Origin of the sequence: Pseudomonas sp. JBR1, from assembly GCF_028198185.1 — a bacterium.
GTDB lineage: Bacteria > Pseudomonadota > Gammaproteobacteria > Pseudomonadales > Pseudomonadaceae > Chryseomonas > Chryseomonas oryzihabitans_E.
Genome location: NZ_CP116340.1, coordinates 1,067,340 through 1,123,214 on the forward strand (window position 1 = coordinate 1,067,340; position 55,875 = coordinate 1,123,214).

Annotated in this window: 52 protein-coding genes and 1 tRNA gene (2 of these 53 running past the window's edge); 42 read left to right on the plus strand and 11 right to left on the minus strand. The window is 67.0% G+C overall.

From position 1 onward, the window contains the following. The 3 genes from PJ259_RS05165 to PJ259_RS05175 form a co-directional block, all read right to left on the minus strand. On the minus strand, nt 1–240 hold the start of the coding sequence (locus tag PJ259_RS05165; protein ID WP_271654980.1) for a hypothetical protein. Its footprint begins 336 nt before the window's first position; only the first 240 of its 576 coding nucleotides appear in the window; the start codon lies at nt 238–240; the stop codon falls past the left edge of the window. Between the two features lie 156 nt (nt 241–396). Beyond that, a tRNA-Asp gene (locus tag PJ259_RS05170) sits at nt 397–473 on the minus strand. 164 nt (nt 474–637) lie between these two features. Then, the gene (locus tag PJ259_RS05175) at nt 638–1,585 is read right to left on the minus strand and encodes a LysR family transcriptional regulator (protein WP_271654981.1); all 948 of its coding nucleotides are present in this window, start codon (nt 1,583–1,585) and stop codon (nt 638–640) included. Nucleotides 1,586–1,765: 180 nt separating this feature from the next. Between PJ259_RS05175 and PJ259_RS05180 the strand changes: the two genes are divergently transcribed. The 7 genes from PJ259_RS05180 to PJ259_RS05210 all read left to right on the plus strand — a co-directional run bounded on the left by PJ259_RS05180 (nt 1,766) and on the right by PJ259_RS05210 (nt 8,911). Then, on the plus strand, nt 1,766–3,064 hold the full coding sequence (locus PJ259_RS05180) for an MFS transporter (RefSeq protein WP_271654982.1): 1,299 nt from the start codon (nt 1,766–1,768) through the stop codon (nt 3,062–3,064). A 13-nt stretch (nt 3,065–3,077) separates the two neighbouring features. Next, complete coding sequence (gene rhmD / locus PJ259_RS05185) at nt 3,078–4,262, plus strand: L-rhamnonate dehydratase (RefSeq protein WP_059315028.1); 1,185 nt, start codon at nt 3,078–3,080, stop codon at nt 4,260–4,262. Nucleotides 4,263–4,283: 21 nt separating this feature from the next. Next, a complete protein-coding gene (locus PJ259_RS05190; protein ID WP_271654983.1) occupies nt 4,284–5,618 on the plus strand; it encodes an MFS transporter in 1,335 nt (444 codons plus the stop codon). An 18-nt stretch (nt 5,619–5,636) separates the two neighbouring features. Beyond that, a complete protein-coding gene (locus PJ259_RS05195) occupies nt 5,637–6,437 on the plus strand; it encodes an aldolase/citrate lyase family protein (RefSeq protein WP_064308600.1) in 801 nt (266 codons plus the stop codon). A 13-nt stretch (nt 6,438–6,450) separates the two neighbouring features. Next, the gene (aldA, locus tag PJ259_RS05200; RefSeq protein WP_271654984.1) at nt 6,451–7,884 is read left to right on the plus strand and encodes an aldehyde dehydrogenase; all 1,434 of its coding nucleotides are present in this window, start codon (nt 6,451–6,453) and stop codon (nt 7,882–7,884) included. Nucleotides 7,885–7,993: 109 nt separating this feature from the next. Then, on the plus strand, nt 7,994–8,218 hold the full coding sequence (locus tag PJ259_RS05205; RefSeq protein WP_059315031.1) for a DUF2188 domain-containing protein: 225 nt from the start codon (nt 7,994–7,996) through the stop codon (nt 8,216–8,218). A 126-nt stretch (nt 8,219–8,344) separates the two neighbouring features. Then, nucleotides 8,345–8,911 carry an NUDIX hydrolase gene (locus tag PJ259_RS05210; RefSeq protein ID WP_271654985.1) on the plus strand — a complete coding sequence of 189 codons (567 nt, stop codon included), beginning with the start codon at nt 8,345–8,347 and terminating at the stop codon, nt 8,909–8,911. A 303-nt stretch (nt 8,912–9,214) separates the two neighbouring features. On the opposite strand, the gene gabD is transcribed toward PJ259_RS05210, so the two are convergent. Both gabD and PJ259_RS05220 read right to left on the minus strand, forming a co-directional pair. After that, a complete protein-coding gene (gene gabD / locus PJ259_RS05215) occupies nt 9,215–10,660 on the minus strand; it encodes an NADP-dependent succinate-semialdehyde dehydrogenase (protein WP_144958833.1) in 1,446 nt (481 codons plus the stop codon). A 52-nt stretch (nt 10,661–10,712) separates the two neighbouring features. Continuing rightward, nucleotides 10,713–12,119, minus strand: coding sequence for a purine-cytosine permease family protein (locus tag PJ259_RS05220; RefSeq protein WP_271654986.1), 1,407 nt, complete (start codon nt 12,117–12,119; stop codon nt 10,713–10,715). A gap of 271 nt (nt 12,120–12,390) precedes the next feature. Here PJ259_RS05220 and PJ259_RS05225 point away from each other — a divergent pair, with 271 nt between their 5' ends. The 6 genes from PJ259_RS05225 to PJ259_RS05250 all read left to right on the plus strand — a co-directional run bounded on the left by PJ259_RS05225 (nt 12,391) and on the right by PJ259_RS05250 (nt 17,818). Further along, on the plus strand, nt 12,391–13,428 hold the full coding sequence (locus PJ259_RS05225) for an LLM class flavin-dependent oxidoreductase (protein ID WP_059315034.1): 1,038 nt from the start codon (nt 12,391–12,393) through the stop codon (nt 13,426–13,428). Nucleotides 13,429–13,511: 83 nt separating this feature from the next. After that, nucleotides 13,512–14,102, plus strand: a complete 591-nt coding sequence (locus PJ259_RS05230; RefSeq protein WP_271654987.1) for an amino acid synthesis family protein — start codon at nt 13,512–13,514, stop codon at nt 14,100–14,102. A 13-nt stretch (nt 14,103–14,115) separates the two neighbouring features. Then, a complete protein-coding gene (locus PJ259_RS05235; RefSeq protein ID WP_271654988.1) occupies nt 14,116–14,955 on the plus strand; it encodes an alpha/beta fold hydrolase in 840 nt (279 codons plus the stop codon). Further along, a complete protein-coding gene (locus PJ259_RS05240) occupies nt 14,952–16,433 on the plus strand; it encodes an aldehyde dehydrogenase (RefSeq protein ID WP_271654989.1) in 1,482 nt (493 codons plus the stop codon). Before PJ259_RS05235 ends, PJ259_RS05240 begins: the two co-directional genes overlap by 4 nt. Nucleotides 16,434–16,448: 15 nt before the next feature. Next, nucleotides 16,449–16,934 (plus strand): flavin reductase family protein, encoded by a 486-nt coding sequence (locus tag PJ259_RS05245; protein ID WP_059315038.1) that lies wholly within the window; start codon nt 16,449–16,451, stop codon nt 16,932–16,934. 128 nt (nt 16,935–17,062) lie between these two features. After that, nucleotides 17,063–17,818 carry a GntR family transcriptional regulator gene (locus PJ259_RS05250; protein WP_059315039.1) on the plus strand — a complete coding sequence of 252 codons (756 nt, stop codon included), beginning with the start codon at nt 17,063–17,065 and terminating at the stop codon, nt 17,816–17,818. A 44-nt stretch (nt 17,819–17,862) separates the two neighbouring features. Here PJ259_RS05250 and PJ259_RS05255 read toward each other — a convergent pair whose 3' ends face one another. Continuing rightward, nucleotides 17,863–18,150 carry a DUF1330 domain-containing protein gene (locus PJ259_RS05255; RefSeq protein ID WP_059315040.1) on the minus strand — a complete coding sequence of 96 codons (288 nt, stop codon included), beginning with the start codon at nt 18,148–18,150 and terminating at the stop codon, nt 17,863–17,865. A gap of 78 nt (nt 18,151–18,228) precedes the next feature. Between PJ259_RS05255 and ribBA the strand changes: the two genes are divergently transcribed. From ribBA to PJ259_RS05280, 5 genes are all read left to right on the plus strand, one after another. After that, a complete protein-coding gene (ribBA, locus tag PJ259_RS05260) occupies nt 18,229–19,338 on the plus strand; it encodes a bifunctional 3,4-dihydroxy-2-butanone-4-phosphate synthase/GTP cyclohydrolase II (protein ID WP_257705970.1) in 1,110 nt (369 codons plus the stop codon). A 190-nt stretch (nt 19,339–19,528) separates the two neighbouring features. Beyond that, a complete protein-coding gene (locus PJ259_RS05265; RefSeq protein WP_257705969.1) occupies nt 19,529–20,551 on the plus strand; it encodes an ABC transporter substrate-binding protein in 1,023 nt (340 codons plus the stop codon). Nucleotide 20,552: 1 nt separating this feature from the next. Then, complete coding sequence (locus tag PJ259_RS05270) at nt 20,553–21,476, plus strand: ABC transporter permease (RefSeq protein WP_271654990.1); 924 nt, start codon at nt 20,553–20,555, stop codon at nt 21,474–21,476. A 4-nt stretch (nt 21,477–21,480) separates the two neighbouring features. Further along, nucleotides 21,481–22,290 (plus strand): ABC transporter permease, encoded by an 810-nt coding sequence (locus tag PJ259_RS05275; RefSeq protein WP_257705968.1) that lies wholly within the window; start codon nt 21,481–21,483, stop codon nt 22,288–22,290. A 16-nt stretch (nt 22,291–22,306) separates the two neighbouring features. Continuing rightward, nucleotides 22,307–23,449, plus strand: a complete 1,143-nt coding sequence (locus PJ259_RS05280) for an ABC transporter ATP-binding protein (RefSeq protein ID WP_271654991.1) — start codon at nt 22,307–22,309, stop codon at nt 23,447–23,449. Between the two features lie 30 nt (nt 23,450–23,479). On the opposite strand, the gene PJ259_RS05285 is transcribed toward PJ259_RS05280, so the two are convergent. Beyond that, on the minus strand, nt 23,480–24,388 hold the full coding sequence (locus PJ259_RS05285; protein WP_160922563.1) for a LysR family transcriptional regulator: 909 nt from the start codon (nt 24,386–24,388) through the stop codon (nt 23,480–23,482). Nucleotides 24,389–24,756: 368 nt separating this feature from the next. On the opposite strand from PJ259_RS05285, the gene PJ259_RS05290 reads away from it, so the two are divergent. The 18 genes from PJ259_RS05290 (at nt 24,757) to madM (ending at nt 43,875) form a co-directional block, all read left to right on the plus strand. Beyond that, nucleotides 24,757–25,920: an isovaleryl-CoA dehydrogenase gene (locus PJ259_RS05290; RefSeq protein ID WP_271654992.1), complete on the plus strand. Its 1,164-nt coding sequence runs from the start codon at nt 24,757–24,759 to the stop codon at nt 25,918–25,920. 10 nt (nt 25,921–25,930) lie between these two features. Continuing rightward, nucleotides 25,931–27,538: a carboxyl transferase domain-containing protein gene (locus PJ259_RS05295; RefSeq protein WP_271654993.1), complete on the plus strand. Its 1,608-nt coding sequence runs from the start codon at nt 25,931–25,933 to the stop codon at nt 27,536–27,538. A gap of 3 nt (nt 27,539–27,541) precedes the next feature. Then, a complete protein-coding gene (locus tag PJ259_RS05300; protein ID WP_271654994.1) occupies nt 27,542–28,342 on the plus strand; it encodes an enoyl-CoA hydratase-related protein in 801 nt (266 codons plus the stop codon). Beyond that, nucleotides 28,339–30,273, plus strand: a complete 1,935-nt coding sequence (locus tag PJ259_RS05305) for an acetyl-CoA carboxylase biotin carboxylase subunit (RefSeq protein WP_271654995.1) — start codon at nt 28,339–28,341, stop codon at nt 30,271–30,273. The genes PJ259_RS05300 and PJ259_RS05305 overlap by 4 nt, the downstream gene beginning before the upstream one ends. Continuing rightward, nucleotides 30,270–31,184 (plus strand): hydroxymethylglutaryl-CoA lyase, encoded by a 915-nt coding sequence (locus tag PJ259_RS05310; RefSeq protein WP_271654996.1) that lies wholly within the window; start codon nt 30,270–30,272, stop codon nt 31,182–31,184. The genes PJ259_RS05305 and PJ259_RS05310 overlap by 4 nt, the downstream gene beginning before the upstream one ends. 90 nt (nt 31,185–31,274) lie before the next feature. Further along, nucleotides 31,275–32,306, plus strand: coding sequence for a LacI family DNA-binding transcriptional regulator (locus PJ259_RS05315; RefSeq protein WP_271654997.1), 1,032 nt, complete (start codon nt 31,275–31,277; stop codon nt 32,304–32,306). 308 nt (nt 32,307–32,614) lie between these two features. Beyond that, nucleotides 32,615–33,970, plus strand: coding sequence for an MFS transporter (locus PJ259_RS05320; protein ID WP_271654998.1), 1,356 nt, complete (start codon nt 32,615–32,617; stop codon nt 33,968–33,970). A gap of 18 nt (nt 33,971–33,988) precedes the next feature. Next, the gene (gudD, locus tag PJ259_RS05325; RefSeq protein ID WP_059315053.1) at nt 33,989–35,347 is read left to right on the plus strand and encodes a glucarate dehydratase; all 1,359 of its coding nucleotides are present in this window, start codon (nt 33,989–33,991) and stop codon (nt 35,345–35,347) included. A 206-nt stretch (nt 35,348–35,553) separates the two neighbouring features. Next, nucleotides 35,554–36,264: a YfdX family protein gene (locus PJ259_RS05330; protein WP_271654999.1), complete on the plus strand. Its 711-nt coding sequence runs from the start codon at nt 35,554–35,556 to the stop codon at nt 36,262–36,264. Nucleotides 36,265–36,427: 163 nt separating this feature from the next. Continuing rightward, nucleotides 36,428–38,104 carry a malonate decarboxylase subunit alpha gene (gene mdcA / locus PJ259_RS05335; protein WP_271655000.1) on the plus strand — a complete coding sequence of 559 codons (1,677 nt, stop codon included), beginning with the start codon at nt 36,428–36,430 and terminating at the stop codon, nt 38,102–38,104. Further along, entirely contained in the window at nt 38,104–38,961 is an 858-nt protein-coding gene (locus PJ259_RS05340) for a triphosphoribosyl-dephospho-CoA synthase (protein ID WP_271655001.1), read from the plus strand. The genes mdcA and PJ259_RS05340 overlap by 1 nt, the downstream gene beginning before the upstream one ends. After that, a complete protein-coding gene (locus PJ259_RS05345) occupies nt 38,961–39,275 on the plus strand; it encodes a malonate decarboxylase subunit delta (protein WP_059315057.1) in 315 nt (104 codons plus the stop codon). The genes PJ259_RS05340 and PJ259_RS05345 overlap by 1 nt, the downstream gene beginning before the upstream one ends. Then, nucleotides 39,268–40,134, plus strand: a complete 867-nt coding sequence (locus tag PJ259_RS05350; RefSeq protein ID WP_271655002.1) for a biotin-independent malonate decarboxylase subunit beta — start codon at nt 39,268–39,270, stop codon at nt 40,132–40,134. The genes PJ259_RS05345 and PJ259_RS05350 overlap by 8 nt, the downstream gene beginning before the upstream one ends. Continuing rightward, a complete protein-coding gene (mdcE, locus tag PJ259_RS05355) occupies nt 40,131–40,946 on the plus strand; it encodes a biotin-independent malonate decarboxylase subunit gamma (protein WP_271655003.1) in 816 nt (271 codons plus the stop codon). The genes PJ259_RS05350 and mdcE overlap by 4 nt, the downstream gene beginning before the upstream one ends. Before the next feature lie 11 nt (nt 40,947–40,957). Continuing rightward, complete coding sequence (locus PJ259_RS05360) at nt 40,958–41,647, plus strand: malonate decarboxylase holo-ACP synthase (protein WP_271655833.1); 690 nt, start codon at nt 40,958–40,960, stop codon at nt 41,645–41,647. Further along, entirely contained in the window at nt 41,644–42,579 is a 936-nt protein-coding gene (gene mdcH, locus PJ259_RS05365) for a malonate decarboxylase subunit epsilon (RefSeq protein WP_271655004.1), read from the plus strand. The genes PJ259_RS05360 and mdcH overlap by 4 nt, the downstream gene beginning before the upstream one ends. Before the next feature lie 115 nt (nt 42,580–42,694). Then, nucleotides 42,695–43,099 (plus strand): malonate transporter subunit MadL, encoded by a 405-nt coding sequence (gene madL, locus PJ259_RS05370; protein ID WP_271655005.1) that lies wholly within the window; start codon nt 42,695–42,697, stop codon nt 43,097–43,099. A 5-nt stretch (nt 43,100–43,104) separates the two neighbouring features. After that, nucleotides 43,105–43,875: a malonate transporter subunit MadM gene (gene madM / locus PJ259_RS05375; protein ID WP_434774293.1), complete on the plus strand. Its 771-nt coding sequence runs from the start codon at nt 43,105–43,107 to the stop codon at nt 43,873–43,875. A gap of 9 nt (nt 43,876–43,884) precedes the next feature. On the opposite strand, the gene PJ259_RS05380 is transcribed toward madM, so the two are convergent. Next, on the minus strand, nt 43,885–44,793 hold the full coding sequence (locus PJ259_RS05380; RefSeq protein WP_271655006.1) for a LysR family transcriptional regulator: 909 nt from the start codon (nt 44,791–44,793) through the stop codon (nt 43,885–43,887). Between the two features lie 132 nt (nt 44,794–44,925). On the opposite strand from PJ259_RS05380, the gene PJ259_RS05385 reads away from it, so the two are divergent. From PJ259_RS05385 to PJ259_RS05395, 3 genes are all read left to right on the plus strand, one after another. Next, nucleotides 44,926–45,825, plus strand: coding sequence for a LysR family transcriptional regulator (locus PJ259_RS05385; protein ID WP_271655007.1), 900 nt, complete (start codon nt 44,926–44,928; stop codon nt 45,823–45,825). Between the two features lie 188 nt (nt 45,826–46,013). After that, entirely contained in the window at nt 46,014–47,330 is a 1,317-nt protein-coding gene (locus tag PJ259_RS05390; protein WP_271655008.1) for an MFS transporter, read from the plus strand. A 47-nt stretch (nt 47,331–47,377) separates the two neighbouring features. Next, a complete protein-coding gene (locus PJ259_RS05395) occupies nt 47,378–48,376 on the plus strand; it encodes a succinylglutamate desuccinylase/aspartoacylase domain-containing protein (protein WP_271655009.1) in 999 nt (332 codons plus the stop codon). Between the two features lie 72 nt (nt 48,377–48,448). On the opposite strand, the gene PJ259_RS05400 is transcribed toward PJ259_RS05395, so the two are convergent. Beyond that, a complete protein-coding gene (locus tag PJ259_RS05400; RefSeq protein ID WP_271655010.1) occupies nt 48,449–49,330 on the minus strand; it encodes a LysR family transcriptional regulator in 882 nt (293 codons plus the stop codon). 89 nt (nt 49,331–49,419) lie between these two features. On the opposite strand from PJ259_RS05400, the gene PJ259_RS05405 reads away from it, so the two are divergent. From PJ259_RS05405 to PJ259_RS05415, 3 genes are read left to right on the plus strand one after another with little or no spacing between them, the layout of a single operon-like run. Further along, on the plus strand, nt 49,420–50,769 hold the full coding sequence (locus PJ259_RS05405) for a CitMHS family transporter (RefSeq protein WP_333909679.1): 1,350 nt from the start codon (nt 49,420–49,422) through the stop codon (nt 50,767–50,769). Next, nucleotides 50,770–52,122 (plus strand): acyclic terpene utilization AtuA family protein, encoded by a 1,353-nt coding sequence (locus PJ259_RS05410; RefSeq protein ID WP_271655011.1) that lies wholly within the window; start codon nt 50,770–50,772, stop codon nt 52,120–52,122. Further along, nucleotides 52,119–52,433, plus strand: a complete 315-nt coding sequence (locus PJ259_RS05415) for an AtuA-related protein (protein WP_271655012.1) — start codon at nt 52,119–52,121, stop codon at nt 52,431–52,433. The genes PJ259_RS05410 and PJ259_RS05415 overlap by 4 nt, the downstream gene beginning before the upstream one ends. 717 nt (nt 52,434–53,150) lie before the next feature. Here PJ259_RS05415 and PJ259_RS05420 read toward each other — a convergent pair. Both PJ259_RS05420 and PJ259_RS05425 read right to left on the minus strand, forming a co-directional pair. Then, entirely contained in the window at nt 53,151–54,122 is a 972-nt protein-coding gene (locus PJ259_RS05420; RefSeq protein WP_271655013.1) for an SDR family NAD(P)-dependent oxidoreductase, read from the minus strand. A 169-nt stretch (nt 54,123–54,291) separates the two neighbouring features. Beyond that, nucleotides 54,292–55,875: the 3' portion of a sigma-54-dependent Fis family transcriptional regulator gene (locus tag PJ259_RS05425; RefSeq protein WP_271655014.1), read on the minus strand. It continues 300 nt past the right edge of the window; the window shows 1,584 of its 1,884 coding nt (coding positions 301–1,884); the start codon falls outside the window, past its right edge; the stop codon is at nt 54,292–54,294.

Sequence of the window (55,875 nt, forward strand, 5' to 3'; positions counted from 1 at the left end):
CACGCCCTCGCGCTCGCGCAGGGCGTCGCGGGCTTTTTCCAGGCTATCGACAGCCAGGCAGGCCCAGAGCACCTGAACGTCCGCGGCATCCTCACAGAGCACCGTGGCCAGCTCTCCGCTGTCGCCCTCCCGAGCGAACTCGATGGGCAACCGGGGTCCATCGACGAACCAATCCGAGGCCACCGGTAATTCCGCGGCCTTCCAGATCAACGACCCCCAGCCCAGACAGGCGATCTTCATGGCCACTCCCCGCGTATCGACGATGGGCATTGGAGGCCACCGAAGCGTTTGGGTTTCGCACCAGCAAGACGTGGCGACAAAAATTCAGGACGAAAAAAAGCGGCCACGAGGGCCGCTTCTTTCGATACCCGCGAGCCAGAGCTCGTGGGTGGTATGTGGCGCAGCGGACGGGACTCGAACCCGCGACCCCCGGCGTGACAGGCCGGTATTCTAACCGACTGAACTACCGCTGCGCATGGAAGCCTTGCGGCATCCTGCTGGCCTTTGCCGAGAACCTGTTCAGCGGGGGTTCTCTGCACCAGCGGCCGCTAAGATACTGATTTATCAGGGAAGAAACAACAGGCACAGGAAAATATTTCTGATCGCGCCGCGAAGCCAGCCAGAAGCCCCGTTCTGTTCAGGCTCCGCCACCGCTCGCCTGCCGCCTGAGCAGGGTGAGAAACCCCTCCAGCGCCGCGCTGGGCACCTGTCCCGCGCGCAGCAGAATGCCGAAGGGTGTCAGGGGTTCGGTGATCTCCAGATCAAGGGACACCATCAGCCCGGTGCGCAGATGATCCCGTACCACCGCCTCGGTCAGCACCAGGATGGCGTCGGTGATCTGTACCAGCTGCAACATGGCGAACACCGAGCCGCATTCGATGACGTCCGCGGGTGGCGGCAGCTGCCGTCGGGCGAAGGCCGCCTCCAGGGCCACCCGTGCCGGACTGGCCTCGGGCTGCAGGATCCAGGGCCACTCCGCCACCAGCTCCGCCAGATCGGGCGCGGAGCGATCGGTCAACGGGTGGCCGGTGCGAACCACTACCGCGAGGTGCTCGTTGCCCAGCGGCTCGAAGACGAAGCGTCCCAGATCGGCCGGCTGCGTGAAGCGGGCGATGGCCACGTCGATCCGCTCCTGTTCGAGCAACTCGGTGAGCTGGTCGCTGGTGTCGCCGAGGATGCGCAACTGCAGGCCGGGTTGGCGCGCCTTGCTCGCGGCGATGGCCCTGACCACCAGATCGGGCAAGGCGCCCATGATGGCGCCGACCGCCAGATGCCCATAGCCCCCTGATCGCCGGGCATCGAGATCCTCTGCGCAGCGATCCAGGCCATTCAGGGCGCGCCGCGCGAATTCCACGATCTCCATTCCCAGCGCCGTGACCTTCAAGCCCCGCGCCTGGCGCTCGAACAGCACGCAGCCAAAGGCCTCCTCGACCTCCTGCAACATGCGGGTGGTGGCGGGCTGGGACATGTGCAGGGCTTCCGCGGCGCGGTGCAGGTTGAGGGTCCCGGCCAGGGTCGCCAGCATCAGCAGATGCTTGTAGCGCAATCGATTGAACAGCGCGCGGGCATGAGGGGAGGCGTTCATCTGCAGCATCCTTGTGGAGAGATCAGTGATGCGTCCTGAGCGAGTTGGCGGGTCTGGCCAGGGCCACGTCGCCTGCCGATACCTTAAGGGTATCGATACTTAACCAAAAGCGATTATCCAGGCATTGCAACTGCGACTACCTTGGGCCGTGGCCGAATCACAACAACAAGAGAGATCGCCATGCACACCTCCCTGTCACCGGGGCTGGTCGCCAAGGTCACCCGGCGCCTGCTGCCCTTCCTGCTGCTGATGTACGTCATGGCCTTTCTCGACCGGGCCAACGTAGGCTTCGCCAAGGTCGCCTTCCAGGCCGATACCGGCATCTCCGACGCGGCCTTCGCCCTTGGCGCCGGGATCTTCTTCGTCGGCTACGCCTTTCTCGAGATTCCCAGCAACCTGATCATGCACCGCGTCGGCGCTCGCCTGTGGATGTGCCGCATCATGGTGACCTGGGGGTTGATCTCCGCCGCCATGATGTTCGCCCATACGGCGACGGCCTTCTATGTGTTGCGCTTCCTGCTCGGGGTAGCCGAAGCCGGCTTCTTTCCCGGGGTCATCCTCTACCTCACCTACTGGTTTCCGTCGCGCTACCGCGCCCGGGCGCTGGGTTTCTTCTATTTCGGCGCGCCCCTGGCCTTCATCTTCGGCAGCCCGCTGTCGGGGCTGCTGCTGGAATTCGACGGCTTCGGCGGCCTGCACGGCTGGCAATGGATGTTCCTGGTGGAAGGGGTGCTGGCCAGCCTGGTGGGGGTCTGGGCCTGGTTCTACCTGGACAACCGGCCGCGCGATGCGCGTTGGCTGAGCGATGCGGAAAAGCAGGCGCTGCAACAGGCGCTGGATGCCGAGGACGCCGCCAAGCCCCATCACGGCGGGCTGCTGCGTCTACTCGGTCAGCCGCGCATCCTCCTGCTGTGCAGTATCTACCTGCTGATCCAGGCCAGCGTCTATGGCGTGGTCTTCTACCTGCCGACCCAGGTGGCCGGCCTGCTGGGGCAGAAGGTCGGTTTGCTGGTCGGCCTGGTCTCGGCGATTCCCTGGGTCTGCGCCCTGCTCGCCGCCTGGCTGATCCCCAGCTGGTCGGATCGTACCGGCGAACGCCGCCGCACTGCGGCCGCCACCCTGGCCATTTCCGGGCTGGGCATCGCCGCCTCGGTGACCTTCTCGCCGCTCTATGCGCTGATCGCCCTGTGCTTCGCCGCTGCCGGCTTCATCGCCGTGCAGCCGCTGTTCTGGACCTTTCCGTCCGACCAGTTGCGCGGCAGCGCCGCGGCCGGCGGCATCGCCCTGATCAACACCTGCGGTGCCATCGGCGGCTTCATCGCGCCCCTGGCCAAGCGCTGGGCCGAAGTGACCTTCGCCCACCCCGGCGCCGGCCTCTACCTGCTCGCCGGGACCACCCTGGTGGCGGCCGCCCTGATTCTCGGCCTGCGCCAGCGTCGCCAGGTCGATCCCCAAGCCCAGCTCACGCCCAGTCACTAAGGGAGCCCTTTCCATGACCCTACCCACCATCAAGCAGGTTCGTGCCTACACCCTTCGTGGCGGCGGCGCCGATTATCACGACCAGGGCGACGGCCACTGGATCGACGACCACATCGCCACGCCCATGGCCAAGTACCCGGAATACCGCCAGAGCCGCCGCAGCTTCGGCATCAACGTGCTGGGCACCCTGGTGGTGGAAGTCGAGGCCAGTGACGGTACCGTGGGCTTCGCCGTCACCACCGGCGGTGAGCTGGGCGCCTTCATCGTCGAGCGACACCTGGCGCGCTTCCTGGAGGGCGCCAAGGTCACCGACCTGGAAAAGATCTGGGACCAGATGTACCTCTCGACTCTCTACTACGGCCGCAAGGGCATAGTGCTCAACACCATCTCCGGGGTGGATCTTGCGCTCTGGGACCTGCTCGGCAAGCTGCGCCAGGAACCGGTACACCAGTTGCTCGGCGGCGCCGTCCGTGACGAATTGCAGTTCTATGCCACCGGCGCGCGCCCGGACCTGGCCAAGGAGATGGGCTTCATTGGCGGCAAGCTGCCTCTGCAGCATGGCCCGGCCGAGGGCGAGGAAGGCCTGCGCAAGAATCTCGAGGCCCTGGCGACCATGCGCGAACGGGTCGGCGACGACTTCTGGCTGATGCTCGACTGCTGGATGAGCCTGGACCTGAACTACGCCACCCGCCTGGCCCAGGGCGCCCATGAATTCGGCCTCAAGTGGATCGAGGAGGCATTGCCGCCGGACGACTACTGGGGCTATGCAGAACTCAGGCGCAACGTGCCGCGCGGGATGCTGGTCACCACCGGGGAGCACGAGGCCACCCGCTGGGGCTTCCGGCTACTGCTGGAGATGGGCTGCTGCGACATCCTCCAGCCCGACGTCGGCTGGTGCGGTGGCCTCACCGAGCTGATCCGCATCTCGGCGCTGGCCGATGCCCACAACGCCCTGGTGGTGCCCCACGGCTCCTCGGTCTACAGCTACCACTTCGTCATCACCCGCACCAACAGCCCCTTCGCCGAGTTCCTGATGATGGCGCCCAAGGCCGACGAGGTGGTGCCCATGTTCCATCCGCAACTGCTGGACGAACCCGTACCGGTGCGGGGCCGCATGCGCGCCTCGGCGCTGGATCGGCCTGGCTTCGGCGTGCGCCTCAATCCGGAGTGCGCCCTGGAACGACCTTATAGCCACTGAGGCGTTGCCCGGGAGGGCTGGATGAAAGCGACCCAAGATACCCTGGTGACACCGATACCGGATGCGCGCCCCGCCGCGACGCCACTACCCCCCAAGAGTGCCCGCCTCAAGCGGGTGCAGGTAGTCGCGCTGGCGCTGCTGGTGCTGGCCGGCTTCGTCAACTACCTCGACCGCAGCACCCTGGCCATCGCCAACCAGACCATCAGCGGCGAGCTGGGCTTCACGCCGACCGAAATGGGCCTGCTGCTGTCGGCCTTCGCCTGGGCCTATGCCTTCGCCCAGTTGCCCATCGGCGGCCTGCTGGACCGCTTCGGCGCGCGCCTGACCCTGGGCCTGGGCATCTGCCTTTGGTCAATCGCCCAGGGCGTGCTGGGGCTGCTCAGCAGCCTGCACCTGATGATCCTCGCCCGCATCGGCCTGGGTATCGGCGAGGCGCCGCAATTCCCGGCCGGCGCCAAGGTGGTCAGCGAGTGGTTCAACGTCCGCGAACGCGGCCTGCCCTCCGGCATCTTCAACCTGTCGTCGTCCCTGGGGCCGGCGATCTCCCAGCCGATCCTCACCGCCCTACTGCTCTGGCTCGGCTGGCGGCAGATGTTCATCGCCATGGGCGTGCTCGGTGTCCTGGTAGCGGCGCTCTGGTACCTGAGCTATCGCGACCGGGTCCAGGTGGCGCTGGACGACGCCGAGCGGGCGCATCTGGACGCCGGCCTGCCGCCTCAGGATGCCGGTCTGCGGCTGACCTTCGCCGACTGGCTGGGGCTGTTCCGCCGCCGCCTGACCTGGGGCGTGGTGATTGGCTATGTGGGCATCATCTACATGCTGTCGCTGTTCCTGACCTGGCTGCCGGCCTACCTGGAACGGGTCCATCACCTGTCCCTGTCCCAGGCCGGCTGGGTCGCCAGCCTGCCGTTCCTGGCCGGGGCCTGTGGCGTCATCAGCGGCGGCCTGCTGGTGGATCGCCTGACCCGCAGCGGTCGCAGCCTGGCCTTCAGCCGCAAGTTGCCGATCTGTGGCGGTCTTGCTGCGGCCGGGCTGTTCGCCCTGTGCAGCGCCGGGGTGACCGGCATCGGCAGCGTCATCCTCTGCTTCAGCCTGGCGTTGTTCAGCCTCAACGTGGCGGTAGCCGGCACCTGGTCGCTGGTCAGCGTCGCCGTGCCTTCGCACCAGGTGGCGTCCCTGGCCAGCATCCAGAATTTTGGCGGCTACTTCGGCGGCGCCTTCGCCCCGGTCATCACCGGCATGATCGTCCAGCAGACCGGCTCCTTTGGTCTCGCGCTGGGCATCGCCGCCGCCGTCGCGGTGGCCGGCGCCCTGAGCTATGGGCTGCTGGTGCGCCTCCCCGATACCCCTTCCTGAATCCTCCTGGAGACCGTCATGGATCTGCCCCGCAATCCCTTCAAGGCCCGCCTGGCGGGCAGCGACACCCTCTATGGCCTCTGGGCCGGTTTCGCCACCGGATACGCTGCCGAGATCGCTGCCAGTACCGGCTACGACTGGCTGCTGATCGACGGCGAGCACGCCCCCAATACGGTGCCGAGCATCCTCGCGCAATTGCAGGCGGTGGCCCCCTATTCCACGGCACCGGTGGTGCGCTGCGTGACCGGCGATGCGGTGCTGATCAAGCAGTTGCTGGACATCGGCGTGCAGACGCTGATGGTGCCCATGGTGGAGACCGCCGAGCAGGCCCGCGCCCTGGTACGAGCCATGCGCTATCCGCCCCACGGCATCCGTGGCGTCGGCGGCGGCCTGGCCCGCGCCACCCGGTGGGACGCAGTGCCCGACTACCTGCACACCGCCCATAGCGAGCTGTGCCTGATCGTCCAGGTGGAATCGCGCCTGGGCAGCGACAATGTCGCCGAGATCGCTGCGGTGGAGGGGGTAGACGCCGTCTTCGTCGGCCCGGCGGACCTCTCCAGTGGCCTGGGGCATGCCGGCAATCCGGGCCACCCGGAGGTCCAGGCGCGCATCCGCGCCGCCATCGAGGCGACCCGCGCTGCCGGCAAGGTGGCCGGGATCCTGGCGCCCCAGGAAGACGATGCCCGGCGCTATCGCGACTGGGGGTGCCAGTTCGTTGCCGTCGGTATCGACATCAGCCTGTTCCGCCAGGCGGCGCTGGCCAACCTGGCCCGCTATCGCCCCCTCGAAGCGCCCCAGGCGCCCTCTCGCACCTACTGACCCGGAGTCCGCCATGGCCAATCTGCCCCTCTACCAGAACTACATCGATGGCCGTTTCCTGCCGGCCGCCGAGGACTTTCTCGTCCATAACCCGGCCACCGGCGAGGCCCTGGCCCGGGTGCCGGCGTCCAGTCGCGAAGACGTCGATCAGGCCATCGCCGCCGCCCGCCGTGCCCAGAAGGCCTGGGCGCGCAAGCCAGCCATCGAGCGCGCCGGCTATCTGCGGCGCATCGCGGCAAAGCTGCGTGAGCATGCACCGCGGCTGGCCCAGACAATCGTCGGTGAACAGGGCAAGGTCCGTGGCCTGGCCGAAGTGGAGGTCAATTTCACCGCCGACTATCTCGACTACATGGCCGAGTGGGCGCGGCGCATAGAAGGCGAGATCATCACCAGCGACCGGCCCGACGAGCAGATCTTTCTGCTGCGCAAGCCACTGGGCGTGGTAGCCGGCATCCTGCCCTGGAACTTCCCCTTCTTTCTCATCGCCCGCAAGCTGGCACCGGCGCTGATCACCGGCAACACCATCGTGATCAAACCCAGCGAGGAAACCCCGATCAATGCCCATGAATTCGCCCGCCTGGTGGCCGAGACCGACTTGCCGCCCGGGGTCTTCAACCTGGTCAGCGGCGCCGGGGCCATAGGTGGCCAGCTCAGTGCCCACGCCGGCATCGACATGGTCAGCTTCACCGGCAGCGTCGCTACCGGCTCGCGGATCATGGCCGCTGCGGCACCGAATCTGACCAAGCTCAACCTGGAGCTAGGCGGCAAGGCGCCGGCCATCGTCCTGGCCGATGCCGACCTGGACCTGGCGGTCCGGGCGATCCGCGATTCGCGCATCATCAACACTGGCCAGGTGTGCAACTGCGCCGAGCGCGTCTATGTGGAGCGCGCGGTGGCCGAGGACTTCATCGAGCGCATCGGCCGCGCCATGGCCGCCACTCGCTATGGCGACCCCCAGGCTGATGCTGGCGTGGAGATGGGGCCGTTGATCAACGCCGCCGGCCTGGACAAGGTGGCGGCCAAGGTCGATGTCGCCCTCGGCCAGGGCGCTCGCCTCGTCACCGGCGGCAGCCGCGCCGACCTGGGTCGCGGCTTTCACTTCCAGCCCACGGTACTGGCGGACTGTCGCGCTGAGATGCCGATCATGCGCGAGGAGATCTTCGGCCCGGTGCTGCCGATCCAGGTGGTGGACGATCTCGACGAGGCCATCGCCCTGGCCAACGACTGCGAATACGGCCTGACCTCCTCCGTCTATACGCGCAGCCTGAGCAAGGCCATGCACGCCATGCGCGAGATCGACTTCGGCGAGACCTACATCAACCGGGAAAACTTCGAGGCCATGCAGGGCTTTCACGCCGGGGTGCGCAAGTCCGGCATCGGTGGTGCCGACGGCAAGCACGGGCTCTATGAGTACACCCACACCCAGGTGGTCTATCTGCAGGGCTAGGGGTCGAGGCTGGTGACTACCCGCTTCGCTCGAATGTTCCTGGGCGAACGCGGGTCGAAACAGGCGCAATCCAAGATCAGGCACGGGCCAGCGGCCCCAGGGAGACCAGATGCAGAACTACCACATCGTACCTACCGACACCGGCTGGGAATTCAAAGAGGAACATGGCGATCGTGCCCTGCTCAAGGCGTCGACCAAGGACGCCATCGTCCACCAGGCGGCGCAATACCTGGATGGCAAGACCGGCAGCGTCAAGATCCACACCAGCGACGGTCGTATCGAGGAAGAGCGTACCTATCCACGCAGTGCGGATCCGGCCCAGTCCAAGGGCTGACGCGTCAGGACCTTGCTGCTGAGCACGGCAGGGTCCTGCTTTGACCGCATTCCCCTCGCCTACCATCCGTAGCGGTGGTATACCGTAAGACCATAACAATCAGAATGGCGGTCAAGCGAGGTCAGCATGAATTCATCTCCGCGTTTCTGCTGCCAGTGCGGCAGTGCCGAACTCCGACGTGGCCGGCCCGTTGGGGATAGCCACGAGCGGCTGCTGTGCGGCGCCTGCGGTCATGTGCTCTACGACAATCCGCGAGTGATCGCAGGCTGCCTGGTGGAGCACGAGGGACGCTACCTGCTCTGCCGCCGGGCCATCGAGCCACGCCGGGGCTACTGGACACTACCAGCAGGCTTCATGGAGAACGACGAGAGCGCCGAGCAGGCCGCGCTGCGGGAGACCTGGGAGGAAAGCGGGGTCAGGGCCCGGATCCTCGCGCCCTACTCCATCTTCAATGCGGCGGGCGTCAATCAGGTCTACCTGATCTTCCGCGCCGAATTGGTCGAAATCGACGCCGAGGCTGGCATTGAAACCCTGGAGCGCCGCTTTTTCGCACCGGACGAGTTGCCCTGGGCCGACCTGGCTTATCCCTCGATTCGCCAGATCCTCGAACGCCGGCTTCAAGAACAGGTACAGGGCCATCATGGCCTCTATTTCGGTACCGCCGAAGCCGGACAGTTGCATACCCTTGGCTGACTTGAGCGGGCCCCGTTGGGCTTCAACGATGGAGCCGTTTCAGCCCAACCTACGAGAGGCGTGTAGGTTGGGCTGAGCATAGCGAAGCCCAACACATCCAGACTCGGTGCCTCCCGTTGGGCTTCGACGATGAAGCCGTTTCAGCCCAACCTACGAGAGGCGTGTAGGTTGGGCTGAGCATAGCGAAGCCCAACACATCCAGATTCGGTGCCTCCCGTTGGCCTTCGACGATGGAGCCGTCTCAGCCCAACCTACGTATCTAGCGTAGGTTGGGCTGAGCGTAGCGAAGCCCAACGAACGGGATCAGACGCCCAGGCAGAGGTACTTGATCTCCAGGTATTCCTCGATGCCGTACTTGGAACCCTCGCGGCCCAGGCCCGACGCCTTGACGCCGCCAAAGGGCGCGACTTCGTTGGAGATCAGGCCGGTGTTGATGCCGACCATGCCGTACTCCAGCGCCTCGGCCACGCGGAACACGCGGGACAGGTCGCGGGCATAGAAATAGGAGGCCAGGCCGAACTCGGTGTCGTTGGCCAGCTCGATGACCTCGGCCTCGTCCTTGAAGCGGAACAGCGGCGCCAGCGGGCCAAAGGTCTCTTCCTTGGACACCTTGGCACTCTTGGGCACGTCGGCCAGGATGGTCGGCTCGAAGTAGCTGCCCCCGTTGGCGTGGGCCTTGCCGCCGGCGATGACCTTGGCGCCCTGGCTCACGGCGTCGTCGATGTGCTCCTTGACCTTGGCCGCCGCCTTGGCGTCGATCAGCGGGCCGATGGTGACGCCCTCTTCCAAGCCGTTGCCGACCTTGAGCTTGGCCACCGCGGCCTTGAATTTCTCGGCGAAGGCGTCGTAGACCCCGTCCTGGATATAGAGACGGTTGACGCAGACGCAGGTCTGCCCGGCGTTACGGTACTTGGAGGCGATGGCGCCTTCCACGGCCTTGTCCAGGTCAGCGTCGTCGAAGACGATGAAGGGCGCGTTGCCGCCCAGCTCCAGCGACAGCTTCTTGATGGTGGGGGCGCTCTGCTCCATCAGCTTGGCACCGATCTCGGTGGAGCCGGTAAAGGAGATCTTGCGCACGATGGGGCTTTCGGTCAGCTCGGCGCCGATCTCGGCGGCGGAGCCGGTGACAACGCTCAATACACCCTTGGGAATGCCGGCGCGCTCGGCCAGTTCGACCAAGGCCAGGGCCGAGTACGGGGTCTGGCTGGCGGGCTTGATGACCATGGTGCAGCCGGCGGCCAGGGCCGGGCCGGCCTTGCGGGTGATCATCGCGGTGGGGAAATTCCACGGCGTGATGGCGGCGGTGACGCCGATGGGCTGCTTGATCACCAGGATGCGCTTGTCGGCCTGGTGGCCGGGGATGGTGTCGCCATAGATGCGCTTGGCTTCTTCGGCGAACCACTCGATGAAGGAGGCAGCGTAGGCGATCTCGCCCTTGGCCTCGGCCAGCGGCTTGCCCTGCTCCAGGGTCATCAGCCGGCCCAGGTCATCCTGGTTCTCGATCATCAGCTCGTACCAGCGCCGCAGCTTGGCCGAACGTTCCTTGGCGGTCAGCGCACGCCAGGCCGGCAGCGCACGGTTGGCGGCGTCGATGGCGCGCTTGGTCTCGGCACGGCCGAGCTTGGGAATGGTGCCCAGGGTCTCGCCGGTGGCCGGGTTGTCCACGCTGACGGTGGCACCACTGTCGGCGTCGATCCAGGCGCCGTCGACATAGGCTTGCTGGCGAAACAGGGAAGCGTCTTGCAACATGGTCTGGATTCCTAGCTAGAGAGTTGAAGGCGATTACGAAGGGCTGCTGCGGTCATTGCGGGGACGTCGCCTGCAGACGCGCTACCTGGGCCGGTGAGCCCTGATAGGCCAGCCAGAAATACAGCGGACAGGTCACCAGCAGACCGAACAGCCAGGAGAGGTCGGCGCCTGCCACCAGGTCGGCATAGGGCCCCTTGAACAACGCCGTGTTAGCGAACGGCAGCTGCACCAGGATGCCGACCGCGTAGGCGGCGATGGCATGGCCGTTGAAGCGACCGTAGCGGCCACCGTCGGCGGCGAACAATGAAGGGATGTGGTAGTCGCCGCGCTTGATCAGATAGAAGTCGATGAGATTGATGGAAGCCCAGGGCACCAGGATCATGGTCATGGCCAGTACCAGGCCGATGAATCTTTCGATGAAATCGGCCGAGGCCATGAGCGCCACGCTGCAGCAGCCCACCAGCACCAGGCTGGACAGCACCACCTTGACCTTGACGCCCGGTGTCCAGCCGGCGGCGAAGGTCTGCACGCAGGTGATGATGGCAAGTACCGCGCCATAGAGGTTAAGGGCGTTGTGGCTGATGATGTTGAGCAGGAACAGCACCATCAGCACCGGGCCCAGCCAGCCGGTGGCCTGGGCCACGGCGGCCATGGCGTCGTTACCGGCCGGCACCGCCAGCACCGCCACCACACCAAAGGAAAAGGCCAGGATGGTGCCCAGGGTGGCGCCAAGGTAGGTCGCCCAGAAGGGTCGTGCGATCCCCACCGCTTCCGGGAGATAGCGCGAATAGTCGCTGGTGTAGGGCGAGAAACTCAGTTGCCAGATCACCCCCAGCGACAGCGTAGCGACGAAACCACTGGCATTGAGACCGCCACGGGTCAGGAAGTCCGCGGGTAGCGGCTGGGTCAGCATCATGGCGAAACCCGCCAGCAACCCCGCGCCCATGACCCAGGTACCCCAGCGATTGAGGGTATGGATGCAGCGATAACCGATCACCCCGATGGCCGTGGCGCTCAGGGCGCCGACCACGATGGCCAGCGGCATGGGTACGGCCGGCACCAGGCCTTGGATCGACTTGCCGGCCAGCACCACATTGGAGGTGAAAAAGCCCACGTAGATCAGCGCGGTGACGCAGACGATCAGCAGGGCACCATAGCGACCGAACTGGCCGCGACTCTGCACCATCTGCGGAATGCCCAGCCGCGGTCCCTGGGCCGATGCCAGGGCCAGCACCACCCCGCCGAGCAGATGCCCGAGCACGATGGCCACCAGGCCCCAGGCCAGATTCAGGTGGAAGGTCTGGACCACCATGGCGCCGGTGACGATAGGCAAAGGCGCGATATTGGTGCTGAACCAGAGGGTGAAGAGATCGCGGCTATGGCCGTGGCGTTCGGCCGGGGCGACGTGATCCACGGTATGGGTTTCGATGGCGACGGCGGAGCGAGGGGCTGCGGACATCCAGGAATTCCATTGTTGTAGTTGTGGAAGACGCCTGCTGGACAGGTCGTCCTGGTGAGCAGAAAGTATTACGGTATACCAGATTACACAACCGCCTTTTGGCGTGTGGAAGCGATGTCTGGGGACTGCCGCCGAATCTCGTTACATCTCTGCTTGCCAGCTCACGTATTATGGTATACCAATAAAAACATCGACTGGCTGAGCCGTCGCGTACCGCCAACAAGAGACACCCGAGCCCCGCGCCGAGGTGGAAGACAAGAGGTAGGCTTCTATGAAATTTTCCCTGTTCGTGCACATGGAACGCTGGGACGAAAGCGTCAGCCATCGGCAGCTGTTCGAAGAACTGACCGAGCTGACCCTGATGGCCGAAGCCGGCGGGTTCTGCACCGTCTGGGTCGGTGAGCATCATGCGATGGAATACACCATTTCCCCCAGCCCCATGCCGATCCTGGCCAACCTCGCAGCCCGTACCTCGACCATCCGCCTGGGCGCCGGCACCCTGATCGCGCCCTTCTGGCATCCCCTGCGGGCGGCCGGCGAATGCGCCCTGCTCGACGTGATCAGCGAAGGCCGCATGGAAGTAGGTCTGGCCCGCGGCGCCTACCAGGTGGAATTCGACCGCATGGCCGGTGGCCTGCCTGCCACTGCCGGTGGCAAGCACCTGCGCGAACTGGTGCCAGCGCTGCGCAAGCTCTGGGAGGGCGACTACGCCCACGACGGCGAAGTCTGGCAATTCCCCACCTCCACCAGCGTGCCCAAGCCGGTCGGCACCCCACCGATCTGGATCGCCGCGCGGGACCCGGATTCGCACAACTTCGCCGTGGCCAACGGCTGCAACGTCATGGTCACGCCGCTGATGAAGGGCGATGAGGAAGTGGTCGACCTCAAGCACAAGTTCGACAACGCCCTGGCCAACAATCCCGGCGTCGCCCGGCCCAAGCTGATGGTGCTGCGCCACACCCATGTGCACGCCGCCGAGGAGCCCGAAGGCTGGAAGATCGGCGCCCAGGCCATCGGCCGCTTCTACCGTACCTTCGATGCCTGGTTCGGCAACAAGGAAACCCCGGTCAACGGCTTCCTCGCCCCGAGTCCGGAAGAGAAGTTCGCCGGCCGCCCGGAATTCGAGCTGGAGAACATCCGCAAGAACACCATGATCGGCACGCCGGAAGAGGTGATCGCCCGCCTGCGCCACTACGAGGAACTGGGCGTCGACGAGTTCAGCTTCTGGTGCGACAACAGCCTGCCTTTCGCCGAGAAGAAGAAGTCACTGCAATTGTTCATCGACAAGGTGGCGCCCGCCTTCGCCTGATCCCCGGGCTGCGTAGTGACGCGGCCCTCAACACGCCCAACTGCGTGGCATACCATCATCCAACAGACATCCTAGGAGTCAGCATGAGTTTCGAAATCCGCAAGGTCGTCACCTATCTCGAAGAAACCCATATCGAAGGGGGCAAGGCCACCGACAAGCCGGTGACCATGGCCGGCGTCGCCGTGGTGATCCGCAACCCCTGGGCCGGCCAGGGCTTCGTCGAAGACCTCAAGCCCGAGATCAAGGCCCACTGCTCCGACCTGGGCGCCTTCATCGTCGAGCGCCTGACCTGCGCCATCGGCGGCGCCGAACGCATCGAGGCCTATGGCAAGGCGGCCGTGGTCGGTGCCGACGGCGAGATCGAACACGCCTCGGCGGTGATCCATACCCTGCGATTCGGCAACCACTACCGCGAGGCGGTCCAGGCCAAGAGCTACCTGAGCTTCACCAACAAGCGCGGCGCGCCGGGCACTTCCATCCAGATCCCCATGATGCACAAGGATGACGAGGGCCTGAGATCCCACTACATCACGCTGGAAATGCGCATCGAGGATGCCCCGCGGGCCGACGAGATCGTGGTGGTGCTGGGCGCTGCCGATGGTGGCCGCCTGCATCCGCGCATCGGCAACCGCTACATCGACCTCGAGGAACTCGCGGCTGAAAAGGCGCGCTGAGGAGAACCCGCGAATGATCCGGTCTACAGACGCCAAGACCCCCGCCGGCACCGCCTACCGCATCGCCGGCGATGGCAGCCCCCTCGTCCTGATCCACGGGGTGGGGCTCAGCAAGGACATGTGGGGCGGTCAACTCGCGGGGCTCGCACCACGCTACCAGGTGATCGCCTATGACATGCTCGGCCATGGCGAGAGCCAGCGCCCGGCGGCGCAGGCGACGCTCGACGACTATGCCGCGCAGCTCACCGAACTGCTCGATCACCTGGGGCTGGAAACGGCCGTGGTGGTCGGCTTCTCCATGGGCGGCCTGATCGCCCGGGCCTTCGCCCTGAGCCATCCGCAGCGGCTGGACGCGCTGGTGATCCTCAACAGCGTGTTCAATCGCTCGGTGGAGCAACGCAGTGGAGTTCTGGAGCGGAGCCGCCAGGCCGAACTCGAAGGCCCCGACGCCAATCTCGATAGCGCCCTGGCCCGCTGGTTCAGCCGCGAGTACCAAGGCGCCAACCCGGCGCAGATCCAGGCGCTGCGTCAAGCCTTCGCCAGCAACGACCCCCAGGGCTATCTGACCACCTACGCCCTGTTCGCCACCCAGGACCGCTACGGTGCCGAGCGGCTGGACAGCCTCCAGGTGCCCACCCTGGTGGCTACCGGCGAGCTGGACAGCGGCTCGACCCCGGAGATGGCGCGCCAGCTGGCCGCACGGATTCCGCACGCGCGCACTGCTGTGCTGGCCGACCAGCGCCATATGATGCCGGTCGAGTCACCCAAGCTGGTCAACGCCCTGTTGCTGGACTTCCTCGACGACGCCCTGGCCAAGGCCCCTTCCACTTCCATCAAGGGATACGTGGCATGACCCTGCAACGTTTTCAGATGTGCATCGACGGCGAATGGACCGCGGCCCAGTCGGGCCGTACCTTCGCCAGTCTCGATCCGGCCACCGCGACCGCCTGGGCGGAATTGCCCGACGCCGACGCCGACGACGTCGACCGCGCCGTCCAGGCCGCCCAGCGAGCCTTCGAGGCGCCGGCCTGGCGTGGTCTGACCGCCAGCGCCCGCGGCAAGCTCTTGCGCCGGCTGGGCGATCTCATCGCCGCCAACAAGGAGGCCCTCGCCCAGCTGGAAAGCCGCGACAACGGCAAGCTGATCCGCGAGACCCGCGGCCAGGTCGGCTACCTGCCGGAATTCTTCCACTACACGGCGGGCCTCGCCGACAAGCTCGAAGGCGGCACCCTGCCCCTCGACAAGACCGACCTCTTCGCCTACACGGTGCATGAACCCCTGGGCGTGATCGCCGGCATCGTGCCCTGGAACAGCCCGCTGTACCTGACCGCCATCAAGGTCGCCCCGGCCCTGGCCGCTGGCAACACCGTGGTGATCAAGCCGTCCGAGCACGCCTCGGCCACCATCCTGGAGCTGGCGCGACTGGCCCTCGAAGCCGGCATTCCGCCCGGCGTGTTCAACGTGGTGACCGGCTATGGTCCGGGCGCCGGCGCGGCCCTCACCCGCCATCCGCTGGTGCGCAAGATCGCCTTCACCGGTGGCGCCGCCACGGCCCGCCACGTGGTCCGCGCCAGCGCCGAGAACTTCGCCAAGGTGAGCCTGGAGCTGGGCGGCAAGTCGCCCAACATCATCTTCGCCGACGCCGACCTCGATAGCGCGGTCAACGGCGCGGTGGCCGGTATCTATGCCGCCTCCGGGCAGAGTTGCGTGGCCGGCTCGCGGCTGCTGGTGCAGGACGAGATCTACGACGAATTCGTCACCCGGCTGGTAGAGCGCGCCCAGCGCATCCGCATCGGCAATCCCCAGGACGATGCCAGCGAGATGGGCCCGATGGCCACCGAGCAGCAGCTTGCCATCGTCGAGCAGCTGGTAGAAGCGGCCCTGGCCGAAGGCGCGACGCTGCGCCTGGGCGGCAAGCGACCCGACACCGGCAGCGCCGGCTGGTACTACGAACCCACCCTGCTGGAATGCGACCGGCACTCGCTGCGCATCATGCAGGAGGAAGTCTTCGGCCCGGTGGCCGCGGTGATCCGCTTCAAGGACGAGGCCGAGGCCCTGCGCCTGGCCAACGACAGTGAGCTGGGACTCGCCGCTGGCATCTGGACCCGCGACCTGGGCCGTGCCCATCGCCTGGCGCGGGACATCCGCTCCGGCATCATCTGGGTCAACACCTATCGCGCGGTCTCGGCCATGGCACCGATCGGCGGTTTCAAGAACAGCGGCTACGGCCGCGAGAGCGGCATCGACTCGGTTCTGGCCTATACCGAAACCAAAACGGTATGGATCAATCTGTCCCAGGCACCGATGCCCGATCCCTTTGTAATGCGTTAAACGAGGTTGGCAGTCATGATCGATCCCGCAATCTACAAGCAAGTGATGGGCGCCTTTCCGTCCGGCGTCACCGTGGTCACCACCCTGGATGCCGAAGGCAACCTCGCCGGCCTGACCGCCAGTGCCTTCAGCGCCCTGTCGCTGGATCCGGCGCTGGTGCTCTTCTGTCCCAACTACAGCTCCGATACCTACCCCCTGCTGCGTGACGGCAAGGGTTTCGCCATCCACCTGCTGAGCGCCGAACAACAGCGTATCGCCTACGCCTTCGCCAGCAAGGGCAAGGACAAGACCCAGGGCATCGAATGGACGCGCAGCGCCCTGGGCAATCCGCTGCTGGCCGACGCCACGGCGGTGATCGAGTGCGAGCTGTGGCGCGAGTACGACGGGGGCGACCACGCCATCATCGTCGGGGCGGTGAAGAATCTCATCGTGCCGGACCAGGAGGTGATCCCGATGCTCTATCACCGGGGCCGGATGGGCGCCGCACCGATCTATGCCTGAACGGAAGGGCCCATGAACGCCCGCAGGGGGCATGCTAGACTTGCCCTCTTCCGCCCTGGCGAGCACGCAGGCCCCACGTAGTCGCGTGCCTCGTCGTCGCCTGTAGAACCGGTCCGCCAGAGAGCCCCATGAGACGCGCGCAACTAGACGACAGCTTCAAGATCACCCGCAGCCCGGTCACCCTGCGTGAAATGGTGTGCAATCGCCTGCGCCAGGCGATCCTGAACTTCCAGTTGCTGCCGGGTGACCGCCTGGTGGAGCGCGATCTCTGCGACCGCCTAGGCGTGAGCCGCACCTCGGTGCGCGAAGCCCTGCGTCATCTCGAATCCGAAGGCCTGGTGGAATTCGCCGATGCCCGCGGGCCGCGCGTCGCCATCATCACCCTGGAGGATGCCTGCGACCTCTATGAGCTGCGTTGCGTGCTGGAAGGCCTGATCGTGCAACTCTTCACCTTGCGCGCCGGCCCCCGGGAAATCGAGGCGCTGGAACAGGCCCTCGAGGAGAACCGCAAGGCCCTGGAGGGCGCCGAACTGCCAGAGGTCATCGAGACCGTGCAGAACTTCTACAACGTGCTCATGGAGGGCTGCGGCAACCGCGTCGCCGCCACCCAGCTGCGCCAGTTGCAGGCGCGGGTGAGCTACCTGAGGGCCACTTCGGTGTCCCAGGCCAATCGCCGTCAGGCGAGCAACGCAGAGATGGAGCGCATGGTCGCCGCCATCCGCAGTGGCGATGCCCTGGCCGCCCACCAGGCTTCGGTCGATCACGTCCGCGCCGCCGCCCAGGTCGCCCTCGACTACCTGCAGCGGCAACAGGAGCACCAGGGCGAACAGGCCCGTGAGCTGTTCATCCCCCGCGTGCAGGACGAGCCGCGCATCGAACGCTAGCCGTCTTCGGCCAGACCCGGCAGTGCCGTGCCTGGCCGCCTCTCTCAGAGTCCTTCGACGATGAAGATCTCGGCCCGGGCCGCCGTCTGCCGGTGCCCGCAGGCGTCCTGATACTCCGCCGAGCGATAGCAGGCCAGGGCCTGTTCGTAGGAATCGAACTCGATCACGACCCGGCGCGTCGCCCAGCCCTCTCCCTCCAGCTGCTCGGCGCGTCCGCCCCGCGCGAGGAAGCGTCCGCCATAGCGGGCGAAGGCCGCAGGGGCGCGCTCCGTATAGCCGCGATAAGCCTCGGGATCGGTCACATCGACCTCTGCAATCCAATAACCTTTCATGGCGCTTTGCCTCTTTCGCTACGTTTTGTCTCATGGTATACCAGATTACATAACAATCCAGAACCCTGAGAGGTAGCCGTGGCCATCCATCCCATCGAAGCGATCATCGAGGATTTCCGTGCCGGCAAGATGGTCATCCTGGTCGATGACGAAGACCGCGAGAACGAAGGTGACATCCTGCTCGCCGCCGATGCCTGCACCCCTGCCGCGATCAGCTTCATGGCTCGCGAAGCCCGCGGCCTGATCTGCCTGACGCTGACCGAGGAACGCTGCCGCCAGCTCAACCTGATGCAGATGGTCAGTGACAACGGCACCGTCCACGGCACCGCCTTCACCGTGTCCATCGAAGCCGCTACCGGCGTCACTACCGGCATCTCGGCCGCCGACCGGGCGCGCACCATCGAAGCCGCGGTGGCACCGGATGCCACCGCGCGGGACCTGGTCCAGCCCGGCCACATCTTTCCGCTACGTGCCCGCGACGGCGGCGTGCTGACCCGTGCCGGCCATACCGAGGCCGGTTGCGACCTGGCGCGCCTGGCCGGTCGCGACCCTTCCGCCGTCATCGTCGAGGTGATGAACGACGACGGCAGCATGGCCCGGCGTCCGGATCTGGAGCGTTTCGGCGAACGCCACGGCATCAAGCTGGGCACCATCGCCGACCTCATCCATTACCGACTGCGCCACGAGCACACCGTCACCCGCATCGGCGAGAGCGAATTGCCCACCGTGCACGGCACCTTCCGCCTGCTGACCTACGAAGACCGCATCGAAGGCGGCGTCCACCTGGCCATGGTGATGGGCGACATCGACCGCGAGACCCCTACCCTGGTTCGCGTCCATGCCCTGGACCCCCTGCGCGACCTGGTCGGTGCCGAATACAGCGGACCGCCGAGCTGGACCCTGTGGGCTGCCTTGGAACGCGTCGCCCAGGAAGGCCACGGCATCGTGGTGGTGCTGGCCAACCACGAATCCTCCCAGGCGCTACTGGCCCGGGTGCCCTCGCTGACCCAGCCCAAGCGGCTGTTCGAACGCTCCCAGTCGCGCATCTATGCCGAGGTAGGCACCGGTGCGCAGATCCTGCAGGACCTGGGCGTCGGGCGCATCCGTCACCTGGGTCTGCCCCTGCGCTACGCCGGCCTGACCGGGTACGAACTGGAGATCGTCGAGACCCTGCCTTTTCCTGGCTGAAGCCCCTTCCAGAGGCCTCTGGCAGACTTGCAAAAAGTTTGGAATACCATAATATCGAATGACAATCTGACCCGTTCGACAGGGTCGACAGCTCTACTTCGAGGTGCCGCTATCCACCTCGAATCGCACGACTCCTACAAGGCCGCGGCACCTCTGCTGCGCCGATCCAATAACAAAAGAGGGCGTCACGATGTTGCTGAAGCTTAAAGTCGTCTCTGTGGTCGCTGCCGGCCTGTTGACTACGCTGGCCCTTCCGGCCCAGGCCGAAAGTCTCAACTTCACCAGCTGGGGCGGTACCACCCAGGACGCCCAGAAGCAGGCCTGGGCCGAACCCTTCACCAAGCAGACCGGCATCCAGGTGGTGCAGGACGGCCCCACCGACTACGGCAAACTCCAGGCCATGGTGCAAAGCGGCAACGTCCAATGGGACGTGGTCGACGTGGAAGCCGATTTCGCCCTGCGCGCCGCCCAGCAGGGCCTGCTCGAACCCCTGGATTTCAAGACCATCGATCGCACCAAGATCGATCCGCGCTTCGTCAATGACCATGCGGTGGGCTCCTTCTTCTTCTCCTTCGTGCTCGGCTACAACCAGGGCAAGCTCGGCAGCAAGCAGCCGCAGGACTGGTCGGCGCTGTTCGATACCACCACCTACCCCGGCAAGCGTGCGCTCTACAAATGGCCGAGCCCCGGCGTACTGGAGCTGGCCCTGCTGGCCGACGGCGTACCCAAGGACAAGCTCTATCCCCTAGACCTGGACCGCGCCTTCAAGAAGCTCGACACCATCAAGAAGAACATCGTCTGGTGGGGCGGCGGCGCCCAGTCCCAGCAGTTGCTCGCCTCCGGCGAAGCGACCTTGGGACAATTCTGGAACGGTCGCGTCCACGCCCTGCAGCAGGACGGCGCGCCAGTAGGCGTGAGCTGGAAACAGAACCTGGTCATGGCCGACATGCTGGTGGTGCCCAAGGGCGCCAAGAACAAGGACGCCGCGATGAAATTCCTCGCCGAGGCCAGCAGCGCTCGCGGCCAGGCGGATTTTGCCAATCTCACCGCCTATGCGCCGGTCAACGTCGACAGCATCGCCAAGCTGACCCCGGACCTGGCCAAGAATCTGCCCACCGCCTACGGCAGTGAGCAGGTCACCCTGGACTTCGCCTACTGGGCCCAGCACGGTGGCGAGATCGCCAGCCGCTGGAACGAATGGCTGGTGAAATGACATGTCTGCCTCCAGCTCCAGCCGGGCGGTGCTCGGCACTGCCAAGGACCGCCGTGCGCTGAACGATCCGGCGCGGACCCGGGGTGAACGCGCCGTCCGCTGGAAGGGCGCGAGTCACCTCGTCCCTGCCCTGCTGTTCCTTGGCCTGTTCTTCCTGGTCCCGTTGATCGGCCTGCTGCTGCGCGGCGTCCTCGAACCCACGCCGGGCCTGGGCAACTACCAGACCCTGTTCGCCAATGGTGCCTATGCCCAGGTGCTGCTCAACACCTTTGGGGTCGCTGCCCTGGTGACCCTGTTCAGCGTGCTGATCGGCTTTCCGTTGGCCTGGACCATCACCCTGATGCCCCGCGGCTGGGGCCGGGTGCTGTTCAACATCGTGCTGCTGTCGATGTGGACCAGCCTGCTGGCCCGTACCTACGCCTGGCTGGTGCTCTTGCAGGGCTCGGGGGTGATCAACAAGCTGCTCATGGCGGTGGGCCTGATCGACGAACCCCTGGCGCTGGTCAACAACCTCACCGGGGTGGTGATCGGCATGACCTACATCATGATCCCCTTCATCGTGCTGCCGCTGCAGGCAACGTTGCAGGCCATGGACCCCATGGTGCTGCAGGCCGGCGCCATCTGCGGCGCCAGCCCCTGGACCAACTTCCGCAAGGTGTTCCTGCCCATGTGCCGCTCGGGCCTGGGCTCTGGCGCACTGATGGTATTCGTCATGTCGCTCGGCTACTACGTTACCCCGGCGCTGCTGGGCGGAGCGCAGAACATGATGCTGCCGGAGTTCATCATCCAGCAGGTGCAGTCCTTCCTCAACTGGGGCCTGGCCAGCGCCGCCGCGGCCTTGCTGATCGTCATCGCCCTGGTGCTGTTCGCCCTCTATCTCAGGTTGCAACCGGAATCCCCGGTCGACCCCCAGAACGCGAGGTAACCCCATGCTGCTGACTCCCAGTGCCCTCGGCTGGCGGCTGCGCGGTGGCCTGCTGCTGATCACCGGCGCCATCGCCGCGGTGCTCCTGCTGCCCATCGTCTTCATCGTGCTGCTGTCGTTCGGCTCGTCCCAATGGCTGGTCTTTCCGCCGCCCGGCTGGACGCTCAAGTGGTACCAGCAATTCTTTTCCAACCCGGAGTGGATGCAGGCGGCCCTGGCGAGCCTCAAGGTGGCGCTGCTGACCACCCTGGTTTCGGTAGCCCTGGCGGTGCCTTGCGCCTTCGCCCTGGTGCGCGGCAAGTTTCCCGGGCGCAAGACGCTCTATGCGGTCTTCACCCTGCCGATGATCGTGCCACTGGTGGTGATCGCCGTGGCCATCTATGCCCTGTTCCTGCGCCTGGGCTACACCGGCACCCTGCTGGCCTTCGTGGTCAGCCACGTGATCGTCGCCCTGCCCTTTGCCCTGATCGCTGTCATCAACTCGCTCAAGCTGTTCGATCAGTCCATCGAGGATGCAGCGGTGATCTGCGGCGCCTCGCGCCTGCAGGCCATCTACCGGGTGACCCTGCCGGGGATCTGGCCGGGGGTGTTCGCCGGCGCCCTATTCGCCTTCCTGGTGTCCTGGGACGAGGTGGTGCTGAGCGTGATGATGGCCAGCCCCAACCTGCAGACCCTGCCGGTGAAGATGTGGGCGACGCTGCGCCAGGACCTGACACCGGTGATCGCCGTGGCCTCCACGGTGCTGATCGGCCTTTCCCTGCTGGTGATGCTCGCGGCTGCCCTGCTGCGCCGCCGCCAACCCCTTTCCCGCTGAGCTCCCGGAGCCTGCCATGAGCGCCGTACTCCAGAACAACGCCCCCGCGGCCCCGCTGGTCCGCCTGCAGAACCTGAACAAGCACTACGGCGATTTCACCGCCGTGGATGATCTCTCGCTGGACATCCAGGAGGGCGAGTTCCTCACCTTCCTCGGCTCCAGCGGCTCCGGCAAGTCCACCACCCTGTCGATGCTTGCTGGCTTCGAGACGCCCAGTTCCGGCGCCATCAGCGTGGCTGGCCGCTCGCTGCTGCGGGTCCCACCGCACCAGCGCGACATCGGCATGGTGTTCCAGCGCTATTCGCTGTTTCCGCACCTGTCGGTGCGCGACAACATCGGCTTCCCCCTGGATATCCGCAAGATCGGCGCCGCCGAGCGCAACCAGAAGGTCGACGCCATGCTGCGACTGGTGCAGCTCGAAGCCTTCGCCCATCGGCGTCCCGCGCAACTTTCCGGCGGCCAGCAGCAGCGGGTGGCCATCGCCCGGGCGCTGGTCTACGAACCACGCATCCTGCTGATGGACGAACCCCTGGGCGCGCTGGACAAGAAGCTGCGTGAAGACCTGCAGGACGAGCTGCGCCAGCTGCACCGTCGCCTGGGCATCACCATCGTCTACGTGACCCATGACCAGGAGGAGGCGCTGCGGCTATCCCAGCGCATCGCCATCTTCAGCCACGGGCGCATCGTCGGCCTGGGCAGTGGCTACGACCTCTACCAGAATCCGCCGAACGCCTTCGTCGCCGCCTTTCTCGGCAACTCCAATTTCCTGCGCGTGACCGCGCGCGCCCAGGCGCACTGCGCGTTCGAAGGCCAGGAACTGGCGATGCGGCCCACCGCCAGCGTCAGACCGAACCAGGAACTGCTCCTGATGCTGCGCCCGGAAAAGCTGCAGCTGCTGACCACCGAGCAGGCGGCTACCCTGCCCATGCCGGCGGGCTGGAACGAGATTCCGGCTCGGGTGGGCGAGGCCCTCTTCCTCGGGGAAAGCCAGAGCTGCGTGCTGCAGACCGCGGGCGGCGCCCAGCTGATGGTCAAGTCTCTGGCCCACACCCAGGGCCTGCAACCTGGCCAGGTGGTGCGCCTGCGCTGGGCCGCCAGCGACGCTTGCGTCTACACCGAGTGGAACGATGCCGACCTGACCAAGGCCGCCGCCCACTGAGGCCGGAGAGCGGGCCTCGCGCGTCCGCCTCTACCCGGCCGCCGATACCAGAAACTGCCGAAACGCCTGGGCGCCGGGTCCCAGGCGCTCCTCGGGGCTCCAGATCAACCCCAGCTCCATGGGCGGGATGGCATCGGCCACCGGGCGCGCTTCCAGCTTGCGGCCTTCCAGGGACCAGCCGCGATAGAGCATGTCGGACAGGATGGTCACGCCAAAGCCGTGGGCGACCAGGCCGCGCAGGGATTCCATGGACGAGGTCTTGAACACCACGTTGGGTTCCAGGCCGGCCGCGCGCCAGTAGCGCAGGGTGGAGGTTTCCCCTTCGTCCACCGTGGCGAGGATATAGGGATAGGGCGCGATGTCGGCCAGGCTGACCTGCTCCGGAGCGAGCAAGGGATGGGCGCTGGGCAACCAGAGCTGGCGCGGCGAACGCATCAGCAGATGGCGCTCGAAGGGCTGGGCGGCGTCGACGTTGGAGATGACCGTGAGGCCGAGCTCCAGGGTGCCATCGTTGATGCCCGCCTCGATACTGGGTCTGTCCATGTCGCGCAGGTCGATGTCGATCTGCGGATAGCTGCGCTTGAAGCGCGCCAAGAGGGTCGGCAGGTAGTAGCCGAGCACCGCATAGGAAGCCCCGACCCGGGCCTGGCCGGTCAGGGCATGGCTCTGGAACAGCGGCTGACTCACGGCGTCCTGCAGGGTATCGAGGATGTGCCGGGCATGGTGATAGAACTGGTGCCCCTCGGCGGTCAGCTTGACTCCATGGGGCAATCGCTCGAACAACCGCACCGCAAGCATCGTCTCCAACTGGCTGACCGCCGTGGTCACGGCCGACTGGCTGACGTTGACCGCGCTGGCGGCCAGGGAAAACTGGCTGTTCTCGGCGGCGGCGACGAAATAGCGCAGTTGCCGCATCGAGATGTCCTTGTGCAGTGCCATCTGATTTTCCAATACCTGGATTCTATTTTTATCGTTTCACGATAGCGCATTTCTCCTCCTAGACTCAGAGGCACAGGCGCCGCCTTCCTCTCGCGGTCGCCATGACAAGAATAATGAACAGGAGGACGGACCATGCGCGCCCTGGCGCCATCGCTCCGCATGCGCGTCTCCCCCGCGCCCATAGCGTGCCGTCGGCAGCCACGTCCGACGCCTTTCCTGCCCGTGCTCCCGAGCCGCGCAGGATCCTGCTTGCCAGGTCATCTTCCGGTATTCCCTCTTGGCCCTGGTACGCCCGGCGCTGCCCCGCTGCGCCCGTACGGCCTCCTGTGCCCTCTCCTCACCCGCCAATCCCAACAACAGGTGACCCCATGAGCTATCCGAGTCTCAACTTCGCCCTGGGCGAGACCCTCGATCTGCTGCGCGATCAGGTGCGCGTCCTGGTCACGCGCGAGGTGGCACCGCGCGCGGGCGAGATCGATGCCAGCAACAGTTTCCCCATGGACCTCTGGCGCACCTTTGGCGACCTCGGGCTGCTTGGCATCACCGTGGGGGAAGAATACGGCGGCTCGGGACTTGGCTACCTGGCCCATGCGGTGGCCATGGAGGAGATCAGCCGCGGCTCGGCTTCGGTGGCCCTCTCCTATGGCGCCCACTCCAATCTCTGCGTCAACCAGATCCATCGCAACGGCACCGCCGCGCAGAAGGCGCGCTACCTGCCCAGGCTGGTCAGCGGCGAGCACATCGGCGCCCTGGCCATGAGCGAGCCCAATGCCGGCTCGGACGTAGTCTCCATGAAGCTGCGCGCCGAGCGGCGTGGCGATCGCTTCGTGCTCAATGGCAGCAAGACCTGGATCACCAACGGCCCCGATGCTCACACTTATGTCATCTACGCCAAGACCGAACCGGAACAAGGCGCCCATGGCATCACCGCCTTTATCGTCGAGCGTGACTGGACCGGTTTCAGCCGCGGCAGCAAGTTCGACAAGCTGGGCATGCGCGGCTCCAACACCTGCGAGCTGTTCTTCGACGACGTCGAGGTGCCGGAGGACAACGTGCTGGGACAGGTGAACGGGGGCGTGAAGGTGCTCATGAGCGGCCTGGACTATGAGCGGGTGGTCCTCGCCGGTGGCCCGGTGGGCATCATGCAGGCCTGCCTGGACGTGGTCCTGCCCTATATCCACGACCGCCGGCAATTCGGCCAGAGCATCGGCGAATTCCAGCTGATCCAGGGCAAGGTGGCCGACCTCTACACTGGCCTCAATGCCAGCCGCGCCTATCTCTATGCCGTGGCCCAAGCCTGCGACCGTGGCGAGACCACCCGCAAGGACGCTGCCGGGGTGATTCTCTACACCGCCGAGAAGGCCACCCAGATGGCCTTGGAAGCCATCCAGATACTGGGTGGCAACGGCTATATCAACGAGTACCCCACCGGCCGCCTGCTACGCGACGCCAAGCTCTATGAGATCGGCGCCGGCACCAGCGAGATCCGCCGCATGCTGATCGGGCGCGAGCTGTTCAACGAAACCCGGTGAGGAGCCTTCCATGACCGTGCTGACCTCCACCCTGAACCGCCGCACTCCGGACTACCAGCGCAACGCCGCCGCCATGGCCGAGCAACTGGCCCGGCTCGACCAGCTCCTGGCGCGCATCCGTGAAGGCGGCGGCGCCAAGGCCCAGGCGCGCCATACCGCCCGCGGCAAGCTGCTGCCCCGCGAGCGCATCGACCAACTGCTGGACCCCGGCTCGCCCTTTCTGGAAATCGGCGCCCTGGCGGCCCTCGACGTCTATGAGGACGAGGTGCCAGCGGCCGGGGTGGTGGCCGGTATCGGCCGCATCGAGGGCGTCGAGTGCATGATCATCGCCAACGACGCCACCGTGAAAGGCGGCTCCTATTATCCGCTGACGGTAAAGAAGCATCTGCGCGCCCAGGCCATCGCCCTGCAGAATCGCCTGCCCTGCCTCTATCTGGTGGATTCCGGCGGTGCCAACCTGCCGCGCCAGGAGGACGTCTTCCCCGACCGCGAGCACTTCGGGCGGATCTTCTTCAACCAGGCGACCATGAGCGCCCAAGGCATCCCACAGATCGCCGTGGTGATGGGCTCCTGCACGGCCGGCGGCGCCTATGTGCCGGCGATGAGCGACGAGACCATCATGGTGCGCCAGCAGGCCACCATCTTTCTCGCTGGCCCGCCGCTGGTGAAGGCGGCGACCGGCGAGGTGGTCAGCGCCGAGGAACTGGGCGGCGCTGATGTCCATTGCCGCATTTCCGGCGTGGCCGACCACTATGCCGAGAACGACACCCATGCCCTGGCCCTGGCGCGGCGCTGCATCGCCAACCTCAACTGGCGCAAGCTGGGTGACCTGCAGCTCAAGGCGCCAGTCGCCCCGCTGTATCCGGCCGAGGACCTTTACGGCCTGGTCCCGACCGATCCCAAGCAGCCGCTGGAGGTACGCGAGGTAATCGCCCGGCTGGTGGACGGCAGCGTCTTCGACGAATTCAAGGCGCAATTCGGGACCACGCTGGTCTGTGGCTTCGCCCATCTGCAGGGTCATCCGGTGGCCATCCTCGGCAACAACGGCATCCTCTTCGCCGAATCGGCGCAGAAAGGTGCGCACTTCATCGAACTTGCCTGCCAGAGACGCATCCCTCTGCTCTTCCTGCAGAACATCACCGGCTTCATGGTCGGCAAGAAATACGAGGAAGGCGGCATTGCCAAGCACGGCGCCAAGCTAGTCACCGCAGTGGCCTGCGCCCGGGTGCCCAAGTTCACCGTGATCATCGGCGGCAGCTTTGGCGCCGGCAACTACGGCATGTGCGGTCGCGCCTACGATCCTCGCTTCCTGTGGATGTGGCCCAACGCACGCATCGGCGTGATGGGTGCCGAACAGGCGGCCGGAGTGCTGGTGCAGGTCAAGCGCGAACAGGCCGAACGTGCCGGCGAGCCCTTCGACGATGACGAAATCACGCGCATCAAGGCGCCCATCGTCGAGCAGTACGAGCGTCAGGCCCATGCCCACTATTCCAGCGCGCGGCTGTGGGACGACGGGGTGATCGACCCGGCCCAGACCCGCGAGGTCCTCGCCCTGGCCCTGTCGGCCAGCCTCAACGCCCCTCTCGAGCCGACGACCTTCGGCGTCTTCCGGATGTAGGCCATGACTGACTTCCACACCCTGGATCTGACCCGCGACCCGCGCGGCTTCGCCACCCTCTGGCTCGACCGTCCGGACCGCCACAACGCCCTGGATGCACGGATGATCGCGGAACTGGGCACAGCGCTCACCGAGATCGCCGCCGATGCCGAGCTGCGCTTTCTGCTCGTACGCGGGCGCGGCCGGCACTTCTGCGCGGGTGCCGACCTGGCCTGGATGCAGGCGTCCGCTACCCTGGACGCGGCCGCCAACCAGGCCGACACCGAGCGCCTGGCCGAGGTGATGTATCGCCTGCAGACCTTGCCGATGCCCACCCTCGCCGTGGTGCAGGGCGCAGCCTTTGGCGGCGCCGTGGGTCTGGTCAGTTGCTGCGACCTGGCCGTGGCTGCCAGTGACGCCACCTTCTGCCTGTCGGAGGTGCGCATCGGCCTGGTGCCCGCCGTCATCGGCCCCTTCGTCATCCGCGCCCTGGGCGAACGGGTGGCACGGCGCTACATGCTGGGAGCCGAACGCTTCTCCGGCGCGCGCGCGGCCGAGCTGGGCCTGGTCGCCGAGACCGCGCTCGCCGCCGACCTGGAGCCCCTCGTGGACGCCTGGATCGCCCGCCTGCTGGACAACGGTCCTCAGGCCTTGCGGGCCTGCAAACGGCTCCTGGCCGGCGCCGGCGATGGTGTGCCGAGCCCCGCTGTGCGCCAGTTCACCGAGGGCCTGATCGCCGCGGTCCGCGTCACCCCTGAAGCCCAGGAAGGCCTAGCCGCCTTCCTGGAAAAGCGCCGCCCCGCCTGGCAGGAGACCACGCCATGACCTTCGACCGTCTGCTCGTCGCCAACCGAGGCGAGATCGCCTGCCGGGTGATGCGCACCGCCAAGGCCCTGGGCCTGGGCACCGTCGCCGTGCACAGCGCCATCGACGCCAGGGCACGCCATGTGCGCCAGGCCGACCTGGCGGTAGACCTCGGGGGCGCCAAGCCGGCCGACAGCTACCTGGCCGGCGAGCGGATCATCGCCGCCGCCCTCGCCACCGGCGCCCAGGCCATCCATCCGGGTTATGGCTTTCTGTCCGAGAACGCCGCCTTCGCCGAGGCGGTGGCCGCGGCGGGACTGGTCTTCGTCGGGCCACCCGCCGCGGCGATTCGCGCCATGGGCAGCAAGTCCGCCGCCAAGGCGCTGATGACCGACGCCGGGGTACCCCTGGTGCCGGGCTATCACGGCGAGGACCAGTCCCTCGCCACCTTTCGCGACGCCGCGGCGCGCATCGGCTATCCGGTCCTGCTCAAGGCCACCGCCGGCGGTGGCGGCAAGGGCATGAAGATCGTCGAGCGCGAAGCGGACCTGGCCGAAGGTCTCGCCTCCGCCCAGCGCGAAGCGCTCTCGGCCTTTGGCGATGCGCGGATGCTGGTGGAGAAGTACGTGCTGCAACCGCGTCACGTGGAGATCCAGGTCTTCGCCGACGGGCACGGCCATTGCCTCTATCTCAACGAACGCGACTGCTCCATCCAGCGCCGCCACCAGAAGGTGATCGAGGAGGCCCCCGCGCCCGGCCTCACACCTGAGCTACGGCGGGCCATGGGCGAAGCCGCGGTACAGGCGGCCCAGGCCATCGGCTATGTGGGCGCCGGCACCGTGGAATTCCTGCTCGACGCCCGCGGCGACTTCTTCTTCATGGAAATGAATACCCGGCTGCAGGTTGAGCATCCGGTCACCGAGGCCATCACCGGCCTGGATCTGGTGGCCTGGCAATTGCGCGTCGCCGCCGGCGAGGCGCTGCCCCTCACCCAGGCCCAGGTGCCCCTGCACGGCCATGCCATCGAGGTACGGCTCTATGCCGAGGACACCGACCAGGGCTTTCTGCCAGCGTCGGGCACCCTGCAGCTCTATCGCGAGCCGACGCCCGGTCCGGGGCGGCGCGTGGACAGCGGCGTGGAGGAAGGCGACGAGGTATCGCCCTTCTATGATCCCATGCTGGCCAAGCTCATCGCCTGGGGCGACAGCCGCGAACAGGCGCGCCAGCGACTGCTGGCCATGCTTGATGAAACCGCGGTGGGCGGTTTCGCCACCAACCTCGCCTTCTTGCAGCGCCTGCTTGCTCATCCAGCCTTTGCCGCGGCCGAGCTGGATACCGGCTTTATCGAGCGTTACCGGGATGCCTTGCTGCCCGCGCCCGGGGAGCTGCCGGAGGCCTTCTGGACCCAGGCGGCCCAAGCCTGGCTGGCGACGCTGCCGGCCGCTGCCGATCCGACGTCGCCCTGGGCTTCCCGCCAGGGCTGGCGCCTGGGTGGACCGCCACTTGTCTCACTACGCCTGGCCTGTCGCGGCGAGGTGCGCCCCGTCACCCTGCCCGGTTCGTCGGCGGTCGAGCTGAGCGGTGATCGCCTCCATTGGCATGCAGACGACATCCGCCAGAGCGCCCGCTTCTATCGCCGTGGCCAGACACTGTTCCTCGAATGGGAGAATCGTTTCGAAGCCGTTACCTGGGCCGATCCCCTCGCCGAGGTCGCGCGCCAGGCCGATGCCGGTGGGCTCACGGCGCCGATGAACGCCAGTGTGGTAGCCGTCTCGGTGGCGGTGGGCGACAGCGTGGACGCCGGTACGCCGCTGGTGGTCCTGGAGGCGATGAAGATGGAACACAGCATCCGCGCGCCCCGCGCCGGCGTCGTGACCGCGCTGTTCTGCAGCCCTGGCGAACTGGTGGCCGAGGGCACAGCCCTGGTGGAACTGGAGGAGGCGGCACCATGAGCGATGCCCTGCCGTCCCGGGTGCGGGTGGTCGAGGTCGGGCCACGCGATGGCCTGCAGAACGAACCCCAGGCGCTTGGCATTGCCGAGCGCATCCAGCTGTGCGAGGCCTTGGTCGCTAGCGGTGTGCAACATCTGGAAGTGGGCAGCTTCGTTTCGCCCAAGTGGGTGCCGCAGATGGCCGGGACCGCCGAGGTGCTGGCGGGACTGGGCCGCCCGGCGGGCGTGGTCCGCTCGGTACTGGTGCCCAATATGAAAGGCTTCGAGGCTGCCCTGGCGGCGGGGGTAGATGAAATCGCCGTCTTCGCCGCCGCCTCGGAGGGCTTCTCCCAGCGCAACATCAACTGCTCCATCGCAGAGAGCCTGGCGCGCTTCGTGCCAGTGGTCGAGGGCGCGCGGGCGGCGGGGATCCGGGTGCGAGGCTATGTATCCTGCGTGCTGGGCTGCCCCTACGACGGCGAGATCGCACCTGATCAGGTGGCGAGCGTGACGCGCGAGCTGCTGGAGCTGGGCTGCGCCGAAGTCTCCCTGGGGGACACCATCGGCGTCGGTACCCCCGGCCGAACCCGGGCGCTCTGGCAGCGGCTGGGTCGGGAGTTGCCGCTCACCCGGCTGGCCGGGCATTTCCACGATACCTATGGCCAGGCCCTGGCCAATGTCTATGCCAGTCTGCTCGAAGGCGTCACGGTGTTCGACAGTGCCATCGCCGGCCTGGGGGGCTGCCCCTATGCCCAGGGCGCCAGCGGCAATGTCGCCAGCGAAGACCTGGTCTATCTGCTCGACGGCCTGGGCATCGCGACCGGCCTCGACCTGGACCGACTCATCGGCGTAGGCCAGGCGGTCGCCAATACCCTGGGGCGCCGCTATGGATCCCGCGTGGGGCGCGCTCGCGCCACGTCGGCCGCCCGCTAACGTCTCCGTTTACAAAGCGGCAGCGGTCAGCCATGGCAAGCGTCGGAGCTTGCTTCCATAATGACCGTTTACCCGCTCCAAGGATCTGTTTTGGCCAGGAAGTCCCGACGTGAACTCGCCCAGCTCGATGGCACCGAGCTGCCCCTTACCGTCCGCGAGGTCGCTCTCGCTGCCGGAGTGTCGCCCATTACCGTATCCCGGGCGCTGCACCGCCCGACCCTGGTGAGCGCTGCCACCCGCGAGCATGTCCTGGCCGTGGTCAAGGAGCTGGGCTACGTGCCCAATCTGCTGGCGGGCAGCCTCGCCTCCAGTAAGAGCCGGCTGGTGGCCATCCTGTTGCCCACCATCGCCAACTCCATCTATGCCACGGTGGTGCAGGCGATCATGGAACGCCTAACCGAGGCCGGCTATCAGGCGCTGATCGGGCCCACCGGCTATTCCCCGGAAAAGGAAGAGGAGCTGCTCGAAGCCATCCTCGGCCGCCGACCCGATGGCATCGTACTTACCGGGACCCTGCACACCCCGGCGAGTCGCGAGCGCTTGGCGGCGCTGAACGTTCCGGTGGTAGAGGCCTGGGATCTGAGCGAAGAAGCCCTGGACATGCAGGTGGGCTTCTCCCATGAGCAGGTCGGTGTCGCCCTGGCCGACCACTTCGTCGCCCGCGGTTATCGCCGCTTCGGGGTGATCTCGGTGGACGATCCCCGTGCCATGCGCCGCAACCTGGCACTGCAGGCGCGGCTGGCCGCCCTAGGCGTCACCGAGGTGCCCATGGAAGTCCTGCCCCTGCCGGCCACCTGGGAGGTCGGTCGCATCGGCCTCGCGCGGTTGCTGGCAAGGCCCGAAACACCGGAGCTGGTGCTATGCAGCTCCGACACCCTGGCGTTGGGCGTGGTCGCCGAGGCCACCAGCCGCGGTCTGCGGATTCCCGAGCAGCTGGCCGTGATCGGCTTCGGCGACACCACCAATGGTCGTTTCGCCAATCCGGCGCTGTCCACGGTCAGCGTCAACGCCGATGCCATGGGTCACCGCGTCGCCCAATCGCTGCTCGATCGGCTGACCGGCGATCAGCGGACCGTCCGCCTGGATACCGGCTTCGTACTGATCGAACGGCAGAGCTCCTAGGGCGGTAGTCCAGGCGTCACCCACACCATTTTTGACGGCACTTTTTTGACCTGGCAGGCATCGCTCTTCTTGCAACAGCCCTGCCGTGACTCGTCATGGCGCCTGGCGCAGATCGCCAATCGCTCAACCATGCCTGTGCGATTTTTCGAAGCACTACACTGATCAGCTTTTTACGCTCCGCCACAGATTTACCAGTTGAATGATAGCGTTATCTGTTTAATGATAACGCTATCGTTGTCAGACGACTTACAACTTAAGGCCGCTGCTCGATCTCCGCCCGCACACAAAAACAACCAGTGGGAAATATCATGCAAGACACCAAGCAGACGCGCGTCCGCTATCTGATCCTGTTCATGCTGTTCGTGGTGACCACGATCAACTATGCGGACCGCGCCACCATCGCCATCGCCGGCTCCAGCCTGCAGAAAGACCTTGGCATCAGCGCCGTCTCCCTCGGCTACGTCTTCTCCGCCTTTGGTTGGGCCTATGTGCTCGGTCAGATCCCGGGCGGCTGGCTGCTCGACCGCTTCGGTTCGAAGAAGGTCTATGCCGCGAGCATCTTCACCTGGTCGGTGTTCACCCTGCTGCAGGGCTACATCGGTGAATTCGGCATCGGCACCGCGGTATTCCTGCTGTTCGCCCTGAGATTCATGGTCGGTCTGGCCGAAGCCCCCTCCTTCCCCGGCAACGCCCGCATCGTCGCCGCCTGGTTCCCCACCAAGGAGCGCGGTACCGCCTCGGCCATCTTCAACTCCGCGCAATACTTCGCCACCGTGCTGTTCGCGCCGTTGATGGGCTGGATCGTCTACACCTTCGGCTGGCAGCACGTCTTCGTGGTGATGGGCGTACTGGGCATCGCCTTCTCGGCAGTCTGGATGGCGGTGATCTACAGCCCGCGCGAACATCCCCGCGCCAATGCCGCCGAGGTCGAGTACATCGCCAGCAATGGCGGCCTGGTCGACCTGGACACCCCCGGCAAGAAGAGCGAAGGGCCGAAGTGGAGCTACATCGGCCAGCTGCTGACCAACCGCATGATGGCCGGCATCTACCTGGGCCAGTTTTGCATCAACGCCCTCACCTACTTCTTCCTCACCTGGTTCCCCGTGTACCTGGTGCAGGAACGCGGCATGACCATTCTCAAGGCCGGCATCATCGCCTCCCTCCCGGCGATCTGCGGCTTCATCGGTGGCGTGCTGGGCGGGGTGATCTCCGACTACCTACTGCGTCGTGGCAACAGCCTGAGCGTAGCGCGCAAGACCCCCATCGTCGCCGGCATGCTGCTGTCGATGAGCATGATCCTGTGCAACTACGTCGACGCCGACTGGATGGTGGTGGGCTTCATGGCCCTGGCCTTCTTTGGCAAGGGCATCGGCGCCCTGGGCTGGGCGGTGGTCTCCGACACCACGCCCAAGCAGATCGCCGGTCTTTCGGGTGGCCTGTTCAACACCATCGGCAACCTGTCCTCCATCAGCACCCCGATCATCATCGGCTACATCATCGCCGCCACCGGCTCCTTCAAGATGGCCCTGGTGTTCGTCGGTGCCAACGCCCTGGTGGCCGCCATCAGTTACCTGTTCGTCGTGGGCGAGATCAAACGCGTCGAGTTGCGCGGCGTCACCACGCCGCCTGCCGAAGCCCCGCTCGCCGCTGAAACCTCTCGCTGATCGACAAGGAGCCCGACCATGACTCAATTCAATGCCTCCCCAGCCCTGCACACCGGCACGCCCGTGGTCACCTCGCTGGAAGTCGTCCCCGTTGCCGGCCAGGACAGCATGCTGCTCAACCTCAGCGGCGCTCACGGTCCTTACTTCACCCGTAACGTGCTAATCCTCAAGGACAACGCCGGTCGCACCGGCGTGGGCGAAGTACCCGGCGGCGAGACCATCCGCCAGACGCTGGAAGACGCCCGCCAATTCCTCATCGGCCAGCCGCTGGGCCAGTACCAGCGCATCCTCGGCCAGGTCCGCCAGGCCTTTGCTGGCCGCGATGCCAGCGGCCGCGGCCTGCAGACCTTCGACCTGCGCGTCACCATCCATGCGGTGACCGCCATCGAAGCCGCCCTGCTCGACCTGCTCGGTCAGCACCTGGAGGTACCAGTAGCCGCCCTGCTCGGCGAAGGCCAGCAGCGCGATGCCGTGGAGATGCTCGGCTACCTGTTCTATGTCGGCGATCGCAACAAGACCACCCTGGACTACCGCAGCGAAGCCGAGAGCGACGACGCCTGGTTCCGTGTGCGCAACGAAGAGGCGCTGACTCCCGAGACGGTGGTACGCCTGGCCGAGGCCGCCTATGACCGCTACGGCTTCAAGGACTTCAAGCTCAAGGGCGGGGTGCTCAGCGGCGACGCCGAGATCGAGGCGGTCACCGCCCTGGCCGAGCGCTTCCCCGAGGCACGCGTCACCCTGGACCCCAATGGCGCCTGGTCGCTCAAGGAAGCCATCCGCCTGTGCCGCGACCAGCACCACGTGCTGGCCTATGCCGAAGACCCCTGTGGCGCCGAGAACGGCTACTCCGGTCGCGAAGTCATGGCGGAGTTCCGTCGCGCCACCGGCCTGCCCACCGCCACCAACATGATCGCCACCGACTGGCGCCAGATGGGCCATGCCATCCAGCTGCAATCGGTGGACATCCCCCTGGCCGATCCGCACTTCTGGACCATGCAGGGTTCGGTGCGGGTGGCGCAGATGTGCAACGACTGGGGCCTGACCTGGGGTTCGCACTCCAACAACCACTTCGACATCTCCCTGGCCATGTTCACCCATGTCGCCGCCGCGGCGCCGGGCAAGATCACCGCCATCGACACCCACTGGATCTGGCAGGATGGCCAACGCCTCACCCGCCAGCCGCTGGAGATCAAGGGTGGCCTGGTCGAGGTGCCGCAGCAGGGTGGCCTGGGCGTGGAACTGGACCTGGACGCCCTCGCCCGCGCCCACGAGCTGTACAAGACCAAGGGCCTGGGTGCGCGGGACGACGCCATGGCCATGCAATTCCTCTCGCCCAACTGGACCTTCGATAACAAGAAGCCCTGCCTGGTGCGCTGAGCCGCTTCCGCCCGCCAGCAACGACCGCTCCGAGCCTTCGGGGCGGTCGCCTCTTCCGCTACAGCCTCCCGAAATACCTGGTTACAGCTACCGATAGCCTGCTAAGCGTTCGTTAAGCTCACCGGATCGACACTGAACTCACGGTATCTCGCAGCCCCGCCCGATACCTCCGCGGTTCCAGTCACTTTCGTATTCGGGAGAAGCACATGAACCTCAATCGTCGTATCGCCAAGAGCCTCCTCGTCCTGACCATCGCCCCTGTGTTTTCCACCGCCGCCCTGGCCGATGCCCGTCCCGACATTGCCAGCCAGCAGGTCGCCACCCTGCCGGCGATCTCCCAGCAAGGCCAATCGGCCTTCAAGGACGTGATCGCCGCACGCCAGGATCTCTTCGAAGGTCACGTCGATCAGGCCAAACAGCAACTGCGCGCCGCTGAAAGCGCGTTGCAAACCGCCCAGACCGACAAGACCGTCTATATGAAGGCCGCCAAGGACCTGCGTGGGCAGACCGGCCAAGCGGTCCCGGTAGCGGAGCAGGACGCCAAGGCCACCGCCTGGCTACCGATCTGGAGCGGCATGACGCTCAGGGACGACTATGTCGCCACCCCCGCCAAGAATCAGGCCGTGGCCCAGGCCAGTGACAAGATCCAGCACGGCGACACCCAGGGCGCCAGCGAGATCCTCAAGGTGGCCGGTGTCGATGTCGACTACTCCACCGCCGTGCTGCCCGCCCAGGAGGCCCTGGACCTGGTTCACAGGGCCAATCAGGAACTGGCCCACGAGCAGTTCTGGCAGGCCGGACTGACACTCAAGCAGGTGCAGAGCAGCCTGAAATACGACAACGCCAACGTCGACGTGACCCCCACCAGCTGGTTCTCCAGAACCACCTCGATCTTCACCCCGGTCGACAAGACCTGAGCAAACCCTCGCCCGCCGGGACCTTGCCTCCCGGCGGATTTCCCAAGGACTGAACAGCCTGAAAACGTTAACTTCAGCGTAACGGTTTCGCCTCCAGGTTGATTGAATGCCAGGCAGTCGAGGTCTAGGGTGGTTCCACGACAGGTGATTCGTGGAGACCACAATGACAACGACATCCTCCCCACCGGCTCGGATCGCCAGGCGCCGCAGCGACAAGCAGCAGCGCCTGGACCGGGTGGCCCGGCTGGCCGATGGCAAGGTGTTGCCCACCGCTTCAATCGTCGCCGCGCTGGAAAATCTGCTGGCCCCCGGTGACCGAGTGGTGCTGGAAGGCAACAACCAAAAGCAGGCCGATTTCCTCTCCCGCAGCCTGGCCCAGGTCGATCCGGCCAAGCTGCATGACCTGCACATGATCATGCCCAGCGTGGGTCGCGCCGAGCACCTGGACCTGTTCGAGCGCGGCATCGCCCGCAAGCTGGACTTCTCCTTTGCCGGTACCCAGAGCCTGAGGATCAGCCAGCTGCTAGAGGACGGCCTGCTGGAAGTCGGCGCCATCCACACCTACATCGAACTCTATGCCCGGCTGCTGGTGGACCTGATTCCCAAGGTGGTACTCAGCGCCGGCTTCATGGCCGACCGTGCCGGCAACATCTACACCGGCCCCAGCACCGAGGACAGCCCGGCGCTGATCGAGCCGGCGGCGTTCAGCGACGGCATCGTCATCGTCCAGGTCAACCAGCTGGTGGACGATGTCTCCGAGCTGCCACGGGTGGACATCCCGGCGGACTGGGTCGACTTCGTGGTGGTGGCCGACCGGCCTTTCTATATCGAGCCGCTGTTCACCCGCGATCCGCGCCACATCAAGCCGGTGCACGTGTTGATGGCGATGATGGCGATCCGCGGCATCTACGAACGCCACCAGGTGCAGTCGCTCAACCATGGCATCGGGTTCAACACCGCGGCCATCGAGCTGATCCTGCCCACCTACGGCGAGCGCCTGGGCCTCAAGGGCAAGATCTGCCGGCACTGGACCCTCAATCCGCATCCCACGCTGATCCCGGCCATCGAGAGTGGCTGGGTGGAAAGCGTGCACTGCTTTGGCACCGAGCTGGGCATGGAGGGCTATATCGCCCAGCGCCCGGACGTCTTCTTCACCGGTCGCGATGGCTCGCTGAGATCCAACCGGCTGCTCTGCCAGCTGGCCGGTCAGTACGCCGTGGACCTCTTCATCGGCGCCACCCTGCAGGTGGATGGCGACGGCCATTCCTCCACCGTGACGCGTGGTCGCCTCGCCGGCTTCGGTGGCGCGCCCAACATGGGCCATGATCCGCACGGTCGGCGTCACCCCACCCCGGCCTGGCTGGACATGCGTCAGCAGACCGGCGACAGCGCGCCTGCCCTGCTGGAACGCGGCAGGAAGCTGGTGGTGCAGATGGTCGAGACTTTCCAGGAAGGCGGCAAACCCACCTTCGTCGACACGCTGGATGCGGTGGAGGTGGCGCGCAAGAGTGGCATGCCGCTGGCGCCCATCATGGTCTATGGCGACGACGTCACCCACCTGCTCACCGAAGAAGGCATCGCCTATCTCTACCGGGCGCGCTCGCTGGAGGAACGCCGGGCGATGATCGCCGCCGTGGCCGGGGTCACCGCCATTGGCCTGCGCAGCGACCCGGCCGAGGCCCGGCGCCTGCGCCAGGAAGGCCTGGTAGCCCTGCCCGAGGACCTCGGCATCCGCCGCACCGACGCCAGCCGCGAGCTGCTCGCGGCCAAGAGCATCGGCGAGCTGGTGGAGTGGTCGGGCGGGCTCTATCAACCCCCCGCCAAGTTCAGGAGCTGGTGATGCGCGCCCTCGCCCGCCTTGCCCCGTCACCCGCCGAGCGCCTGGCCGAGCTGGCCGTTTCCGCCCTGGTGGACGAAGCCGAACTCTCGCCCAAGCCGGCCCTGGTGGATCGCCGCGGCCAGGGCGCCCACAGTGACCTCAGTCTTGGCCTGATGCTGACCTCGGCCCAGGCCCTGCAGCCCTGTTTCCAGGCCATGGCCGAAGCCGCAGAGCGAGGGCTGCCTGCCGCCGAACTGCGCTGCCTGATCGGCCAACTGGGGCGTGACGGCGAAGCCGCCATGCTGCAGGTCACCGGCGGGGTCAACACCCATCGTGGCGCCATCTGGGCGCTGGGGCTGCTGGTGACGGCGGCGGTACATGAACGTCCGACTTCCGCCCAGGCGCTGTGCCTGGCGGCCGGTCGCCTGGCCAACCTGCCCGATCCGGGAGCACCCCAGGCCGCGCCCAGCCATGGCCAGCGCGTCGCCCAGCGCTATGGCGTTGGCGGCGCCCGGGCCGAGGCCGCTGCAGGCTTCCCCGCCATCCACCAGCGCGGCCTGCCGCAGCTGCGCGCCAGCCGCCAGGCCGGTGCCGGCGAGCAGAACGCTCGCCTGGATGCACTCCTGGCCATCATGACCGCGCTGGACGATACCTGTGTGTTGCACCGCGCCGGCCCCGCAGCCCTCACCAGCATGCAGCAGGGTGCCCGCGCCGTGCTGCAGGCCGGGGGCAGCGCCAGTCTCGCCGGTCGCCGCCAGCTGCTGACACTGGACCGCCAGTTGCTGGCCGCCAATGCCTCCCCCGGCGGCGCCGCCGATCTGCTGGCCGCCACCCTTCTCGTCGATCGCCTGGAGCCCCGGCTCCCTGGAGACCTCTGATGGAACACTTCACCTGCAGCTATCCGGCCAGCCAGCGCCGCCAGGGTCGCGCCCTGGTGGGCTGTGTCGGTTCGGGGGACCTGGAAGTCCTCCTCGAACCCGCCAACGCCGACTTCACCCTCAAGGTGACCACCTCGGTCAACGGCAGCGAACCACGCTGGCGCGCCCTCTTCGACCGGCTGTTCGCTACCCGCGAGGACCTGCCGGCCCTGACCCTGGACATCCATGACTTCGGCGCCACCCCCGGGGTGGTACGCCTGCGCCTGGAGCAGGGCCTGGAAACCCTCGACCTGGAGGAAAGCACCCATGGCTGAAGCCCCTCTTCCCGATGTCCAGGAGCTGCTGCACAGCCGCAGCTTCGTCGAACTCGGCGCCCGCGAGCGGGCCCGTGTGGTGCTCGATGCCGGCAGCTTTCGCGAGCTGGTCGGACCCTTCGAGCGGCTGATGTCGCCGTGGTTGCCCAAGCAGGGCATCGTTTGCCAGGCCGATGACGGCGTGGTGGTGGCCAAGGGGCTGATCGACGGCCAGCCCGCGGTGGTCTGCGCCATCGAGGGCGCCTTCCAGGGCGGCAGCATGGGTGAAGTGGGCGGCGCCAAGATCGCCGGTGCCCTGGAGCTGGCGCTGGAAGACAACCTCGCCGGTACCCCGACCCGCGCCGTACTGCTGCTGGAAACCGGCGGCGTGCGCCTGCAGGAAGCCAATCTGGGCCTAGCCGCCATCGCCGAGATCCAGGCGGCCATTGTCGCCCTGCGCAACCATCAGCCAGTGATCGGCGTCATCGCCGGCAGCGTTGGCTGCTTTGGCGGCATGTCCATCGCCGCCGGCCTATGCAGCCAGCTGATCGTCACCCGCGAGGCACGCCTCGGGCTCAATGGCCCCCAGGTGATCGAACAGGAAGCCGGCATCGAGGAATACGATTCCCGCGATCGCCCCTTCATCTGGAGCCTGACCGGCGGCGAACAGCGGGTCGCCACGGGTCTAGCCGACGTCTTCGTCGCCGACGACAGCACCGCCGTGACCGCCGCCATACGCCAGGGCTTCGCGGACGGCGGTGCAGCTCCCCTACGCAGCCAGCAGGCCGAGGCCTATCTGGCACGCCTTGCCGACCTCGACACCGGCCCCCAGGCGGATGCCGCGGCGGTCCGCCACCTCTATGCGGGAGACCAGCCATGAGCACCCAGCCTTCGCAACGCGGCCTGACCTGGTTCCAGGCCCTCGCCGGCCAGGGTGAAACCGTCACGGGCCTGCCCGCCTCCCTGCGCGTCGCCGACCTCGAACTGGCCGGCCGGCCCGCACGCTGGCTGGCCGTGGTGCCCGATACCGACAATCCCTTCCCTCACGCCCGGCAGGGCGAGGTCGGCCTGCTGGAAGGTTGGGGCCTGGCCCGGGCGATCCAGCAGGCCGTCACCCAGGATCGCGACGCCTCGGTAAAACGCACGTTGATCGCCCTGGTGGACGTGCCCAGCCAGGCCTATGGCCGGCGCGAAGAAGCCTATGGCATCCATCAGGCCCTGGCCGGAGCCGCGGGTGCCTATGCCGAGGCGCGCCTGGCCGGCCACCCGATATTGGGCCTGCTGGTGGGCAAGGCCATGTCCGGGGGCTTTCTGGCCCACGGCTACCAGGCCAATCGGCTGCTGGCCCTGCGTGATCCCCAGGTGCAGGTGCACGCCATGGGCAAGGCCTCGGCCGCGCGGGTGACCCTGCGCAGTGTCGAAGACTTGGAGCGCCTGGCCGCCGACATCCCGCCCATGGCCTACGATCTGGACAGCTATGCCTCCCTGGGCCTGCTCTGGCGCCAGCTGGAGGTCGCTCTGCCCGACCAGCCCTCGGCCGCCGATCTGGAGCAGGTACGCCAGGCCCTGGCCGAGGCTCAGGCCGATGTGCTCGCCAGCGGCACCACCGATCTCAAACTGCGTCTGGACGGTGCCAATCGCGCGGCCTCTCGCGAGGTGCGCGAGCGCCTGCGGGCAGGTTGGAAGGCGTGATGAGCGGGCGGATGGGCCCGTTGGGCTTCGCTGATGCTCAACCCAACCTACCGGATACCCCCATAGGTTGGGTTGAGCGCAGCGAAGCCCAACACAGGCCCCACGACCTCATCTGGGGCCTGACCCCGGACGCCTTGCCCGCGCACGCTCCACTCTGGGCCCACCAAGTCGCCCAGGCCGGCCTGCCGGTGGTGGTGCGCCGAGCGGTGCCAGTGCCTGGCCGCATCCCCGTCGGCCTGCGTGGTGCCACCCGCGCCGAGCGCTTGGCGGCCTGGCTGGCACCGACCGCCGTAGTGCAACAGCGCACGCCTGAAAACCTGCGGATCGCGGAGGGCTGCCGCGATCTACCTGTCTTCGACACCCTGGCCCGCGTGCAAACCCTGCTCGATGACCTGGGGCTGCCCTGGGGTCCTACCGGTGCTGCCGGTTACGAACTGGCCTGCGGCTGGCCGGCGCTACATGCCGGGAGCGATCTGGACCTGCTGGTCCGCTGCGATGTCCCGCTGCCTCGCGACCAGGCACGAGCGCTGCTGGCGTCGCTGCAGGCGCAGGCCCTCTGCCGGCTGGACATCCTCCTGGAAACCCCGCATGGCGGCGTCGCTCTCGCCGATTGGGCTGGACGGACCGCTCGGGTATTGCTCAAGACCGACGCCGGCCCCTGCCTGGTGGACGATCCCTGGCAACGGGAGCGCGCCGCATGAGCACCCTCTTCCAGTTTCCCGGCCAGGGCGCCCAGCGTCCCGGCCTGCTGCATGCCCTGCCCGCGAACCCCGAGGTCCGACGCACCCTGAAGGAAGCGGCCAAGGTGCTGGAGGCCGACCCCCTGAGCCTGGACACCGCGCACGCCCTGGAACACACCCGCGCCGTCCAGCTGTGCCTGCTGATCGCCGGCGTCGCCACCGCGCGCCTGCTGCTGAATCGCGGACCGGCGCCGCAGCTGGTGGCGGGTCTGTCCATTGGCGCCTATGCCGCGGCGGTGGTGGCCGAGGCCCTGGACTTCGCCGACGCCCTGCGCCTGGTGGCCCTTCGTGGCGAGCTGATGCAGACGGCCTATCCCAAGGGTTACGGCATGCTAGCCGTGCTCGGTCTGGACCGCGGCACGGTGGAAAGCCTGGTCGCCAATCACCATCGGCCTGACGCGCCGCTGTACCTGGCCAACGCCAATGCCGAGCAGCAATACGTGGTGGCGGGTAGCGACGCCGGTCTGGCAGTGCTGTCCGAGGCAGCGCGCACCCAGGGCGCCGCAGCGGCCAAGCGCCTGGCCATGAGCGTGCCCTCTCACTGCCCGCTGCTCGCCGAAGCCGCCCAGACACTCAACCAGGCCTTTGCCGAGGTCGAGCTACGTGCGCCTCGGCTGGCCTATTTGAGTGGGACTTCCGCGCGGCGGCTGGTGCGCGCCGAGCAACTGCGTGACGACCTGGCCTTCAACATGGCGCGGCCCATCGAATGGCACGCCACCCTGGAAGCCGCCCGCGAGCGCGGCGTGCGCCTGGCTATCGAACTGGCGCCCGGCAGCGTCCTCAGCCAACTGGCCAAGCGCGTCCTGCCTCCGGCTGGCGTACTGGCCTGGCAGGATACCCACCCCGAGACCCTGGACGCGCTGCGGCGCGAGGAGGCGGCACGACTAGACTGAGCATTCCCCATACGGCGGCTGCCTTCACCCCAGCCCTCTCCTGAGGGAGAGGAGGTAAAAGCGAGGACAGTGGCCAGGCTTCACCCCACCCCAAGCACAACCGAGGAAAACAACAATGATCATCTACGGTGTCGCTTTACTCTCTCTCTGTACCCTGGCCGGTATCTTCATCGGCGAGGTCCTGGGCTGGCTCATCGGGGTCCCCGCCAACGTCGGTGGCGTCGGCATCGCCATGTTGCTGCTGATCTTCTTCAGCAGCTGGATCAGCAATCGCGGCACCGGACTCAAGGCCAAGACCGAGCAGGGCGTGGAATTCTGGAGTGCCATCTACATTCCCATCGTGGTCGCCATGGCGGCGCAGCAGAACGTGGCCGGGGCCCTGCACAGCGGACCCATGGCCATCCTCGCCGGCCTCGCCGCGGTCGGTATCGCCTTCGCGCTGGTCCCGGTGATCGACCGCCTGGGACGCAAGAAGCCGGCAACCGCCGCCACCGCCCCCCTTAGCCAGACCGCCCGGTGACCACCATGCTGATCGAAGCCCTGAGCAAGACCACCCAGTCCTATGGTTTGATCGCCTCATTCGCCATCATCGGCGTCATCATGTGGGTCTCCTACTGGCTCTCCGACAAACTGACGCGCGGCCGCCTCCACGGCTCCGCCATCGCCATCTTTCTCGGGCTGCTGCTCGCCTATGTGGGCGGGGTCATCAGTGGTGGCCAGAAGGGTCTGGTCGACCTGCCGCTGCTAGGCGGCCTGGGCCTGCTCGGCGGTGCCATGCTGCGCGATTTCGCCATCGCCGCGACGGCCTTTGGCGTGAACATGCGCGAGCTGCGCGAGGCCGGCATCGCCGGGGTCGTCGCCCTGCTCCTGGGCGTGCTCTCGTCCTTCATCGCCGGCGTCGCCATCGCGCTGGCCTTTGGCTACACCGACGCCGTGAGCCTGACCACCATCGGCGCGGGCGCGGTGACCTACATCGTCGGCCCGGTCACTGGCGCGGCCATCGGCGCCAGCTCCGACGTCATGGCGCTGTCCATCGCCGCCGGCCTGGTGAAGTCCATCGTGGTGATGATCGCCACCCCCTTCCTGGCGCCCTACATCGGCCTGAACAATCCGCGCACCGCCGTGATCTTCGGCGGCCTGATGGGCACCTCCAGCGGCGTGGCCGGGGGCCTTGCGGCCACCGATCCGCGCCTGGTGCCCTATGGTTGCCTGACTGCGGCCTTCTACACCGCCCTGGGTTGCCTGCTCGGTCCTTCGTTGCTGTTCCTGGCGACTCGCGCCGTCGTGGGCGGTTGAGAGCCTGGTCTAGCCGCGGGCATACATCCGGCATTCGGCGACGAAGGCCAGCAGATTGGGGTCGCGCTCGCGGCTACGCAGGAACACCGCACCAATGCGCTGCTGGAGGCGATAGCGCGGCGCCAGGGGCAACAGCTTGAGGCGGTTCTGGTAGACCGCCTCGACCCGCCCGGGCAGCAGCGCGTAGCCCACCCCGGAGCTGACCATGCTCATCAGCGAGAAGATGTCGTTGACCTGCATGATCACCTCCGGCTCGAAGCCGGCCTGGGCGAACACCTGGCGCCCGTCGCGAAAGGTGGCGAAGCCCTGGGTCAGGGTCACGAAGGGCACGCCGGCGAGGTCACGCAGGTCGACCTCGGCCTGGTCGGCGAAGGGCGAATCACTGGGCGCGGCGAGAAAGATGTCGTCACTGAACAGCTCCACGCTTTCGCAGTCGGCATCCACCACGGCGTCGTCCAGGGCCACCAGCATGGCGTCCAGCTTGAAGTCGTGCAGTTGCTCGGCGAGATCGGCGTTGGAGCCCAGCACCAGATCGATGTTGAGTTCGCTGCGCCTGAGCTTGAGCCCCATGATCAGCTGGGGCACGGTCTTGACCGTCAGCGAATAGAGTGCCCCCAGACGAAAGCGATCGGCCGAGAAGCCCGCCGCCTGGCGCGTGAGCCGTATCGTCTCGGCCAGGTCCTGCATCAATCGTTCGGCACGGGCCTCCAGCACGAAGGCGCCGTCCAGCGGCGTCAGGGTGCGCCCCTCGTGCTTGAACAGCGGGCAGCGCAGGGCGTTTTCCAGCGAGTGGATGGCCCGATGCACGCTGACATGGCTGGTGCCCAGTTCAGCGGCGGCGCGTGCCAGGTTGCGACTGCGCATGAAGGCCAGAAAGATCTCCAGCTTGCGCAGGGTAAGTTCGTCGGTATCGGACATGGCGGCCAGCGGGCGAGGAAGACAGCTGCTCACCTTGCCCGGATGGGCGGGCGGCGTCGAGGCCCGTGGCGGACTGGTCGTGAACGTCGGCACACCGTACCCTGCCCTGGCCTCGAAACAGGTCTGGGATCTATGCAACTGGAATGGCTGGAAGACTTCATCGAACTGGCGCGCACCCGTAGCTTCTCGCGTGCGGCGGAAAACCGCTTCGTGACCCACCCGGCTTTCGGCCGACGTATCCGAGCCCTGGAAGACTGGTGCGGCGCTTCGCTGATCCGTCGTCAGCAGCCCATCAGCCTGACGCCCGAGGGCCTGCTGCTGCTGGAAACGGCGCGCGAGGTGGTCGATCGGCTGAGCGAATGCCGCTCGCTGTTCCAGGGCGCCGCCCTGCAGCGCGAACAGCCGATCCGTATCGCCACGGGCCGTACGCTGGCCAGCGACTTCTTTCCGGAGTGGTACGACAGCCTCAGTGCGCGCTTCGGCGAGTTTCCCGTCTCGCTCATTACCAGCGGTGCCCAGGAAGCCATCAGCCGACTGGCCGCGGGCGATGCCGATCTGATGCTGATCTTCAGCAGTCCGCTGACCGAACGACTGCTCGATCCGGCACGCTTCGATACCCTGGTCATCAGCCAGGACGAACTGCTGCCCGTGAGCGCGCCGGATGCCGACGGGCAACCCCGCCACCGTCTGGACGATGGCGCTCCCGCCGTACCTTGGCTGGCCTTCGCACCGTCGCTGGCCCTGCGTGGCGTCCTGGCGCGGCATCTCGCCCGCCTGCCGGGCAAGCTGGCCATGCGCATGATCTACCAGGCCGACTCCTACCCCGCCATCCACCAGATGGCCCGACGCGGCCACGGCCTGGCCTGGTTGCCCCGCATGGTGGTACGGGAGTCCCTGGCCCAGGGCAGTCTGGTGCTGGCGGGATCGACCGGTCTGGTCGCCACCTTCGACATCTGCCTGCATCGGCTGCGCGGTCGCCACGATGAGCGCCTCGAACGCATCTGGCAGACCCTGGCAGAAAGCGCCCCATAACGGTGCACGGCGAAATAATCGGCTCCAGGCACTCCGCCAGCACGCAGGCTCTTGAGCCCCTGTGCCCACTTGGCCCTCAGTTGTGCCGAAACGGCAATTGAGCCACTGCCCAACCATGACCCAAGGTTGAACCTCACTCGTGAAGGCGCCGCCACCCTCGGCCGCGCTCCGCTAAGGGGAACCAGGCCATGTCGCACTCCATATCGACCCTTGCCAGCGCCGAGGCTGGCGCACCAGCCCGGCGCGGCTCCTGGAAGGAAATCTGCGCGGCCGGCATCGGCAACGCGCTGGAATTCTACGACCTGCTGATCTACGGCTACTTCGCCGTCATCATCAGCCGGCAGTTCTTTCCTGCGGAGAATGAAACCACCTCCCTGCTGCTGAGCGTGGCCACCTTCGCCATTTCCTTCATCATGCGGCCTCTGGGTGCCGTGGTGCTGGGCTCCTATACCGACCGCCGCGGTCGCAAGGCCTCGCTGACGCTGTCCATCGCCCTGATGATGATCGGCACCCTGCTGATGACCTGCGTGCCCACCTACGGCCAGATCGGCCTGCTGGCGCCGCTGATCGTGATCATCGCGCGGATGCTGCAGGGCTTTTCCAGCGGCGGCGAGTTCGGCGCCTGCACCGCCTTCATGGCCGAGAACGCCACCGAGGGACGGCGCGGCTTCTTCGCCAGCTGGCAGCTGTCCACCCAGGGCCTGGCCACGGTCTTCGCCGCCGGCGTGGCGGCGGTCCTGAGCTATGTGCTCAGCCCGGCGCAGCTGGACGACTGGGGCTGGCGCCTGGCCTTCGGCATCGGTCTGCTGATCGGTCCTATCGGCCTGTATATCCGCCGGCAGATGGATGAAACCCCCGAATTCAAGGCGCTGGCCCGCCGCGAAGGCCCGGAGCCGACCCCGGTGCGGGATCTGCTGAAGGCCGACTGGCGCGTGCTGCTGCTGTGCATCGGCGTGGTGTCCGGCGCCACCGCCTTCAACTACGTGCACAAGCTGTACATGCCCACCTACGCCATGAAGCAACTGCACATCGCCGCCACCTCTTCCTTTCTGGGTGCCTTCATTACCGGCCTTGCCATCATGCTGATGTCTCCTGTGTTCGGCATCCTGTCCGATCGCTTCGGCCGCCTGCGGGTGCTGGGTATCGCCATGACCCTGGTCGGCCTGTCGTCCTATCCGCTGTTCCTGCTCCTCAACGCCCTGCCCTCCATCACCACCCTGCTGCTGGTGCAAGCGCTGGTGGGCGTCTTGATCGCCGCATCCCTCGGGCCGATCCCGGCGATGCTGGCCGATGCCTTTCCCACCCGTACCCGCGGCTCGGGCCTGTCGCTGAGCTACAACTTCTCGGTCACGGCCTTTGGCGGCTTCGCCCCGTTGGTGGTGACCTGGATGATCAACAGCAGCGGCGACAACCTGGCCCCCAGCTATTACGTGATAGCCACCGCCGCCCTGAGCCTGGTCTCGATCCTGGCGCTGACCCGCGCCCGGCGCCACGTTCCGTCCTGATCCATCGCCGGGGCCCGGCCCCGGCCTGCCCACCCTAGGAGCCTGCCATGACCACTCTCGCCCAGATCCGTGCCGGTCTGCCCCGCTACCCCATCGAAGTCGCGTTTCCGGACGTCGACCGCTGGAAGACCGGCAACACCGGCATCGACTACGTCCACACCTTCGACAGCGGCGTCGAAGGTCCTCACGTGGCCATCATGGCCCTGACCCACGGTAACGAGGTCAGCGGCGCCATCGCCGTCGACGAGTTGCTGAGCCGGGGTATCCGTCCGCGCCGCGGCAAGCTGACCCTGGCCTTTGGCAACGTGGCCGCCTATCACGCCTTCGACCCGGACGACATCGACGCCACCCGCTACCTAGAGGAGGACATGAATCGCGTCTGGCTGCCACAGCGCCTCCAGGGTCCGGCCACCACGGCAGATCTGGCGCGTGCCCAGCAACTGCGCCCGCTGATCGACGAGGTCGACTGGCTGCTGGATATTCATTCCATGCACGAGCATTCCGCGCCGCTGATGATGACCGGCCCCCTGGAAAAAGGGCTGCGTCTGGCCGCCCAACTGGGTACACCGGAATTCGTCATCGCCGACGCCGGGCATCAGAACGGTCGGCGCCTGCGTGACTTTGGCGGCTTTGGCGAAGGCGATAGCCCCAAGAACGCCCTGCTGATCGAAACCGGCCAGCACGTGCTGGCCGTGAGCCGCCAGATCGCCCTCGATTGCGTCGCGCGCTTCCTGCTATTGGCCGAGGTGGTGGATGAAGCTGCGGTAGCCGACCTGTTACAGGTGGCCAAGCCGGTGCGCCAGCGCTTCCTGCGGGTGACCGATGCCATCGTCGCAGACACCCTGGACTTTCGCTTCACCCAGGACTTCAAGGGTCTGGAGACCATCGCCGAAGCGGGCACCCTCATCGCCACCGACGGCGAGCGCGAGATCCGCACGCCCTACGCCAACTGCGTGCTGATCCAGCCTTCGATTCGCCATCTCGGCAGCGGCGTCACCGTCGTGCGCCTGGCGCGGGAACTGGGCGAGGACGAAGTGCCGCGCTGAGTCGGGGAGTGAAGCGCTGCAGGTGCCGCTTGTCACACTGTCTTAGCAGGAACGAGGGTGATCCTTCGACCACTAAGGCACCTGCAGCCGCTCCCGGAGCAAGGCGACGAACGCCTGGGCCGCCGGGGTGAGGCTGCGGCCGCTGGGGGTCAGGATGCCCAGCGGCCGGGCCAGGCTTTCGCCGCGGACCGGCAGGGCCACCACCGGCGCCTCGCCGCCCGCCGATTCCGGCAGCAGGGCCAGGCCCTGGCCTGCCGCCACCAGAGCCAGCAGGGTGCTCATGTAGTTGGCTTCCAGCGCCGCCACCAGGCGCAGGCCGGCGGCGGCGAAGGCGAAGTCCAGGCACTCGCGCACGCTGCTGTCGCGTCCGGTCAGCAGCAAGGGGACGGCGTCGAGTTCGGCCAGGGTGATTTCCGTCCGCTCCGCCCAGGGATGGTCGCGGGGTACGAACAGCTGCAGGTGATCGACGTACAGCGGCTGAAAATCGAGTCCCACGGCGCGCGGGCGGACGCCAATGCCGAGATCGACATGACCTTCGCGCACCAGGGCCTCGACCCGTCCGGCCACCACGTCCTGCAAGCGGATCTCGATGGCCGGATGGCGCGCCTGAAAGACCCTCAGCAGTTCTGGAAAGGGTCCCATGAAAAACGACGGCAAGGCGGCCAGGGTGACCCGCCCCCGGCGCAGGCCGGCTAGGTCCCGGGCGTGGGTCTGGACATCGCCCAGGTCCACCAGGACCCGTTCCAGGGGGCCGCGCAGCTCTTCACCCGCGGTGGTCAGCTGGACCCGCCGCGGGGTGCGTTCGAGCAGCTGCACCTCAAGCCAGGCTTCGAGCTGCTGGATCTGCACGGTGAGCGCGGGCGGTGACAGGTGCAACTCCTCTGCGGCGCGGGCGAAGGAGCCATGGCGGGCCACGGCGAGAAAGGCCTGCACGTGCTGGAGCAGATTCTTCATTTTGTTTTTCTGAACGCTGCTTCGGAAGATTCCAATTTACAGGAGATCAGGCGTCTTCGAATACTGCGGGCACAACAACAAAACCTCCCGTGTGCCCGCTCGCCGCGCCACGGTCCAAGGAGTCCGCCATGCTCGCCCTGCTCGGTGTCGTCACCATTCTTGCGTTGCTCGTCGCGGTCATGAGCAAACGCGTTTCACCCCTGGTCGCCCTCATCGTCATCCCCATCGCCGCCGCCCTGATCGGTGGCTTCGGCCTGGGGACCAGCGCCTTCATCATCGCCGGGATCAAGGGCGTCGCCCCGGTGATCGGCATGTTCGTCTTCGCCATCCTGTTCTTCGGCATCATGACCGACGCCGGGATGCTCGACCCCATCATCGATCGCATCCTGCGCACCGTCGGCACCCGGCCGACGCGCATCGTCTGTGGCAGCGCCCTGCTCGCCCTGCTGGTGCACCTGGACGGCTCCGGCGCGGTGACCTTCCTGGTGACCATCCCCGCCATGCTGCCGCTCTATACCCGCCTGGGCCTGGATCGCCGCATCCTGGCCTGCGTCGCGGCCATGGCCGCCGGGGTCAACTTCCTGCCCTGGACCGGGCCGGTGCTGCGCTCGTCCGCCGCCCTGCACGTGCCGGTGGCCGATCTCTTCCAGCCGCTGATCCCCGTGCAGCTGGTGGGCCTGGCTTTCGTCTTCGCCAGTGCCTGGTGGCTCGGGCGCCGCGAGGAGAAGCGCCTGACCCTGGCCGGCCAGGCGCCCTGGCTGGACGCTGGTGGCGCGGGCGCTGCGCCGGAGCGGGTACTCAGCGACGCCGAGCGCGCCCTGCGCCGCCCTGGGCGTTTCTGGATCAATCTGCTGCTGACCCTGGTGGTGATGGGTGTGATGATCGCCGGCTGGGTCGATCCGGTGGTGATGTTCATGCTCGGCACCGTGGCCGCGCTGTGCCTGAACTACCCTTCGGTGGACGCTCAGAAGGCGCGGATCGACGCCCACGCCAAGACCGCCCTGACCATGGCCAGCATCCTCTTCGCCGCCGGCGTCTTCACCGGCATCATGCAGGGCAGCGGCATGCTCAAGGCCATGGCGCAGGTGGCGGTGGCCGGCATCCCAGCCGGGCATGGCCAACTGATCCCGGCGGTGGTGGGCTTCCTGTCCATGCCGCTGAGCCTGCTGTTCGATCCGGACTCCTTCTACTTCGGCGTCATGCCGGTGATTGCCGAGGTCGGCCGCAACCTGGGTGTCGACCCGGTGCAGGTGGCCCAGGCCTCGCTGCTCGGGGTGCACACCACCGGCTTCCCGGTCAGCCCCCTGACCCCGGCGACCTTCCTGCTGGTGGGCCTGTGCAAGCTGGACCTCGCCGATCACCAGCGCTTCACCATCCCCTTTCTGTTCGCGGCCTCCGTCCTGATGACCCTGACCGCCCTGCTCCTGGGAGTCTTCTAGATGACCCGTCTTCTTCGCATCGGCTGCGGCGCCGGCTATTCCGGTGATCGCATCGAGCCCGCCGTGGAGCTGGCCGAGCATGGCCGCCTCGACTACCTGGTGTTCGAATGCCTGGCCGAACGCACCATCGCCCTGGCGCAACAGGCGCGACTCGCCGATCCCGAGGCCGGCTTCGATCCGCTGCTGGAGGCGCGGATGCGGCGCATCCTGCCTCTGCTGCGCCAGGCGGACCGTCCGCGCCTGCGGGTGATCACCAACATGGGCGCCGCCAACCCGACCGCCGCGGCGCGCAAGGTCGCCGCCCTGGCCCGGGAGCTGGGCGTCACAGGGCTGAAGATCGCCGCGGTAGCCGGCGACGATGTGCTGGCCCAGCTGCCGGCCGACGCCCTGCTGGACAATGGCCAGACCCTGGCCGAACTGGGCGACCGGGTGATCTCGGCCAACGCCTACCTGGGGGTGGACGGCATCGTCCAGGCCCTGGAAGCGGATGCCGATATCATCGTCACCGGCCGGGTAGCCGATCCCTCGCTGTTTCTCGCCCCCCTGGTGCACGAGTTTGGCTGGGCCGCGGATGACTGGGAGCGCCGCGGACGTGGCACCCTGGTCGGTCACCTGCTGGAATGCGCCGGTCAGGTCACTGGCGGCTACTTCGCCGACCCGGGCTACAAGGACGTCCCGGACCTCGCCCGCCTTGGGTTTCCCCTGGCGGAAGTAGACGCCGATGGCCACGCCACCCTTACCAAGGTGGCCGGTTCCGGCGGCTGCGTGACCCCGGCGACCTGCACCGAGCAGTTGCTTTACGAAGTGCATGATCCAGCCGCCTACCTGACCCCCGACGTGACCGCCGATTTTTCCGGTGTCGCGCTACAGCAAGCGGACCCGGACCGGGTCGCCGTGAGCGGCGCCCGCGGCACCGCGCGGCCGGACCAGCTCAAGGTGTCGGTGGGCTATCGCGATGGCTGGCACGGCGAGGGCCAGCTCTCCTACGCGGGCCCCGGCGCCGTCGCCCGCGCACGACTGGCCGCTGCCGTGGTACGCGAGCGTTTGCAACTCTGCGGCGTACCGGTCGAGGAGCTGCGCTGTGAGCTGATCGGCTGCGACGCTCTCCATGGAGAGACGCTCGCTGCCCGGGCCTCCGGCGAACCCTGGGAGGTACGGCTGCGAGTCGTTGGCCGCTGCGCTACCCGCGCGGCGGCAGTGCAGATCGGCAACGAGGTGGAAACCCTCTATACCAATGGCCCAACGGGCGGCGGCGGTGCGACCAAGGCGGTGCGCGAGGTCATCGCCGTGGCTTCGCTGCTCTGGCCACGAACCGCCGTCACCCCCACCCTGGATCTGGAGACGCTGCCATGAAAGTACGCGAGATCGCTCACGTCCGTACCGGCGACAAGGGGGACACCTCGAACATGGCGGTGATCGCCTATCGCCGGGAAGATTTTGACCGCCTGCGCCAGGCCCTTACCGCCGAACGGGTCGCGGCCTGGTTCGCTGACAGCCGCCCGCCTGATGCCGCGCCCGTCCGCCGCTACGAGTTGCCGGCCCTGGGCGCGCTGAACTTCGTGCTGCCAGGCGCGTTGCGCGGGGGCGTCACCCGCTCCCTGGCCCTGGATGCCCATGGCAAGGGCCTGGGCGCAGCCCTGCTGGACCTGGAACTGGACGACTGATCAGGCGCGGCGCGATACCCAGCCTGGAGCGCCAACCTCGCCGCCCGGCTGGGTCGTCAACAGCGGTGCTTCTGTATCGAGTGACACCTGGGCCCCCTTGTGAAGGATCGAAGCTCGTCCTGTCACGAAGCTGCCATCAGTCCCCGGCAAGCTGGGGTCCCTGATCGCACCCGTGGCCGAGGCCGCCTGATGGATAACCGTCGCACCCCTCACTCGCTCAGTTCGCCCGGTATCACTCGACGTCCCTGCCTAATTACTGCGGCTGAACGCTGCCTGGCGCCGCAGGCACGGATCCAGCGCATCGCCGATGCCACGCGATGCCTGGTCGCACTCGGTCATGAGCGAATCCTGCTGGTTTCAACGGCGGAGCGAGCCATGGCACTGGCGGACGCCGAGTTGCAGGGACACTGCCAGATCATGCTGGTAGCCGGCCTGCCGCTCCTGCCCCGTCTGGAACTCGATGAGGCAGGCGAGCCAGTCTGGCCGGAGCTGACAGCCTTGCTTACAGAGGTCGCCCCCACCGCCTTGCTGTGCACTCAGCACGCACTGGTGGCAAGACTCAGAGGCGCCCTGCACCAGCACGCCGGGCTGCTGGGCTCTGTGCTCGTCGTGGGGCCAGGGGCCAGCGACCCGCAGAGGGGTACGACCTGGCATTGACCCCGTGGAGACATCTGGAAGCACCAGCCCCAACCAGACGTCTGCCGATTCTTTCCTCGCTCAGAAATTCGAACCCCGGATGCCCTGCCCGGCCTGATCGGGCTGCTGCAGGTTGCCCGAGGTATCGGCCTTGACCGGGTTCCAGTCGATCTCGGCGCGCTGCACCGCATCGGCCGTGAAGCGTTCGTTGAGTTCCGGCGCCAGGCGATGGCCCCAGTAGGCCATCTTCGCCTTGTAACCCACGGTGATTTCCTTTTGCGGTTGCAGCAGCGCCTTGACGATGGCCTGGACCGCCTTGTCCGGTGCGTCCTTGGTTGGCAGATCGGGGCGGTGGCCGGTATAGGTGGCCGCATGGCCCCAGATCGGGGTATCCAGCGCCCAGGGCAGCACCGTCGACAGCTGGATGTTGGGCTGCCTACCACGCCGCAGTTCCTGCTGGAGCACACGGCCGAGGCTGAGCACCGCGGCCTTGGACGCCGAATAGGAGGCCTGGTAGGCATGGGGGATCTCGCCGTCGACCGACGCCACGTTGACCAGCCGGCCATAACCCTGGCGGCGGAAGCGCTGCATGGCCAGGTGGGTACCGATGACCACGCCTTTGACATTGGTATCCAACAGACGCAGGTGGTCGTCCAGCGGGATCTCTTCGAAGCGGCCCACCGCGACGACGCCGGCATTGTTGATCCAGCCGTCGATACGACCGAAGCGCTGCTCGGCCTGCTCGGCCAGGGCATTCATCTGCGCCACGTCGGCGACGTCGGTCGGCACCACCAGGGCCGCGACGCCTAGCGCCTGCACCTCCACCGCCAGGGCTTCGAGTGCTTCGGTCCGCCGTGCGGCCAGCACCAGGTTGGCACCACGCTGGGCCAGCGCCAGGGCCACACCGCGACCGACGCCACTGGAAGCGCCGGTGACAACGATGGTCCGGCCGATCAGCTGCTGGCGATCAGGCCGCTCTGAGCGCCGGGACGAGGTGCGGTTCAGCAGGGCCAGGGCGGCAGGCAGGGCGAGTAACAGTGGCAGGGTACGCATCAGGGGTCTTCCTCGGGTCTGTGTCTGAGGTGTGACCCGCAGGCGACCGCGGTAACGTCCCGCTTGGGACGACCGGGGCCTGGCGCGACGACGGCAACCGCTTCGCTTGCTCGACGAGATCGCCGTGCCAGGGCCGCTGCCATGCTTCACGACCGTTCGGCGGAAGACTTCAGTCTTCTGGCTGGCGATGCGGCATGACGATGCCATGCAGCTTGAGCCGCCGATAGAGGGTGGCCCGGGACATACCCAGCGCTCGGGCAGCAGGAACGGCCTTCCAACGGTGCCGCACCAGCGCGGCGAGGATCAATCGCCGTTCAGGGCTATCGACCTGTGGCTGTGGCTCCGTGGACAGCGGCACGTCTGGCCCCAGGCTGGCCGGCAGGTGATCGAGGGTGATAACGGCGCCGTCGCAGAGCGCACAGGCGTAACGCAGCACATTGCGCAGCTCGCGCACGTTGCCCGGCCAGTCGTGAGCGAGGATGGCCTCTTGCACCTGGGGTGCCATTTCCGGGATGGCACCGCTACCGCGCTCCTCCGCCAACAGGCGCTGCGCCAGGGCCAAACGGTCGGCGCGTTCACGCAGCGGTGGCAGCTGGAAGACGGCGCCGTTTAAGCGATAGAGCAAGTCTTCGCGAAACAGGCCGGCCGCGACCCGTTCGCCGAGATCCCGATGGGTAGCGCAGACCAGACGGACGTCCACCCGCCGTGGCTGGGCGCTGCCCACCGGCAGCACCTCGCCCTCGGCCAGCACGCGCAGCAGGCGAGTCTGCAGGACCAGGGGCATATCGCCGATCTCGTCGAGAAACAGCGTGCCGCCATCGGCCGCCACGATCAGGCCGTCGCGGCCCTGGCGCTGGGCCCCGGTAAAGGCACCGGCCGCGTAGCCGAACAGCTCGCTCTCGATCAGGCTCTCCGGCAGTGCCGCGCAGTTGAGGGCGACGAAGGGCCGTGCTGCGCGGTCACCGCCCTCGTGCAAGGCGCGGGCAAAGACCTCTTTGCCAGTACCTGTCTCACCGGTGACCAGGATCGGCAGGCCGTGCCGATAGAGGCGCTGGCCAGTCTGCAGTGCCTGGCTGATCCGTGGCTCCTGTTCCGGCTCCGCCTCGACCTGGGCGCGAACCAGGGGAATGACCACGCCCGCACGTTGGCGTGGCGCCCGTACCCGGGCATGGAAGTGCGCTTCGCCCAGGCGCAGGGGTTCGCCATAGTCCTCCTGTAGCCGCGCCGAGGCGTCGCGACCGAACAACTCGTCGAGGCGCTGCGGCAGATAGCCCAGCTGGCTCAGGCAGAGCTGTCGGGCCGGACGATTCAGACCGGTCAGGCGACCGCTGGCATCCCAGGCGAGCAGAAATTCCGGCTGGGTGTCCAGGTAGCTGGCCTGGGCATGGCCGCAGAGCACCCAGTCCCCCCGGGCACTGTGCATGAAGTAGGCATTCTCGATGCGCTGGGCGCTGTCACGGGTGAATTGCTGGATCAGCAACTGGCTGCGGCGATCGTCCGGCGAGCGTGGCGCCGACACGTCCAGCACCCCGAGCAACTCGCCACCCGGGGCGAAAACCGGCGCGGCGGTACAGGTCAGGCCGGTGAAGGCCACGCGGAAGTGATCGGCCTTGTGCACCGTTACTGGCGCCCGGTCGGTCAGCACCGCGGCCACGCCGCAGGTGCCCTCCTCCTGCTCGGACCAGCAGGTCCCCAGGTAGAGTCCGGCGCGGCGGCATTCCTCATCGAGCCGATCGCTGACCCGGTAGTCCAG

What these genes read in the sequence shown, in the direction of transcription:
- madL (WP_271655005.1), top strand. Translation starts at nt 42,695, where the DNA reads ATGATCATCTACGGTGTCGCTTTACTCTCTCTCTGTACCCTGGCCGGT.
- PJ259_RS05205 (WP_059315031.1), top strand. Translation starts at nt 7,994, where the DNA reads ATGCAGAACTACCACATCGTACCTACCGACACCGGCTGGGAATTCAAA.
- PJ259_RS05180 (WP_271654982.1), top strand. Translation starts at nt 1,766, where the DNA reads ATGCACACCTCCCTGTCACCGGGGCTGGTCGCCAAGGTCACCCGGCGC.
- PJ259_RS05280 (WP_271654991.1), top strand. Translation starts at nt 22,307, where the DNA reads ATGAGCGCCGTACTCCAGAACAACGCCCCCGCGGCCCCGCTGGTCCGC.
- PJ259_RS05295 (WP_271654993.1), top strand. Translation starts at nt 25,931, where the DNA reads ATGACCGTGCTGACCTCCACCCTGAACCGCCGCACTCCGGACTACCAG.
- PJ259_RS05340 (WP_271655001.1), top strand. Translation starts at nt 38,104, where the DNA reads ATGCGCGCCCTCGCCCGCCTTGCCCCGTCACCCGCCGAGCGCCTGGCC.
- PJ259_RS05320 (WP_271654998.1), top strand. Translation starts at nt 32,615, where the DNA reads ATGCAAGACACCAAGCAGACGCGCGTCCGCTATCTGATCCTGTTCATG.
- PJ259_RS05240 (WP_271654989.1), top strand. Translation starts at nt 14,952, where the DNA reads ATGACCCTGCAACGTTTTCAGATGTGCATCGACGGCGAATGGACCGCG.
- PJ259_RS05235 (WP_271654988.1), top strand. Translation starts at nt 14,116, where the DNA reads ATGATCCGGTCTACAGACGCCAAGACCCCCGCCGGCACCGCCTACCGC.
- PJ259_RS05265 (WP_257705969.1), top strand. Translation starts at nt 19,529, where the DNA reads ATGTTGCTGAAGCTTAAAGTCGTCTCTGTGGTCGCTGCCGGCCTGTTG.
- mdcH (WP_271655004.1), top strand. Translation starts at nt 41,644, where the DNA reads ATGAGCACCCTCTTCCAGTTTCCCGGCCAGGGCGCCCAGCGTCCCGGC.
- PJ259_RS05410 (WP_271655011.1), top strand. Translation starts at nt 50,770, where the DNA reads ATGACCCGTCTTCTTCGCATCGGCTGCGGCGCCGGCTATTCCGGTGAT.
- PJ259_RS05330 (WP_271654999.1), top strand. Translation starts at nt 35,554, where the DNA reads ATGAACCTCAATCGTCGTATCGCCAAGAGCCTCCTCGTCCTGACCATC.
- PJ259_RS05190 (WP_271654983.1), top strand. Translation starts at nt 4,284, where the DNA reads ATGAAAGCGACCCAAGATACCCTGGTGACACCGATACCGGATGCGCGC.
- PJ259_RS05195 (WP_064308600.1), top strand. Translation starts at nt 5,637, where the DNA reads ATGGATCTGCCCCGCAATCCCTTCAAGGCCCGCCTGGCGGGCAGCGAC.
- PJ259_RS05350 (WP_271655002.1), top strand. Translation starts at nt 39,268, where the DNA reads ATGGCTGAAGCCCCTCTTCCCGATGTCCAGGAGCTGCTGCACAGCCGC.
- mdcE (WP_271655003.1), top strand. Translation starts at nt 40,131, where the DNA reads ATGAGCACCCAGCCTTCGCAACGCGGCCTGACCTGGTTCCAGGCCCTC.
- PJ259_RS05250 (WP_059315039.1), top strand. Translation starts at nt 17,063, where the DNA reads ATGAGACGCGCGCAACTAGACGACAGCTTCAAGATCACCCGCAGCCCG.
- mdcA (WP_271655000.1), top strand. Translation starts at nt 36,428, where the DNA reads ATGACAACGACATCCTCCCCACCGGCTCGGATCGCCAGGCGCCGCAGC.
- PJ259_RS05360 (WP_271655833.1), top strand. Translation starts at nt 40,958, where the DNA reads ATGGGCCCGTTGGGCTTCGCTGATGCTCAACCCAACCTACCGGATACC.
- PJ259_RS05400 (WP_271655010.1), bottom strand. Translation starts at nt 49,330, where the DNA reads ATGAAGAATCTGCTCCAGCACGTGCAGGCCTTTCTCGCCGTGGCCCGC.
- PJ259_RS05415 (WP_271655012.1), top strand. Translation starts at nt 52,119, where the DNA reads ATGAAAGTACGCGAGATCGCTCACGTCCGTACCGGCGACAAGGGGGAC.
- PJ259_RS05225 (WP_059315034.1), top strand. Translation starts at nt 12,391, where the DNA reads ATGAAATTTTCCCTGTTCGTGCACATGGAACGCTGGGACGAAAGCGTC.
- PJ259_RS05305 (WP_271654995.1), top strand. Translation starts at nt 28,339, where the DNA reads ATGACCTTCGACCGTCTGCTCGTCGCCAACCGAGGCGAGATCGCCTGC.
- PJ259_RS05385 (WP_271655007.1), top strand. Translation starts at nt 44,926, where the DNA reads ATGCAACTGGAATGGCTGGAAGACTTCATCGAACTGGCGCGCACCCGT.
- PJ259_RS05420 (WP_271655013.1), bottom strand. Translation starts at nt 54,122, where the DNA reads ATGCGTACCCTGCCACTGTTACTCGCCCTGCCTGCCGCCCTGGCCCTG.
- PJ259_RS05220 (WP_271654986.1), bottom strand. Translation starts at nt 12,119, where the DNA reads ATGTCCGCAGCCCCTCGCTCCGCCGTCGCCATCGAAACCCATACCGTG.
- PJ259_RS05175 (WP_271654981.1), bottom strand. Translation starts at nt 1,585, where the DNA reads ATGAACGCCTCCCCTCATGCCCGCGCGCTGTTCAATCGATTGCGCTAC.
- PJ259_RS05310 (WP_271654996.1), top strand. Translation starts at nt 30,270, where the DNA reads ATGAGCGATGCCCTGCCGTCCCGGGTGCGGGTGGTCGAGGTCGGGCCA.
- gabD (WP_144958833.1), bottom strand. Translation starts at nt 10,660, where the DNA reads ATGTTGCAAGACGCTTCCCTGTTTCGCCAGCAAGCCTATGTCGACGGC.
- PJ259_RS05245 (WP_059315038.1), top strand. Translation starts at nt 16,449, where the DNA reads ATGATCGATCCCGCAATCTACAAGCAAGTGATGGGCGCCTTTCCGTCC.
- gudD (WP_059315053.1), top strand. Translation starts at nt 33,989, where the DNA reads ATGACTCAATTCAATGCCTCCCCAGCCCTGCACACCGGCACGCCCGTG.
- PJ259_RS05230 (WP_271654987.1), top strand. Translation starts at nt 13,512, where the DNA reads ATGAGTTTCGAAATCCGCAAGGTCGTCACCTATCTCGAAGAAACCCAT.
- PJ259_RS05380 (WP_271655006.1), bottom strand. Translation starts at nt 44,793, where the DNA reads ATGTCCGATACCGACGAACTTACCCTGCGCAAGCTGGAGATCTTTCTG.
- PJ259_RS05395 (WP_271655009.1), top strand. Translation starts at nt 47,378, where the DNA reads ATGACCACTCTCGCCCAGATCCGTGCCGGTCTGCCCCGCTACCCCATC.
- PJ259_RS05300 (WP_271654994.1), top strand. Translation starts at nt 27,542, where the DNA reads ATGACTGACTTCCACACCCTGGATCTGACCCGCGACCCGCGCGGCTTC.
- PJ259_RS05255 (WP_059315040.1), bottom strand. Translation starts at nt 18,150, where the DNA reads ATGAAAGGTTATTGGATTGCAGAGGTCGATGTGACCGATCCCGAGGCT.
- PJ259_RS05390 (WP_271655008.1), top strand. Translation starts at nt 46,014, where the DNA reads ATGTCGCACTCCATATCGACCCTTGCCAGCGCCGAGGCTGGCGCACCA.
- rhmD (WP_059315028.1), top strand. Translation starts at nt 3,078, where the DNA reads ATGACCCTACCCACCATCAAGCAGGTTCGTGCCTACACCCTTCGTGGC.
- PJ259_RS05275 (WP_257705968.1), top strand. Translation starts at nt 21,481, where the DNA reads ATGCTGCTGACTCCCAGTGCCCTCGGCTGGCGGCTGCGCGGTGGCCTG.
- PJ259_RS05210 (WP_271654985.1), top strand. Translation starts at nt 8,345, where the DNA reads ATGAATTCATCTCCGCGTTTCTGCTGCCAGTGCGGCAGTGCCGAACTC.
- aldA (WP_271654984.1), top strand. Translation starts at nt 6,451, where the DNA reads ATGGCCAATCTGCCCCTCTACCAGAACTACATCGATGGCCGTTTCCTG.
- madM (WP_434774293.1), top strand. Translation starts at nt 43,105, where the DNA reads ATGCTGATCGAAGCCCTGAGCAAGACCACCCAGTCCTATGGTTTGATC.
- PJ259_RS05270 (WP_271654990.1), top strand. Translation starts at nt 20,553, where the DNA reads ATGTCTGCCTCCAGCTCCAGCCGGGCGGTGCTCGGCACTGCCAAGGAC.
- PJ259_RS05345 (WP_059315057.1), top strand. Translation starts at nt 38,961, where the DNA reads ATGGAACACTTCACCTGCAGCTATCCGGCCAGCCAGCGCCGCCAGGGT.
- PJ259_RS05285 (WP_160922563.1), bottom strand. Translation starts at nt 24,388, where the DNA reads ATGGCACTGCACAAGGACATCTCGATGCGGCAACTGCGCTATTTCGTC.
- PJ259_RS05290 (WP_271654992.1), top strand. Translation starts at nt 24,757, where the DNA reads ATGAGCTATCCGAGTCTCAACTTCGCCCTGGGCGAGACCCTCGATCTG.